Annotated in this window: 56 protein-coding genes and 1 pseudogene (1 of these 57 running past the window's edge); 37 read left to right on the top strand and 20 right to left on the bottom strand. The window is 62.8% G+C overall.

The genetic code is table 11. The features are described 5' to 3' along the window. The 8 genes from ASE71_RS26900 to ASE71_RS26865 all read right to left on the bottom strand — a co-directional run. Positions 1-286 carry the beginning of a cytochrome c oxidase subunit II gene (locus tag ASE71_RS26900; protein ID WP_034798913.1) on the bottom strand. It extends 557 nt beyond the left edge of the window, so 286 of the gene's 843 nt are visible here — the first part of the coding sequence; it begins with the start codon at positions 284-286; the stop codon falls past the left edge of the window. A 240-nt stretch (positions 287-526) separates the two neighbouring features. Further along, positions 527-913: a c-type cytochrome gene (locus ASE71_RS26895; protein ID WP_034798911.1), complete on the bottom strand. Its 387-nt coding sequence runs from the start codon at positions 911-913 to the stop codon at positions 527-529. Between the two features lie 204 nt (positions 914-1,117). Then, the gene (locus tag ASE71_RS26890) at positions 1,118-2,185 is read right to left on the bottom strand and encodes an ABC transporter ATP-binding protein (protein WP_034798909.1); all 1,068 of its coding nucleotides are present in this window, start codon (positions 2,183-2,185) and stop codon (positions 1,118-1,120) included. Positions 2,186-2,196: 11 nt separating this feature from the next. Beyond that, positions 2,197-3,030, bottom strand: a complete 834-nt coding sequence (locus ASE71_RS26885; RefSeq protein WP_060520333.1) for a carbohydrate ABC transporter permease — start codon at positions 3,028-3,030, stop codon at positions 2,197-2,199. Positions 3,031-3,034: 4 nt separating this feature from the next. After that, positions 3,035-3,970: a carbohydrate ABC transporter permease gene (locus tag ASE71_RS26880; RefSeq protein WP_051659467.1), complete on the bottom strand. Its 936-nt coding sequence runs from the start codon at positions 3,968-3,970 to the stop codon at positions 3,035-3,037. 146 nt (positions 3,971-4,116) lie between these two features. Beyond that, positions 4,117-5,379: an ABC transporter substrate-binding protein gene (locus ASE71_RS26875; RefSeq protein WP_060520334.1), complete on the bottom strand. Its 1,263-nt coding sequence runs from the start codon at positions 5,377-5,379 to the stop codon at positions 4,117-4,119. 69 nt (positions 5,380-5,448) lie between these two features. After that, entirely contained in the window at positions 5,449-6,621 is a 1,173-nt protein-coding gene (locus ASE71_RS26870) for a PLP-dependent transferase (RefSeq protein ID WP_034798903.1), read from the bottom strand. After that, on the bottom strand, positions 6,618-7,334 hold the full coding sequence (locus ASE71_RS26865; RefSeq protein WP_034798900.1) for a FadR/GntR family transcriptional regulator: 717 nt from the start codon (positions 7,332-7,334) through the stop codon (positions 6,618-6,620). Before ASE71_RS26865 ends, ASE71_RS26870 begins: the two co-directional genes overlap by 4 nt. A gap of 146 nt (positions 7,335-7,480) precedes the next feature. Here ASE71_RS26865 and ASE71_RS26860 point away from each other — a divergent pair, with 146 nt between their 5' ends. Then, positions 7,481-7,732 (top strand): hypothetical protein, encoded by a 252-nt coding sequence (locus ASE71_RS26860; RefSeq protein ID WP_060520335.1) that lies wholly within the window; start codon positions 7,481-7,483, stop codon positions 7,730-7,732. A 59-nt stretch (positions 7,733-7,791) separates the two neighbouring features. Here the strand turns inward: ASE71_RS26860 and ASE71_RS26855 are convergent, their stop codons facing one another. Both ASE71_RS26855 and ASE71_RS26850 read right to left on the bottom strand, forming a co-directional pair. Further along, positions 7,792-8,895: a M24 family metallopeptidase gene (locus tag ASE71_RS26855; protein ID WP_082566417.1), complete on the bottom strand. Its 1,104-nt coding sequence runs from the start codon at positions 8,893-8,895 to the stop codon at positions 7,792-7,794. Positions 8,896-9,212: 317 nt separating this feature from the next. Beyond that, positions 9,213-9,905: a GntR family transcriptional regulator gene (locus ASE71_RS26850; RefSeq protein WP_060520336.1), complete on the bottom strand. Its 693-nt coding sequence runs from the start codon at positions 9,903-9,905 to the stop codon at positions 9,213-9,215. A gap of 189 nt (positions 9,906-10,094) precedes the next feature. Between ASE71_RS26850 and ASE71_RS26845 the strand changes: the two genes are divergently transcribed. The 4 genes from ASE71_RS26845 to ASE71_RS36565 all read left to right on the top strand — a co-directional run bounded on the left by ASE71_RS26845 (position 10,095) and on the right by ASE71_RS36565 (position 14,255). Beyond that, a complete protein-coding gene (locus tag ASE71_RS26845) occupies positions 10,095-11,462 on the top strand; it encodes a glutamine synthetase family protein (protein WP_034798892.1) in 1,368 nt (455 codons plus the stop codon). Then, positions 11,459-12,772 (top strand): NAD(P)/FAD-dependent oxidoreductase, encoded by a 1,314-nt coding sequence (locus ASE71_RS26840; RefSeq protein WP_060520357.1) that lies wholly within the window; start codon positions 11,459-11,461, stop codon positions 12,770-12,772. Before ASE71_RS26845 ends, ASE71_RS26840 begins: the two co-directional genes overlap by 4 nt. 284 nt (positions 12,773-13,056) lie before the next feature. Then, a complete protein-coding gene (locus ASE71_RS26835; protein WP_034798891.1) occupies positions 13,057-13,971 on the top strand; it encodes a transglutaminase-like domain-containing protein in 915 nt (304 codons plus the stop codon). A 134-nt stretch (positions 13,972-14,105) separates the two neighbouring features. Beyond that, a complete protein-coding gene (locus ASE71_RS36565; RefSeq protein ID WP_034798890.1) occupies positions 14,106-14,255 on the top strand; it encodes a hypothetical protein in 150 nt (49 codons plus the stop codon). An 8-nt stretch (positions 14,256-14,263) separates the two neighbouring features. Here ASE71_RS36565 and ASE71_RS26830 read toward each other — a convergent pair whose 3' ends face one another. After that, the gene (locus tag ASE71_RS26830) at positions 14,264-14,656 is read right to left on the bottom strand and encodes a YybH family protein (RefSeq protein ID WP_034798887.1); all 393 of its coding nucleotides are present in this window, start codon (positions 14,654-14,656) and stop codon (positions 14,264-14,266) included. A gap of 51 nt (positions 14,657-14,707) precedes the next feature. Further along, complete coding sequence (locus ASE71_RS26825; RefSeq protein WP_034798885.1) at positions 14,708-15,325, bottom strand: TetR/AcrR family transcriptional regulator; 618 nt, start codon at positions 15,323-15,325, stop codon at positions 14,708-14,710. 119 nt (positions 15,326-15,444) lie between these two features. Here ASE71_RS26825 and ASE71_RS26820 point away from each other — a divergent pair, with 119 nt between their 5' ends. The 6 genes from ASE71_RS26820 to ASE71_RS26795 all read left to right on the top strand — a co-directional run bounded on the left by ASE71_RS26820 (position 15,445) and on the right by ASE71_RS26795 (position 21,575). Next, entirely contained in the window at positions 15,445-16,539 is a 1,095-nt protein-coding gene (locus tag ASE71_RS26820; protein ID WP_060520358.1) for an ABC transporter substrate-binding protein, read from the top strand. Between the two features lie 74 nt (positions 16,540-16,613). Beyond that, the gene (locus tag ASE71_RS26815; RefSeq protein ID WP_060520337.1) at positions 16,614-17,495 is read left to right on the top strand and encodes an ABC transporter permease; all 882 of its coding nucleotides are present in this window, start codon (positions 16,614-16,616) and stop codon (positions 17,493-17,495) included. A 2-nt stretch (positions 17,496-17,497) separates the two neighbouring features. Further along, positions 17,498-18,289: an ABC transporter permease gene (locus tag ASE71_RS26810; RefSeq protein WP_034798882.1), complete on the top strand. Its 792-nt coding sequence runs from the start codon at positions 17,498-17,500 to the stop codon at positions 18,287-18,289. Then, a complete protein-coding gene (locus tag ASE71_RS26805) occupies positions 18,286-19,386 on the top strand; it encodes an ABC transporter ATP-binding protein (RefSeq protein ID WP_060520338.1) in 1,101 nt (366 codons plus the stop codon). Before ASE71_RS26810 ends, ASE71_RS26805 begins: the two co-directional genes overlap by 4 nt. A gap of 4 nt (positions 19,387-19,390) precedes the next feature. Beyond that, positions 19,391-20,125 (top strand): MBL fold metallo-hydrolase, encoded by a 735-nt coding sequence (locus ASE71_RS26800; protein ID WP_060520359.1) that lies wholly within the window; start codon positions 19,391-19,393, stop codon positions 20,123-20,125. A 16-nt stretch (positions 20,126-20,141) separates the two neighbouring features. Further along, positions 20,142-21,575, top strand: coding sequence for an aldehyde dehydrogenase family protein (locus tag ASE71_RS26795; RefSeq protein ID WP_060520339.1), 1,434 nt, complete (start codon positions 20,142-20,144; stop codon positions 21,573-21,575). A gap of 58 nt (positions 21,576-21,633) precedes the next feature. Here ASE71_RS26795 and ASE71_RS37455 read toward each other — a convergent pair whose 3' ends face one another. Continuing rightward, positions 21,634-21,768 carry a hypothetical protein gene (locus tag ASE71_RS37455; protein WP_256385289.1) on the bottom strand — a complete coding sequence of 45 codons (135 nt, stop codon included), beginning with the start codon at positions 21,766-21,768 and terminating at the stop codon, positions 21,634-21,636. On the opposite strand from ASE71_RS37455, the gene ASE71_RS26790 reads away from it, so the two are divergent. Beyond that, on the top strand, positions 21,722-22,612 hold the full coding sequence (locus ASE71_RS26790; RefSeq protein WP_413814654.1) for a DMT family transporter: 891 nt from the start codon (positions 21,722-21,724) through the stop codon (positions 22,610-22,612). The genes ASE71_RS37455 and ASE71_RS26790 overlap by 47 nt on opposite strands. A gap of 21 nt (positions 22,613-22,633) precedes the next feature. Here the strand turns inward: ASE71_RS26790 and ASE71_RS26785 are convergent, their stop codons facing one another. Further along, positions 22,634-23,812, bottom strand: coding sequence for an aminotransferase (locus ASE71_RS26785; RefSeq protein WP_060520341.1), 1,179 nt, complete (start codon positions 23,810-23,812; stop codon positions 22,634-22,636). 18 nt (positions 23,813-23,830) lie between these two features. Continuing rightward, positions 23,831-24,877 (bottom strand): LysR substrate-binding domain-containing protein, encoded by a 1,047-nt coding sequence (locus tag ASE71_RS26780; protein WP_034798872.1) that lies wholly within the window; start codon positions 24,875-24,877, stop codon positions 23,831-23,833. 224 nt (positions 24,878-25,101) lie between these two features. Here ASE71_RS26780 and speB point away from each other — a divergent pair, with 224 nt between their 5' ends. From speB to ASE71_RS26725, 11 genes are all read left to right on the top strand, one after another. After that, the gene (speB, locus tag ASE71_RS26775) at positions 25,102-26,163 is read left to right on the top strand and encodes an agmatinase (RefSeq protein WP_060520342.1); all 1,062 of its coding nucleotides are present in this window, start codon (positions 25,102-25,104) and stop codon (positions 26,161-26,163) included. Between the two features lie 92 nt (positions 26,164-26,255). Next, a complete protein-coding gene (locus tag ASE71_RS26770; protein ID WP_034798868.1) occupies positions 26,256-27,050 on the top strand; it encodes a transporter substrate-binding domain-containing protein in 795 nt (264 codons plus the stop codon). A 60-nt stretch (positions 27,051-27,110) separates the two neighbouring features. Beyond that, on the top strand, positions 27,111-27,779 hold the full coding sequence (locus ASE71_RS26765; RefSeq protein ID WP_034798866.1) for an amino acid ABC transporter permease: 669 nt from the start codon (positions 27,111-27,113) through the stop codon (positions 27,777-27,779). Then, entirely contained in the window at positions 27,776-28,423 is a 648-nt protein-coding gene (locus ASE71_RS26760) for an amino acid ABC transporter permease (RefSeq protein WP_034798864.1), read from the top strand. Before ASE71_RS26765 ends, ASE71_RS26760 begins: the two co-directional genes overlap by 4 nt. Positions 28,424-28,496: 73 nt before the next feature. After that, the gene (locus ASE71_RS26755) at positions 28,497-29,576 is read left to right on the top strand and encodes an ABC transporter substrate-binding protein (protein ID WP_034798862.1); all 1,080 of its coding nucleotides are present in this window, start codon (positions 28,497-28,499) and stop codon (positions 29,574-29,576) included. 121 nt (positions 29,577-29,697) lie between these two features. Continuing rightward, positions 29,698-30,735 (top strand): ABC transporter ATP-binding protein, encoded by a 1,038-nt coding sequence (locus ASE71_RS26750; protein ID WP_060520343.1) that lies wholly within the window; start codon positions 29,698-29,700, stop codon positions 30,733-30,735. Continuing rightward, entirely contained in the window at positions 30,732-31,586 is an 855-nt protein-coding gene (locus tag ASE71_RS26745) for an ABC transporter permease (protein ID WP_060520344.1), read from the top strand. The genes ASE71_RS26750 and ASE71_RS26745 overlap by 4 nt, the downstream gene beginning before the upstream one ends. Then, a complete protein-coding gene (locus ASE71_RS26740; protein WP_034798857.1) occupies positions 31,583-32,383 on the top strand; it encodes an ABC transporter permease in 801 nt (266 codons plus the stop codon). Before ASE71_RS26745 ends, ASE71_RS26740 begins: the two co-directional genes overlap by 4 nt. Then, positions 32,380-33,159 (top strand): carbon-nitrogen hydrolase family protein, encoded by a 780-nt coding sequence (locus ASE71_RS26735; RefSeq protein WP_060520345.1) that lies wholly within the window; start codon positions 32,380-32,382, stop codon positions 33,157-33,159. Before ASE71_RS26740 ends, ASE71_RS26735 begins: the two co-directional genes overlap by 4 nt. A 159-nt stretch (positions 33,160-33,318) precedes the next feature. Next, on the top strand, positions 33,319-34,272 hold the full coding sequence (locus ASE71_RS26730) for a ring-cleaving dioxygenase (RefSeq protein WP_060520346.1): 954 nt from the start codon (positions 33,319-33,321) through the stop codon (positions 34,270-34,272). Between the two features lie 182 nt (positions 34,273-34,454). After that, positions 34,455-35,018, top strand: coding sequence for an NADPH-dependent FMN reductase (locus ASE71_RS26725; protein WP_060520347.1), 564 nt, complete (start codon positions 34,455-34,457; stop codon positions 35,016-35,018). A 148-nt stretch (positions 35,019-35,166) separates the two neighbouring features. Here the strand turns inward: ASE71_RS26725 and ASE71_RS26720 are convergent, their stop codons facing one another. Both ASE71_RS26720 and ASE71_RS26715 read right to left on the bottom strand, forming a co-directional pair. Continuing rightward, positions 35,167-36,723 carry a VOC family protein gene (locus tag ASE71_RS26720; protein ID WP_060520348.1) on the bottom strand — a complete coding sequence of 519 codons (1,557 nt, stop codon included), beginning with the start codon at positions 36,721-36,723 and terminating at the stop codon, positions 35,167-35,169. A gap of 92 nt (positions 36,724-36,815) precedes the next feature. Then, positions 36,816-37,673, bottom strand: coding sequence for an SDR family NAD(P)-dependent oxidoreductase (locus tag ASE71_RS26715; RefSeq protein ID WP_060520349.1), 858 nt, complete (start codon positions 37,671-37,673; stop codon positions 36,816-36,818). A gap of 189 nt (positions 37,674-37,862) precedes the next feature. Here ASE71_RS26715 and ASE71_RS26710 point away from each other — a divergent pair, with 189 nt between their 5' ends. Then, entirely contained in the window at positions 37,863-38,618 is a 756-nt protein-coding gene (locus ASE71_RS26710; RefSeq protein ID WP_034798848.1) for a Crp/Fnr family transcriptional regulator, read from the top strand. Between the two features lie 62 nt (positions 38,619-38,680). On the opposite strand, the gene ASE71_RS26705 is transcribed toward ASE71_RS26710, so the two are convergent. Then, positions 38,681-39,193, bottom strand: coding sequence for a Dps family protein (locus ASE71_RS26705; RefSeq protein WP_034798847.1), 513 nt, complete (start codon positions 39,191-39,193; stop codon positions 38,681-38,683). 265 nt (positions 39,194-39,458) lie between these two features. Here ASE71_RS26705 and ASE71_RS26700 point away from each other — a divergent pair, with 265 nt between their 5' ends. After that, on the top strand, positions 39,459-39,845 hold the full coding sequence (locus ASE71_RS26700) for a response regulator (protein WP_034798951.1): 387 nt from the start codon (positions 39,459-39,461) through the stop codon (positions 39,843-39,845). A 28-nt stretch (positions 39,846-39,873) separates the two neighbouring features. Here ASE71_RS26700 and cysQ read toward each other — a convergent pair whose 3' ends face one another. Next, the gene (cysQ, locus tag ASE71_RS26695; protein WP_034798846.1) at positions 39,874-40,650 is read right to left on the bottom strand and encodes a 3'(2'),5'-bisphosphate nucleotidase CysQ; all 777 of its coding nucleotides are present in this window, start codon (positions 40,648-40,650) and stop codon (positions 39,874-39,876) included. Positions 40,651-40,865: 215 nt separating this feature from the next. Between cysQ and ASE71_RS26690 the strand changes: the two genes are divergently transcribed. The 11 genes from ASE71_RS26690 (at position 40,866) to ASE71_RS26640 (ending at position 54,459) form a co-directional block, all read left to right on the top strand. Beyond that, entirely contained in the window at positions 40,866-42,116 is a 1,251-nt protein-coding gene (locus ASE71_RS26690; protein WP_034798844.1) for a sarcosine oxidase subunit beta family protein, read from the top strand. A gap of 74 nt (positions 42,117-42,190) precedes the next feature. Further along, entirely contained in the window at positions 42,191-42,469 is a 279-nt protein-coding gene (locus ASE71_RS26685) for a sarcosine oxidase subunit delta (RefSeq protein ID WP_060520350.1), read from the top strand. Next, complete coding sequence (locus ASE71_RS26680; protein ID WP_060520351.1) at positions 42,466-45,423, top strand: sarcosine oxidase subunit alpha family protein; 2,958 nt, start codon at positions 42,466-42,468, stop codon at positions 45,421-45,423. Before ASE71_RS26685 ends, ASE71_RS26680 begins: the two co-directional genes overlap by 4 nt. A gap of 10 nt (positions 45,424-45,433) precedes the next feature. Next, complete coding sequence (locus tag ASE71_RS26675; RefSeq protein WP_060520352.1) at positions 45,434-45,988, top strand: sarcosine oxidase subunit gamma; 555 nt, start codon at positions 45,434-45,436, stop codon at positions 45,986-45,988. Between the two features lie 253 nt (positions 45,989-46,241). Then, the gene (locus tag ASE71_RS26670) at positions 46,242-48,668 is read left to right on the top strand and encodes a GcvT family protein (RefSeq protein WP_060520353.1); all 2,427 of its coding nucleotides are present in this window, start codon (positions 46,242-46,244) and stop codon (positions 48,666-48,668) included. 287 nt (positions 48,669-48,955) lie between these two features. Then, complete coding sequence (locus ASE71_RS26665) at positions 48,956-49,858, top strand: branched-chain amino acid ABC transporter permease (protein ID WP_034798833.1); 903 nt, start codon at positions 48,956-48,958, stop codon at positions 49,856-49,858. A 4-nt stretch (positions 49,859-49,862) separates the two neighbouring features. Beyond that, positions 49,863-51,248 carry a high-affinity branched-chain amino acid ABC transporter permease LivM gene (gene livM / locus ASE71_RS26660; protein ID WP_060520354.1) on the top strand — a complete coding sequence of 462 codons (1,386 nt, stop codon included), beginning with the start codon at positions 49,863-49,865 and terminating at the stop codon, positions 51,246-51,248. Next, positions 51,248-52,132 carry an ABC transporter ATP-binding protein gene (locus ASE71_RS26655; RefSeq protein WP_034798829.1) on the top strand — a complete coding sequence of 295 codons (885 nt, stop codon included), beginning with the start codon at positions 51,248-51,250 and terminating at the stop codon, positions 52,130-52,132. Before livM ends, ASE71_RS26655 begins: the two co-directional genes overlap by 1 nt. Beyond that, entirely contained in the window at positions 52,132-52,857 is a 726-nt protein-coding gene (locus ASE71_RS26650) for an ABC transporter ATP-binding protein (RefSeq protein ID WP_034798827.1), read from the top strand. Before ASE71_RS26655 ends, ASE71_RS26650 begins: the two co-directional genes overlap by 1 nt. Before the next feature lie 24 nt (positions 52,858-52,881). Next, complete coding sequence (locus ASE71_RS26645) at positions 52,882-53,226, top strand: DUF6867 family protein (RefSeq protein WP_034798825.1); 345 nt, start codon at positions 52,882-52,884, stop codon at positions 53,224-53,226. 114 nt (positions 53,227-53,340) lie between these two features. Further along, positions 53,341-54,459, top strand: coding sequence for a branched-chain amino acid ABC transporter substrate-binding protein (locus ASE71_RS26640; RefSeq protein WP_034798823.1), 1,119 nt, complete (start codon positions 53,341-53,343; stop codon positions 54,457-54,459). 89 nt (positions 54,460-54,548) lie between these two features. On the opposite strand, the gene ASE71_RS26635 is transcribed toward ASE71_RS26640, so the two are convergent. Continuing rightward, a complete protein-coding gene (locus ASE71_RS26635) occupies positions 54,549-55,001 on the bottom strand; it encodes a MarR family winged helix-turn-helix transcriptional regulator (protein ID WP_034798821.1) in 453 nt (150 codons plus the stop codon). Between the two features lie 190 nt (positions 55,002-55,191). Here ASE71_RS26635 and ASE71_RS26630 point away from each other — a divergent pair. Beyond that, positions 55,192-55,424 (top strand): annotated as a pseudogene (locus ASE71_RS26630) (alpha/beta hydrolase); the annotation flags it as partial.

Below are 55,424 nucleotides of genomic sequence, written 5' to 3'. Positions count from 1 at the left end.
TGGCGGCGACGCCGAGCGTGGTGCCGCCGGCAAGCCACCCTTCGAGCTTCCTGTTTTCCGGTTCATAGGCCGCCCGGTTTCCCGGGCGATGCCGAAAACGCAGGACGCAATAGGCCATGAAAAGCACGACGGCGACGAAGACGACGCCGGTAATCCAGAAGGTGATGATGAGCGTATTGTCTATGTAATTCCAGTTGGACGCGATCGGCGTCCACCACCATGGGCTCAACAGATGGAACAACACCGAACCGACGGCCACCAAAACCAGAACAACTACCACGGCCATTTCTGTCCCTCCTCGCCGCTGGCGGCTGTGGGCATGAATACGCAATCCGTAGAGCCTTCTGCATGTTTCCGTTAATCGTCGCCGATCAAACGGCAAAACATGCAGGAATTCAAAGTTCTACAGCGACCTTTGCGCGTCTGGTCAGACACGCGGTGCTGTAGCTGCAATTATTACACGAACGTCGAACAGTCGCAATTCGCCGCCTCCGTGCGAGCAGCGGTTGCGTCTAGTCTCCGCAGGTTACTGCGAATACTGCTTGAGATAGGCGATGAGGTTGGAGATATCCGTATCATCTTTCAAACCGGCAAAGGCCATTTTCGTGCCTTTCACCTTGGTCCTTGGATTGTGCAGATAGTCGCGCAGATGCGCCTCATCCCAGACGAGTCCACCCTTGCCGGCATCGATCATCGCCGGTGAGTAGCTGAAGTCGGCATGAGTGCCTGCCGTTCGTCCGAACAGATGGTTGAGCGATGGCCCAACCTTGTTGGTGTCGCTGTCGGCCACATGACAGACGGCGCATTTCTTGAAGACGGTGGCTCCGGCGGCCGCATCGCCCTCTTGCGACAGGGCAGCGAACGGGCAGAGCATCGTTGTCGAAAAGGCAAGGGCAACAACAAGAATTCGCATGACACTTCCTCAATATCGCCGGGCGCAGGCAAGGAAGGCTATCGTCAATCTGTCGTTTTGGCGGTGCTTGCTTCTCTTAAGTTGGCGCCACGGCGGTTGATACTTGCGACACGACGACGGTACGCCTCGCTTTGTGGAAGTCAACCGGCGCAGCCGGCCGGTTTGCCGGATGCGCCTAAATTTTCGCCATGTCGCTGCCGGCGCTCAGACGCGATTGCCGTCGGCGTTGAAGAAGTGCAGCCGCTCGACCGGCAGGCGTACGGGCAGCGAGCCGGAAACGTTGAGGAACCGGCGGTCGTTGGTAAACGCCTTGAAGCCGGCACGGCCGAAGGAGAGGTGCAGGATGATGCCAAAGCCCGTCGGTTCGACCAGGTCGACATTGGCTTTCAGCGCATCCGGGCCTTCGACGCCGATCTCGACATGCTCCGGCCGGATGCCGAGCGTCGCCCTGGCGCCGTCCGTCAAGGCAGGATGCGGCTGGGCCGGAACGATGATGCCGCCTTCGGTCTCGAAGCGCGGGGCGGTGCCGTTGCGATAGGTTCCCTCGAAGAAGTTCATGCCGGGCGACCCGATGAAGCCGGCCACGAAGAGGTTGGCCGGGCGGTCATAGAGATCAAGAGGGCTTCCGACCTGCTGGACGAAGCCGCCGTTCATGGCGACGATGCGATCGGCGAGCGTCATCGCCTCGATCTGGTCGTGGGTGACGTAGATCGAGGTGGCGCCCAAGTCCTTGTGCAGCTTCTTGATCTCGGCGCGCATCTGTTCGCGGAGGCGCGCGTCGAGGTTGGAGAGCGGCTCATCGAAGAGAAACGCCTTGGGTTCGCGCACGATGGCCCGGCCCATGGCGACGCGCTGGCGCTGTCCGCCCGAAAGTGCACGGGGGCGGCGTTCGAGCAGCGGGTCGAGACCGAGCTTGGCGGCAGCGCCCGAGACGACGCTTGCGATCTTTTCCTTGGCGACCTTCCTCAGCCTCAGGCTGTAGCTCATGTTCTTGGCGACCGACATGTGCGGATAGAGCGCGTAGGACTGAAACACCATGGCGATGTCGCGGTCCTTCGGGGCCAGTTCGTTGACGCGTTTTCCGGCGATGCGGATTTCACCCGAGGTCACGCTTTCGAGCCCGGCGATCATGCGCAGAAGCGTGGACTTGCCGCAGCCGGACGGGCCGACGAGCACGACGAATTCGCCGTCGCCGATCTTCAGGTCGACATCGTGCAGGACCGGGTGGATGCCGTAGGATTTCTGGATATTGGCGATATCGATGGAAGCCATGAGAACAACCCTCAGCCTTTGACCGCGCCGGCCGTGAGGCCCTGGACGAGATAACGTTGAATGAGCAGGAAGAAGAGGCAGGCGGGGATGAGCGCGAGCACGCCGGCGGCCATCATCTGCCCGAAGTCGACGGAGAACTTCGACACGAAGGACAGAAGCCCGACGGGGAACGTCGCCTGATCGTTGCCGGAGATCAGCATCAGCGAGAACAGTAGCTCGCTCCACGCTGCGGTGAAGACGAAGCCGAGCGTCGCGGCAATGCCGGGCAGCGTCAGCGGCAGGATGATCTGGCGGAAGGCGACGAATTGAGTGGCGCCGTCGATCATCGCGGCCTCCTCCAGATCCTTCGGGATGCCGTCGAAGAACGACTGCATCAGGAAAGTGGCAAACGGTACGTTGAAGGCGGTGTAGACGATGACAAGGCCGGTGAGGCTGTTGGTCAGCCCGAGCGGCGAGAGGATCTTGAAGATCGGCGCCACCAGCATGACCAGCGGGAACATCTGCGTCAGGAGCATCAGCGCCACCAGCCAGTACTTGCCGCGGAAATTGAAGCGCGACAGGGCGTAGCCCGAGAGCGAGGCGAGGATGGTGACGATGACGGCGGTGGAACCCGAGACGATCAGGCTGTTCTTGAAGAATACCGGAAAGGCGCTGTGGCGGAGCACGAAATCGAAGTGCTCAAGGCTGGCGCGCGACGGCCACATTCGAATGCCTTCGGAGTAGAGCAGGTCGTTGGGCGTGACGGCGACCTTCAGCAGCCAGTAGAGCGGGAAGAGCGCAAACGCGATGTAGGCAAGGATTGCCAGCCGGTGCGCGATCATGAGGAAAAGAGGTTTGGCGCGCATCGGTTCAATCCTTGCTCAGGAGCCATTGCCGCAGGATGACGATCAGCATCGAATAGGCGAGCAGCAGCGCCAGGAGCACGAGCGCGATCGCCGAGGCGTAACCGAAATCCAGCCGCTTGAAGGCCTGGGTGAAGATGTAGCTGGCGACAATCTGGGTGCGGTCGGCCGGTCCGCCATTGGTCATGACGATGATCAGGTCGGCAAAGTTGGAGATCCAGACGGTGCGCAGGAGGATGGTGATGGCGATGGTGGGCGCAAGGAAGGGGAGCGTGATTGACAGGAAACGTTGCACTGGGCCGGCGCCGTCGATGCTGGCGGCCTCGTAGAGGTCGCGGGGGATCGCCTGAAGGGCTGCTAGCAGCGTGATGGCGAAGAAGGGTATGCCCCACCAGACATTGGCGATGATCGGTCCCCACATGGCAAGCTGCGGGTCGGACAGGATGTTGTTCGGTTCGCTCATGATGCCGAGGCCGAAGAGCCAATGCGGCAGGGGGCCGACGACCGGATTGAACAGCCAGGCCCAGTTGAGGCCGGCGAGGAAACTCGGCACCGCCCACGGGAGGAAGACGAGCGCCTGGGCGAGGCCGCGGCCGTAGAAGGGCTTGTCGAGCAGCAATGCGAGGATCAGACCGAAAACGAACTGGAAGAAGACCGAGGCACCGGTCCACCAGAGCGTATTGCGCAACGCCCGATAGAAGGCCTGGTCCTCGGACAGCGCCCGGAAATGATCAAGACCGATATAGGCGCCGGAGAACGGGTTCAGGAGCTGGATATCGCGGAAGGCGTAGGAGACGCCGAGCACCAGCGGCACCAGCATCACGGTGACGATCAGGATCAGCGCCGGCGCGCTATAGAGATAGGGTGCGGCGCCATCGGCGATGCGCTTCTTCAGCGGCGTCCTGCTTGCCGGCAGGCCGCTTTGGCGGGCGACATAGGCCATCGATCGAAATTTCCCCTGTGCGGCCGCCGGTTTTTCGGGCGTGCCTCGATTCTAGGTCGGAGCGGGAAGGGCGGAGACCGCGCACACTTCATTCCGCTCAAAGAGTTATGAGGGCCGGCGGCGGCGAACCGCCGCCGGCCAAAAGCTTACTTCTTGCTGGCGAGGAACTTCTGCTGTGCCTTGGTGAGGTAGTCGGCCCACTGGTCGGCGAGTTGCTGCGGCGTGATATCGCCGAGCAAGGCTTCCTGGGTCGTCTTGATGGCAAGCGAGTCCTTGAAGAAGGCGAATTCCTCGAGGTAGGTCGGCATCACAGTCAGGACGACGTCCTTGTCGGCAAGTTCGTCGAACCAGCCCTTGAACTGCGCGCTGGCATAGAAGGGATCCTTCTCGGCCGACTTGTGTACCGGAAGCGCCCCGGTGCGCTTGTTCCACTCGATGTTGCCTTCCGGCCCTTCGAGCGTCTCGATCAGCTTCCAGGAGAGGTCCTTGTTCTGGCTTGCCGACAGCATCGACCAGCCAGCAAAGCCGATGGTTGTGAAAGCCTTGCCGCTCGGGCCCTTCGGCATGGTGGTGACGCCGAAGTCTTCCGATTTCATGCGCTCGGCAATCGCGATCAGAGCATCCGGGTCCTGGTCGAGGAAGGCGCAGGTGCCGCTGTAGAAACCGGCGACGATTTCATTGAAGCCCCAGTTGACGCTGTCCTTCGGCGCCAGCCCCTTCTTGTAGAGATCGATCACCCAGGTGAGGCCCTTGACCCAGCCTTCGCTGTTCATGGTCGAGGTGCCGTCCTCATTGAAGAAGGTGTTGCTGCCGGCCATGGTGGCGCCGAACATCACCCAGCCGTTGAGGCCGCCCGGACCGCCGCGCAGGCAGTAGCCGGACTTGCCCGGAAGCTTCGAGACGGCTTCCGACGCCTTGACGAAATCGTCCATGGTCTTTGGCGGCTCGTTGACGCCGGCTTCCGACAAGAGCTTCTTGTTGTAGAACATGGCGCGCAGGTAGAAGCCGTAAGGCAGCATGTAGGCGGTGTCGTTGACGTCGCGGCCGAGTTCGAGCGCGCGTTCCGTCAGGCCGGCCGTGTGCTCCCACTTGGCAAGGTAGGGCTCGAGGCTTTCGAGCATACCGTTGTTGGCATAGAGCGACAGCCAGGTGTCGGGCATTTCCATGACGTCAGGCAGTTCGCCGGCCGAAACCATGGTCGCGAACTTCTGGAAGGCTTCGCCCCAGGGAAGCGAGATGATTTCGACCGTCGTGCCGGGGTTGGCGGCCTCGAACTTGGCGACGATCGACTTCAGCGTCTCGGTGCGCTCGGGACTGGTGATGACCTCGACGAGCTTCAGTTTGGTGTCGGCGAGCGCGCTTCCGGCCATGAGGCTGGCGAGAAGCGTGGCAGTGATCAGTTTCTTCATTTCTGTTCCCTCTTTTCTTCGTTGGTTTTGGTTCAAAGTGGGCGGACCGGGATCCTCATCCCGCTCCAGTCAGTCAGTCGAAGCGACGGCGAGCGCCGCTTCGAGATCGCTCCAGAGGGCCTCCGTTCCCTCCAGACCGACATGGAGCCGTACCGATCGCGGCGAGATGCCGAAGGCGGCCGCGGAATTGGGCTGGGCTTTCTGCGACAGCACGACTTCGCCCGGCACGATGAGGCTTTCATGCCCGCCCCAGGACACGCCGAGCTTGAAGAGTTCGAGATGGTCCGCGAAGCGCCTGACGTCGACGCCCTCGCGGAAGATGAAGGAGAACAGGCCGGACGTGCCGGAAAGGCCAGGCGGCAATGTGTTGCCGAGGCCGGGATGGCAGACGGTCTCGACCAGCGGGTGGGCCTGCAGGCGGCGCGCGACTTCAAGTGCCGAGCGCTCGTGCGACTTCATCCGGATCGGCAAGGTACGCAGACCGCGGATCAACAGCCAGGCGTCGAAGGGCGAAAGCTTGCCGCCGAGATAGGGATAGGCTTCGGAACGGATGCGGCCGATCAGTTCCTTCGATCCGGTGACGACGCCGGCGACGACGTCCGAGTGGCCGCCGAGATATTTCGAGGCCGAATGGATGACGAGATCGACACCGAGCGAGATCGGCTGCTGGAAGATCGGGCTCGCCCAGCTGTTGTCGATCGCGGTGATGATGCCCTGGTCCTTCGCCAGGCGGGCAAGGGAAGCGACGTCGTGGGTGTCCATTACCCAACTCGTCGGGCTTTCCATGTAGAAGAGCTTTGCGCCGGGCAGCGCCTTGGCGACCGCTTCCTCGTCGCGGCCGTCGACATAGGTCACTTCGATCTTCATGCGCTTCAGATGCGTGCCAAACAGGCGGAAGGCATCGGGATAGACATGGTTGACGGCAACGATCCGGTCGCCCGGCTCGACGAAGGAAAGCACGGTCGAGGAGATCGCCGACATGCCGCTCGCAAAACCGATCGCGTCCTCGCCGCCTTCGAGTTTCGCCAGCATCTCCTCGAACATGCGCACAGTCGGGTTGAGGCCGCGGGTATAGATCGGCCGCACGCGCTCGCCCCGGTAGGAGGCGACCATGTCGTCATAGTCCTTGAAGGTGAAGAGCGAGGTCTGCACGATCGGCGGCACGACGGCGTCGAAGGCGTGGCCTTCGTCATGCGCGACGATCAGCGAGGCATGGTCGAACGGATCGAGGCCGTTGGTCATTTGGACATTTCCTTGATGTCTTCCTCGACGATCGCGAGGATTTTCAGCGTTTCTTCGCGCGCGGTCTCAGGGTCCTGAGCAGCGATTGCGTTGAAGAGGGTGCGGTGGAACGGGAAGGAGCGACGGGCGAAATCCGTTCGGTCGAAAGGGTGGTCCCAAAAGCGCTCGAAGGCCTCGCGCATTTGTTCGAGCAGCTGGCGAAAGAGCGGATTGTGGGTGGCGTCGTAGATCGCCAGGTGGAAGGCCAGGTCTTCCGGCCCCGACGTGCCCTTGGCGATATGCACGCGCTCCATTTCGTTGAGCCTGATTTCGATGACCTTCAGGTCGTCTTCGGTGCGCCGGCGGGCGGCGACCATGTTGGCTTCGACTTCGATGCCGCGGCGCACTTCGAGCGTCATCAACAGCACGTCGCGCAGGTGCGCCGCGTCGAGCGTGAGCGGCATATGGACGGTCGCGCCGGAGATCGTGCGCAAGAGATAGGTGCCGCTGCCCTTGCGCGCCTCGACGACGCCGAGTGCCTGGAAGTGGCGAATGACCTCACGGATCGTGGAGCGGCCGACGGCCAGCGCCGTCATCAGCTCGCGCTCGGCCGGCAGGCGTTCGCCGGGTTTCAGGCCCGATTGTTCGATGTAGTCAGCCAACGCGGCAATCACCTGCTGAGCCCGGTCGGCCGGGGGCAGGGGCATCAGTGCCGCTCTTGCCGGTTCATTCATTCGGCTCCCTCCCCAGAGGCCAAATTGGTCTGACATCTCACCAATATGATCAAGCCAGTTGGGGTCGTCAAGCAAGAACTGATAGACGCACAACTGTTGACCCCGCCCGCCTCAGGCGTAGACAAGGGAGGCAAGGAGCTCTGGTGATGATGAAATCGGAATATCAGTTCGTGGTCGCAGCCGTGCTCGGCGCGTTCTTCGTCATGGTGGCGGCTGCGGGGGATGCCGAGGCTCAGATGCGGACGCGGAAGGGCGAGTATTACGAGGGGATCCAGCGCAAGCCCTATGGCTATTACTGGATCTGGCCACCGGTCGAGCAGCAGCAGCCCGTCTACAAGAAGCAACCCGGCAAGAAGGGCAGCGAGCTCGCGAAGCCGCGCAAGCGGCCGGTTCAATAGCCGCAGGGCTCGACGAAGAGCGCAAAGAGAAGCGGCGCCCTGGGGCGCCGCAACTTTGATCAGACCTTCGCGACGTGAACGTCGCGGGGGAGTGAGGAGAGAACCTCCGGCCCATCCTCCCGGAGGATAACGATATCCTCGAGCCGGATGCCGAAGCGGCCGGGGAGATAGATGCCGGGCTCGATCGAGAAGACCATGCCTTCTTCGAGCACGGTTTCCGAGGTCGCGGTGATATAGGGCGGCTCGTGGCCGTCGATGCCCATGCCGTGGCCGGTGCGGTGGACGAAGTACTCGCCATAACCGGCGTCCGAAATCACCTTGCGGGCAGCAGCATCAACCTCCTTGGCGAGCACGCCCGGGCGAGCCGCCTTCAGTGCCGCCTGGACGGCCCTTTCGACGATCGTGTGGATCTGCCCGTAGCCTTCGGGCGCGCGGCCGACGATCGCCATGCGCGTAATGTCGCTCGGGAAGCCCTGCTTGCGGCCGCCGATGTCGATAACGACGGCATCGCCTTCCTCGATCACCCGCTCGCTGGCGGAGTGATGCGGGAAGGCGCCGTTGCCGCCGGCGCCGACGATCCAGAAGGCCGGTGCCGCACCTTCCGAGGCGAAGTGCGCGCGGATGTCGGCGGCCAGTTCCTTCTCGGTCATGCCCGGGCGGATCTTGGAGAATGCCGCCTGCATGGCGCGATCGGCGATGCCGGCATTCATCTTCAGAAGCGCGTACTCGCTCTTGTCCTTGCGCATGCGGAGTGCGCCGAGCGTCGCCGGGGTGAATTCGCGCGCGGTATCGGCGGGCAGCGCATCGATCAGCAGCAGCGCAAAATCGGCGCGCATGGTTTCGTCGAGCACGACGCGACCGGGCTTTGCGGCGCCGACATCGGCAAGCGCTGCGGTCAGGGCTTCGCTCGGGCCAACGTCATCGGCCCAGTTGTGGAAGGCGATGTCGGTGTGCTCGCGCGTGCCTTCGGCGTTGAGCGCCGGCATCAGGAACGCTTCCTTCTCCGGGCCGATGAGCAGCAGGCACGGGCGCTCGTCGGGATGCGGATGGTAGCCGATCAGCCAATCCATATGCGATCCCGGCGCCAACGCGACGAGGCCGACATTGCTTTCGGCCATCGTGCGGCGGAGTGCTGCAAAACGGCTCTTGGTGAGTTCCTTCATGGTGTTTCCAATTCTGGCTTGAGAAATCAGATGCCACAGCCGGTCATGCGGCCGTGGCCGAAGGTGAGGGGGAAAGGAGCACCGGAGATTGGCGCGTCGTCGGCTATGGGGAATGCTTGAGGCCCGCGCCTGTCTTGCGGCGGGACTTGGATCTTTGGCTCTTCAAGCGGACACCTCCCCCTCGAATGCACGAACATGAGGCCGGGAGGCTGGTCGCTTCCCGTCGCTATGCGTCTGTATTTGCACGACTTTGGTGCTGTGGCTGAGCGTTGTCAATACGGAATTTTAGTCACACTAAAATTTGTGACGGCATCGCCTCAGGCAGCCAATCGCAGCAACCGCGCAACCGCCTGCTGGTCGAAGCCGCCGATACCCTCACGGATGTCGGCAGCGACCGCGTCGGCAGCAGCGTTCTCATCGCGGCGCCTCAGCGCCTCGATTGCCTCGCGGTGGCGGTCGACCACGTAGAGTTCGGTCACGTGTTCCATGGCGATGCCGAGGATCGGGCCGAGCTGCAGCCAGACGCTCTCGATCAGCGGCATGGCGACCGCATCGGGATTGGCCGTGTAGATCATCCGGTGAAACGCCTGGTTGGCGATCAGCGCCGCCACCTTGTCACCCCGACGGATCTCCGTCTCGATGCTGTCGTCGATCGCCGTGATCTTCTCGATCTGACGTTCGGAAAGATGAGCGACGGCCCGGCGAGCCGCATGGCTTTCGAGCGCGATGCGCAACGAGATCAGTTCTTCGAAGCGGGCGGGCGTGATGTGCGGCACCACGATGCGGCGGTTTTCGAGGAACTGCAGTGCGCCGATCGAGGTCAGCTGTCTAAGCGCCTCGCGCACCGGCGTCGGGCTGCTTTCAAGCGCCTCGGCCAGGCCGCGGATGGTGACGGAGGTGCCGGGTCGGAACGCGCCGACCATGATCGCCTGGCGCAGCCGGTGAAAGGCATAGTCATGCGTGGTCATGCCGTCGGGGCGCGCAAGCGGCGGTAAGACAAGGGGTTTCAAGTGCGCATGTCCTTTTGCCCGAATAGCGATGGCTTTCTCATCAGCGAGAGCGGTGTTTGGCAAACGCCTGCATACACTTTCCCGCGTCCCGCTCTACGTCAAACGCCTGATAGCACTGCCGCTGCTTGACTCCAATTCCCGAATTATGTCAACTTTCTGAAAATGTGATCACAAAAAGAGATTTGCGATATGTCGCTCGACGCGGAAGATCCCAGCGCATTCAAGGCATGGCTCGAGCAGAACGGGCCGATCGAAAGCATCCAGGCCGTCGTCTGCGACCTCAACGGCATCATGCGAGGCAAACGCGTGCCGGTGGAGCAGGCGGGCAAGGTGCTCGGCGGCGGCATCCGCATGCCGCTCTCGATTGTCGGTGTCGACGTATGGGGCGAGGACATCATCAACAGCGAGCAGGTGTTTGCGAGCGGCGACCGCGACGGCATCTGCGGTGTCACCGGCCGCGGCGCGCTGCCGGTGAACTGGACCTCGCGGCCGAGCGCGCTGGTGCCGCTCTGGCTGCAGCTTGAGGACGGCAAGCCGTTTCTCGCCGATCCGCGCCAGGCCCTTGCGGCGGTCGTGCGTGAGTACAAGGAGCTCGGCCTTCGCCCCGTCGTCGCGACCGAATTGGAGTTTTACCTGATCGACCCGGAGCCGGACAGCGCAGTGCCGCCGATCTCGCCCTATACCGGCAAGCGTCTCGATTCCGATGCGATCCTCTCAATCGACGAACTCGACGATTTCGGCGAGTTCTTTTCCGACGTCTACAAGGAATGCGCCCGGCAGAACGTGCCGGCGGATGCGGCGATCGCCGAGAACGGCATCGGCCAGTTCGAAATCAACCTGCTCCACACCGACGACCCGCTGAAGGCGGCCGACGACGCGATCTTCTTCAAGCGCATTGTCAAGGGCGTGGCGCGCAAGCATGGGCTCGCCGCGACCTTCATGGCCAAGCCCTATGGCACCCGTTCCGGCAATGGCATGCATATCCATTTCAGCCTGCTCGACGAGGAGGGCAACAACGTCTTCAACGACGGCAGCGACGAGGGCTCGCCGATGCTGAAGAACGCCGTCGCCGGTCTACTGCGCGGCATGGCCGAGACGACGCTGCTGTTTGCGCCGCATTTCAATTCCTACCGGCGACTGCGGCCGGATACGCACGCGCCAACCGCCGTCTGCTGGGGTTACGAGAACCGCACCTCGGCCATCCGTATTCCCGGCGGCAATCCTGCCGCGCGGCGTATCGAGCACCGCGTCGCCGGTGCCGACTCCAATCCTTATCTCGTCATCGCCGCGATCCTCGGTGCTGCCCTGGTCGGCATCCGCAACAAATGGAAGCCGCCGGCGCCGGTTTCGGGTCGGGCCTATGCAGCGGAGAAATTGCCCAAAATTCCCTCGGAATGGGGGCAAGCGGTCGACAGCTTCGAGGCAGGACCGATTGCCGCCGAAATCTTCGATCCCGTGCTGCGCTCGATGCTGATCGCCTGCAAACGCCAGGAAATCGCGGGCTTTGCCGAGCAGGTCACGGACTACGAATTCAGCGCCTATCTGGAAATCGTCTGATGCTTACCAAACAGAAATCCTATGCCGGTGACGGCAGCTACCCGACCAGCTACTACGCCGCCTCCCGCAACATCATCCGCACGCCGGTCCGGCTGCAGGGCCGGGTCGAGGCCGATGTCTGCGTCGTCGGCGCCGGCTATTCCGGTATGTCGACGGCGATCCACCTTGCCGAAATAGGCTACAAGGTCGTCGTCATCGAGGGCGCGCAGGTCGGCTGGGGCGCTTCGGGCCGCAACGGCGGTCAGGTGGTCAACGGCCTCAATGCCAGTCTCGCGACCATCCAGCGCCGCTACGGCGAGGATGCGGCGCGCTTCATCGGCGGGCTGGTGCAGGAGGGCGGCAAGATCATCCGCCGCCTCGTCAGCCAGTACCAGATCGAATGCGACCTGAAGCCGGGCAATATCTACGCCGCCTATACGCCGGCGCATATGAAGGAGCTCGAAGCCAAGCAGGCGCTCTGGCGCAAATATGGCATGGACGATCACCAGTTGCTCGACCGTGACGCGCTCGCCAAGCTCGTCAAGTCGGATGCCTATTGCGGCGGCATGCTGGACACGACCGGCGGCCACATGCATCCGCTCAATTTGGTACTCGGCGAGGCCCGTGCCTTCGAAAGCATTGGCGGCACGATCTACGAACAGTCGCCGGTCACACGTGTCGACCACGAGGCGGCGCGGCCGACCGTCTATACTGAAGGCGGCGAGGTTTCGGCGCGCATCGTCGTTCTCTGCGGCAATGCCTATCTCGGCGACGCCGTGCCGAAGCTCGTCTCGCGCGTCATGCCGGTTTCGACGCAGATGATCACCACGGCACCGCTCGGCGAAGAGCTTGCCCATTCGCTGATCCCGAGCGACATGTGCGTCGAGGACGTGCGCTACATCCTCGACTACTTCAGGCTCTCGGCCGACAAGCGCATGATCTTCGGTGGCGGTACCGTCTATGGCGGAACCGATCCGGCCGATGTCGTCGCCAAGCTGAAGCCCAATCTCGAAAAGGTGTTCCCCGCGCTCAAGGGCGTGAAGATCGAGTATGCCTGGAGCGGCAATTTCGCGCTCTCCTTCACCCGCGTGCCGCAGATGGGGCGCATCGGCTCCAACACCTATTTCGCCCATGGCTATAGCGGCCACGGCGTTACCGGTTCGCACCTCTTCGGCCGCACGCTCGCCGAGGCGATCGACGGCGACACTACGCGTTATGACGTCTTCGAGAAGCTGCCCTGGTATCCGTTCCCGGGCGGGCGCATGTTCCGGGCGCAGTATTCCACCATCGGTTCCTGGTGGTACCAGTTCAAGGACGCGGCCGGGCTCTAGGAACAATCCGCGCGCAGCGGCGTTTTGGCCGGGCGGACCGCCGTCTCGGCGGCGGTCAGCGGTCGATCTCGCGTCGAATGTGTTTCCGTCCTGATTAGCGATGCGATAGTATCGACCTTCTGCGGCAGGGGTCCGCCATCTCAAAGTGGGCCTTTGCGTCTCTGCCCTGTGACCGCCCGCATCTGGCGCTTGCTGAATCGGTCACCAAGGATCGCCCGCCTGTCGCTGCGGGCAAGCAAACGGGGAGCCTATCGCTCCCGATTGATTTCCTGGGAGACCTCGCGATGTTCGTGCGCTTTGGCTATGAAATCGGCATTCGTTGCCCGCAGCCGACCCCGATGATGACCTATCTTTCCGTCGTGCCGGAACGGCGCTCATGCCTGCGGCGCGAGCATGGTCCAGTCTCTTCGCCGATCGTGAAGATGGAGCAGATCACTGATCCGCATGGCAACACCTGCTTCCGGATGACTGTGCCCGAGGGCGATTTCAAGCTCTGCTATGATGCGGTGATAGAGGATGACGGCAGGCTCGACGCCACGGACCCATTGGCGGATGCGGTGCCGGTCGAGAACCTGCCCGCCGAGTGGCTGCCTTATCTTGCAGCCAGCCGCTACTGCGAAACGGACCGGCTTGGCGCGCTTGCCTGGCGTCTGTTCGGCGATGTGCCAGCCGGCTGGGAGCGCGTCCAGGCGATTTGCGATTATGTCCATGAACGCCTCGTTTTCAGCTACGGCTATGCGCAGGCGATGCGCACGGCACTCGAGGCGCATGAGGATCGCGTCGGTGTCAGCCGCGACTACGCCCATCTGGCGATCACCCTCTGTCGCTGCATGAACATGCCGGCGCGCTACGTGAACGGCTATATGGCCGATATCCCCGCGAGCGAACATCCTGCGCCGATGGATTTCAATGCCTGGTTCGAGGTCTATCTCGGCGATCGCTGGCATACGTTCGACGCCAAGAACAACCAGCGGCGGGCGGGGCGCATCGCGGTTGCCCGCGGCCGTGATGCCGCCGACATTCCGCTGATCCAGACCTTCGGCAAACATGAGCTCACCGCTTTCACCGTCTGGACCTGCGTCGAAACGGATAGCGCGCTCAAAGGCTCGCATCGCGCCTCCGACGTTTCGCTGCTCACCCCATGGTTCAGCGAAACCTGGGCGAAGCATCTTCAGGACCGCGACCGCAACCGCCATTGATGAGCGCGATGGCGGCGAACCGATTTTTTACGATTTATGCGATTTGCGGAATTTAATATCTACAAACTCAATGGAAAATATAGGAGAACAAGACAGTCGATGGGCCGTGGCCCTCGCAGGAACGGAGAGACGCGATGAACGCAGCGAAACCGATGATCCAGTCCCGCTACGCACTCTACGGGACCACACCGCAACGCCGCTCACATGTTCATCTCGTTCCGCACGCAATTGCCATCGTTGCCGCCTTCTCTTTCGTCAGCGCCGTCGTGGTCGGCGCCTTCTGACGGCAGCCTCAGCTTTGCCGTGACAGATGCTCGTGCACGGCAAGCCACTCTCCTGACGATTTCCGCTCGAACACGATCGTTTCCCGTTCGTCCGCGGTTGCGGGCTCTCCATTGAATTCCAGTTCGGTCTCGACCCGGTGGGTGAAGACCGCGACATTGCCCACCGTCTGCACATTTCGCTCGCTCGACCGGCAGGCGCGCACGCGAAAACCGTCCCGTTCCTCCCAAAGCGACCACTCGGCCTCGTACTCCGCCCTGCTTTTCAGCGGTCGGTCGAGCGTGTGGAAGATGAAGGTCGCATCCGGCGCGAACGCGGAGAAATAGGCTGTCCGGTCATGCCTGGCGAAAGCGGCAACCAGCCGGTCGGCGGCCTGAAGCACCGACTGTTCGAGATTTTTCATGGGGTTCCCTCTTTATCCGGAAGCAGACTGCTCCGGTGGTCTTCGTGATGGTCAGCGCACTGCAATGAGCGTCGCCAGCGGGCGGTTCTGCCGTGAGACGCGCGCTTTGAGATCGTCGAGCGACATGGTTTCGCGCTTCGCGAACTCGGTGAACATCATGTTGAGATTGTTGAAGAACATCTCGCCGACCGCCTCGGCATCGACATCAAGTGCGACGACGCCCTTGGCCTGAAGTTTGCGGATCAGCGTCGAAACCTGCTCGCATAGCCGACGATCGAGTTCGGTGTAGCGCTTGCTGAACGGGCTCTCCGGCTGCTGGATGGCGATCGCCATGGCGGTGCGCCACATCTCCTTGCTGAGATAGTGGAGCGAGTGATCGTAGTATTCGCCGATCAGCGCATCGAGTGCGCCCATGACGGAGGCGGGCGGGTTGTCGACGATCGATCCGCCGCCGGCGAGCACCTCCTCGACTTCCATCGATACGGTGGCGAGCAGGATGTCGCCCTTGTTTTCATAGTAGTTGTAGAAGGTTCCGACCGAAATTTCAGCGCGCTCGGCAATGTCCTCGATGCGTGCGCTGTCGTAGCCGACTTCGCGAAAAAGCGCGGCGGCGGCGTCGAGAATTCGCCTGTTGCGATCCGCCTTTTGCCGTGCGCGCAGCCCTGTCATTCCAGTGTTTCCCAGAATTATGAATTGGTTCAAAATTGAGATTGACTTAAAAAATGAATTCATTCAATCTTTTTTTGAAGACGCCGAAACGAGCGTCAAAACAAGAGGGCAACAGCATGATGCAGTCAGTTCGTGACGGTGCGCGCCTGCGCCGTTTTTTCTCCTCCACGGCCGCAATCGCGATCGCCGCTCTGTCGACGGTCGCGGCCCCCGCGCCGGTCTTTGCCCAGGAAGAGCTCAATGCGCTCGTCTGGTGCGACCACACCGATCCGGCGCTTCTTGAGCCGTTCGAGAAGGCCAATGACGTGAAGGTCAACGTCAAGGTTTATGAGGGTACCGGGGCAGGGCTCTCGATCCTCGACCAGTCGCAACCGGGCGACTGGGACGTGCTCGTGATCGACGGCGTCGACGTGCACCGGGCCATCGACCTCGATCTGCTTGCCGAAATGCCGGCCGATGCGTTGCCGACCGCCGACATTTTCCCGGAAGTGCGCATGGAGGCCAACAACACCAAGGACGGCAAGACCTACGCCGTCACCGAGAAGTTCGGCTACAACACGATTTCCTACGACAAGACCAAGGTCGACCCGAAGGACATGCAGGACCTTTCGGTTATCTGGTCGGATAAATACAAGGGCCGCATAGCGCTCTACGACTACTATCTGCCGATGATCGGTCTCGTCGGGCTTGGCCTCGGCAAGAAGACCGCCGATCTGAGCGACGCGGACATGCCGGCGATCAAGGAAAAGCTCGCGGCAATGCGGGCCGTTTCCAAGCAGGTGAGCGACGTCGTCTCCTCGCAGACCGCGCTTGCGACCGGCGAAGTCGACATTCTCGTCGGCGGCGGCGAATGGATCACCGCTGTTCTCTCGGCCGACAAGCCCAGCCTCGACTGGACCATCCCCGAGCAGGGCGCTGTGCGCTGGGCGCAGTCGATCGGCGTCATGAAGGATTCGACCAAGCAGGAGCTGGCGCTGAAGTTCGTGCAGTACATCGTGAGCCCCGAGGGCCAGGCGCGGCTTGCGACCTCTTCCTGCTACTGGGCGATGCCGGCCAATGCCAAGGCGGGTGAACACCTGACCGACCAGCAGAAGGCGGCACTGCGCTTCGACCAGCAGGCCGAATATCTGAAGAAGACGCAGCTCTATCCGATCCCGTCGGCCGAACTCGACCAGCAGTTCCAGGACGCCTGGACGGAAATGCTGCAGCAGTAATGAAAGCAGCGGGCGCGATGTGTCGCGCTCGCCCTTCTTCTTCGCTCGCCGAAATCCTTTGATCTGGGACGGTAATGGCAGACACCGCTTTGACATCAGCGACAGCGCTTGAAGACGCCGACCGGCGCAAGGCCTGGGGCTTCGTTGCTCCAGCGCTTCTGTGGACCGTCGCCTTCTTCGTCGTGCCCTTCGCCTTCATGGCGGCGATGAGCCTCTGGAAGCGGGAGGGGCGGGACATCGTCCATGCCTGGAACTTCGACAACTACGTCCGCTTCTTCTCCGAAAACGCGCTGTTCCGGGGGCTCGTCAACTCGCTCGAAATCACCGTTACCGTCACGGTGATCTCGGTGCTGCTCGCCTATCCGCTCGCCTGGATCATCGCCGAGCGCGTGCCGAAGCGGCTGCAGCGCATGGCGCTGATCCTGGCGATCCTGCCGTTCTGGACCTCCTATGTGGTGCGCTCCTATTCCTGGCTGCTGGTGTTATCGAAGAACGGCGTGATCAATCAGGTCTTCATGAGCATCGGCCTTATCTCCGAGCCGCTGGAGCTGGCGAGCACGCGCACGGCCACGGTCATCGGCTTCGTGCACTTCTTCGTCATGCTTTTGACGCTGACGATCTATTCCAACCTGATCCAGCTTTCGCCAAACTACCGCCGCGCGGCCGCAGACCTCGGCGCCAATGCCTTCCAGACCTTCTGGCATGTGGTGCTGCCCTTGACGCTGCCCGGTATCATGACCGGCGCCTTCCTTACCTTCGTGCTTTGCATCGGCGACTACGTCACGCCGCAGATCCTCGGCGGCAACAACGAGCTGGTGCTGCCGCAGATCATCATGCTGCAGCTCGGGCGCCGGGCGGATTTCCCGATGGCAGCGGCGCTGTCGATCGTGCTGATGCTCGCCGTCACCGTCGCCTATCTCGCCTGCGCTCGCTGGCTGAAGATCGAGAGGGCCTGACGATGCTGCGCCAGATCTCCGCAAGCGTGCTCTCCTGGACCTATCTCGTCCTCGTCTATGCCTTCATCTTCCTGCCGGTTGCCGTATTGGTGCTGTTCTCGTTCCAGGATGGTCGCCTGCCGGTGCCGCCGTTCAACGGCTTTTCGCTGCAATGGTACGAGGCGGTTTTCGCCGACCGCAAGCTGATGGCAGCGCTTGGTAACTCGATGGTCGTGGCGCTCGTCTCCTCGGTCATCTCCGTGCTGCTCGGCTTTCTCGCAGCCTATGCGCTCGCGCGCTACAAGCTGCCCGGCTCGGCGCTGCAAAGGGGACTGCTGATCGCGCCGATGACGGTCAGCTACCTGATCATCGCGCTTGGCCTTTTGTCGCTCATGAACGCGCTGCATATCCCGCTGTCGCTGATGACGGTCGGCATCGGCCATGTGGTGATCAACCTGCCGCTCTGCTTTGCCATCATCTATGCCTCGATGGGGGATCATCACATCAACATCGAGCGGGCGGCGCGCGATCTCGGCGCCAACGATTTCAAAGTGATGGCGCTGGTGACGGCGCCGATGCTGATGCCGTCGATCCTTGCTGCCTTCTTCCTTTCCGTCACCTTCAGCTGGGACGAGTTCATCATCGCCTTCCTGCTGTCGCGCTTCGACGTGACGCTGCCCGTCGAGATCTGGAGCATGCTGCGCTCCGGCCTCAACCCCAAGACCAATGCCATCGGCTCGCTGGTGTTCTTAGCCTCTGTCGCCGTGCTCCTCATCCTTGAGCTTTCCCTGTTCGGAAGGACGAAAAAACAATGACCGCTCCTGTCTCGATCGAAAACGTCAGCAAGATCTTCGGTGCCTTCACGGCCCTGGATAACGTTTCCCTCGATATCCGGGCTGGCGAGTTCATCGTGCTGCTCGGGCCGTCCGGCTGCGGCAAGACCACGCTTCTGTCGATCCTTGGTGGCTTTCAGTCGCCAAGCGCGGGACGCGTGACGATCGCGGGGCAGGACATGACCTATGTGGCGCCGGCCAAGCGTCCGACGACGACGATGTTCCAGGACTATGCGCTGTTTCCGCACATGTGCCTTGTCGACAATGTCGGCTTTGGCCTCAGGATGCGCGGCCTTGCCAAGGCCGAGCGGGACGAAAAGGCGCTCGGTTTCCTCGATCTCGTCGGTCTGAAGGCTTCCGCCGGCAAGCGGCCGCACGAGCTCTCGGGCGGCCAGCGCCAGCGCGTGGCGCTCGCCCGCGCGCTTGCCGTCGACCCGGATGTGCTGCTTCTCGACGAACCGCTCGGCGCGCTCGACCTGAAACTGCGCCGCCAGATGCAGGACGAGCTGAAGGCGATCCAAAAGCGCGTCGGCACGACCTTCGTGCACGTCACCCACGACCAGGAAGAGGCGATGGCGATCGCCGACCGGATCGTGGTGATGAACCAGGGCCGTATCGAGGATTTTGGCCCGCCATCGGAGATCTATATGCGCCCGCGCTCGCTGTTTTCGGCGGGCTTCATGGGCGAGGTCAATTTCGTTTCCGGCCGTGTGGCGGCGGCGGACGCCAGCTCCGCCCGTGTCGAAACCCCGCTCGGCAGCCTGGCGCTGCCGACCGGCAACTTTACCGCATCGTCGCCGAAGGCCGGCGACCGGATTACGCTCACCATCCGGCCGGAACACTTCCGCGCTGACGACAAGGCAGAGGGTCCGACAGTGGCGCTTGGTGAGGCGCGGGTTGCCGGCAGCGCTTTCTTCGGCACGCATTACCGCTGCCACCTGCAGCCCTGTGCGGCGGATACGAGGGCGCTGGTCGCGCACCTGCCGCAATCGGCAAGCGTGCGCGAGGGCGAGATTGTGCCGCTTGCCGTGCGCGCCGCCGACGTCGTAGCCTTGCCCGCCACGGGTGGACATGCGTAGCATGATGCAGAGAATTGCACCTCAGGACTGGTACCGGGTGAGGCGGCTCGACGACGGCGTCACCGCTATCGATGAGCCCTATATCCAGGAATTCTACCGCTGCAACATCTGGCATGTGCGCGGCCGCGACGGCGATATGCTCGTCGATAGCGGCATGGGTGTCGTGTCGCTCCGGCAATGGGTGTCCCTCGTCACCGAACGCGCCTTGGACGCCGTCGCCAGCCACACCCACTTCGACCATATCGGCTGCCATCACGAGTTCGAGTGCCGCTGCGTGCATTCGGCCGAGGCGGAACTGCTGGCGCATCCGACGCGCAAGAACACGCTCGCCGACCCCTACGTCGCCGACGAGATCTTCGACGCGCTGCCGCCCGAGCCCTACGCCTCCACTACCTATGCGGTGAAGGCGGCGCCGGCGACGCGGCTGCTCGAAGACGGCGACCATATCGATCTCGGCGACCGCGTCTTCGAGGTGATCCACACGCCCGGCCATTCGCCCGGCGGGATTGCGCTCTTCGAGGCGAAGACCGGGATCCTGTTCTCCGGCGACATCCTCTACGATGGCCCGCTGATCGAGGACACTTATCATTCCAACGCCGACGACTATCTGGCGTCGATGGAACGGCTGCTGAAGATACCCGCGCGTATCGTTCACGGCGGACATTTTCCGAGCTTTTCGGGTGAGCGTTACCGAGCGCTAATCCTTGAATGGCTTGCTGAAAAACAAAAGACAAACTGACGGGAAGGAGGAGCGAATGCTCGACAAACGCAAGTTCTACATCAACGGCACCTGGGTGGATCCCATCGTCGCCAACGACCTCGAGGTCCTGAACCCGGCAACGGAAAAGCCGGTTGCGGTGATCTCCATGGGCGCGGCCGAGGACATCGACCGGGCCGTTGCTGCGGCCAAGAAGGCCTTTGCGACCTATAGCCGGACGAGCGTCGAGGAGCGACTGGCGCTGCTTGAAAAGCTGCTTGCCGTCTACAAGCGCCGCTATGACGAGATGGTCGACACCATCACCATGGAACTCGGCGCGCCGAAGACTATGACCCGTGAGCAGCAGGCCGATGTCGGCGTCGGCCACCTGCAGGGCTTCATCGATGCGCTGAAGCGCCTGAAGACCCGCGACCGGCTGCCGAACGGCGACGTGATCCTGCGCGAGCCGATCGGCGTCTGCGGCCTGATCACGCCCTGGAACTGGCCGATCAACCAGATCGCGCTGAAGGTGGTGCCGGCGCTCGCGACCGGCTCGACCTGCGTGTTGAAGCCGAGCGAGTTCACGCCGCTCAATGCCATGCTTTACGCTGAAATGGTGCATGAGGCAGGCTTCCCGGCCGGCGTCTTCAACCTCGTCAACGGCGACGGCATCAACGCCGGTGCCGCGCTGTCGAAGCATCCCGACATCGACATGATGTCGTTCACCGGCTCGACCCGCGCCGGCATCGCCGTCAGCAAGGATGCCGCCGAAACGGTCAAGCGCGTGACGCTGGAGCTCGGTGGCAAGTCGCCGAACATCGTCTTTGCCGACGCCGATCTCGAAGACCGCGTCACCGGCAGCGTGCTCGAATGCTTCAACAATTCCGGCCAGTCCTGCGACGCGCCGACCCGCATGCTGGTGGAGCGTGGCGTCTATGACCAGGTGGTTGAGATCGCCAAGCGCGTCGGCCGCGAGGCGAAAGTCGGAGACCCGACGCAAGAGGGCGGCCATATCGGACCGCTCGTCAGCCACATCCAGTTCGGCCGGGTGCAGGCGCTGATCGAAGCAGGCATTGCCGAAGGCGCGCGGCTGCTCGTCGGCGGTGCCGGCAAGCCGGAGGGCTTCGAGACCGGCTACTTCGTCAAGCCGACGATCTTTGCCGACGTCAACAACGAGATGCGCATCGCCCGCGAGGAAGTCTTCGGTCCGGTGCTGGCGATCATCCCCTTCGACACCGAGGAGGAGGCGATCGCGATTGCCAACGACACCAACTACGGCCTTGCCGCCTATGTGCAGACGGGCAACCCGGAGCGGGCCGAGCGCGTCGCCGGACGCCTGCGCGCCGGCATGGTGCACATCAATGGCGGGCCGCACCGCTACGGCAGCCCGTTCGGCGGCTACAAGCAGTCCGGCAACGGTCGCGAAGGCGGTATGTTCGGCCTTGAGGACTTCCTCGAAGTGAAGACCGTTCACGTTCCCGACGCTGCCTGAATACAGCGCTACGTCCTTGAACGACGGCCGTCGCAATCTGCGGCGGCCGTTTTTTCTTTCAGGCTTCGGCGCTTGCAGGGCTGTCACCGGTCGTCCGCATCTGGTAGCTCGTCGGCTTACCGCCCCAGACGACCGCGCCCTTCCGGATGCCTCCCGTGACCCAAGCTTCCCATTCCCATAATCGCGTTGCCATGGCTGCCCTTCTCATTGGCGGCGCTGCGATCGGCGGCTCGCCGATCTTCGTGCGGCTGTCGGAAGTCGGGCCGATGGCGACCGCCTTCTGGCGCGTGGCGCTGGCCTTGATCCCGCTTCTCGCCTGGACCTGGTTTCGTCCCGAGGGCGCCGGGGGGCGGCGACCGGAAAAGCTCTCGGAATATGCGCTTCTGGTCCTGCCGGGCGTGTTTCTCGCGATCGATCTCGGTGCCTGGCACTATGCGTTGACCAAGACATCGGTCGCCAACGCCACGCTGCTTGCCAATCTCGCGCCCGTCTTCGTGACGCTCACGAGCTGGCTTTTGTTTCGCTCGCGCGTCAGCGCCGTCTTCGCCCTCGGCCTCGCAACGGCAGTCGCGGGCGTGGTGATCCTCAAGGGCGGCCCGATGGCGCTGGGTGACGGCAATCTGCTCGGCGATGGCGTGGCCGTCGTCGCGGCGATGTTCTACGCCGGCTATATTCTGGCGATCGGGCAGCTGCGCAGCCTGTTCAGCACCGTGCGCATCATGATCTGGAGCACGGCTTCGGCTGCGATCTGCATGCTGCCGATGGCCGTCCTGTTCGAGCCGTCGCTGTTGCCGCCGACCGCCTTCGGCTGGGCGATGCTTTTCGGGCTCGCCTTCGTCAGCCATGCCGGCGGGCAGGTGGCGATCACCTACGCACTCGCCTATCTGCCGCCCGCATTTTCGTCGCTGACCCTGCTGTTGCAGCCGGTCGTGGCGGCGATCCTCGCCTGGCTCCTGCTTGCCGAGCCGGTCGGGCTGATGCAGGCGATCGGCGGGGCGATCGTGCTTCTCGGCATTTTGATCGCGCGGCGCGGATAACGCCGCGCGACTACGTTCCGATCAGAGACCGGGTGGCGTGAAGTTCGCCAGCCGCTCTTCAAGCTTGCGGATCGTTTCGGCGTCGGCATTGGCGAAGGCAAAGCGCAGGTAGTTCTCCTGGCCTTCGCCGAAATAGTCGCCGGGCAGGCAGACGACGCCGGCGAGCTTGGCCAGCTTCTCGGCGATGAACTGCGAATCGATATCCGGGTAGGGGTGGCGGACATAGGCGAAATAGGCGCCGACGGCTTGCAGCTTCCACTTCGGCAGGCGGCTCATGACGTCGCGCAGCGCATCGGCTCGTGCCGCGATTTCGGCGCGGTTCGTCTGACGCCAGTCGGCAAGAGCCGGGATTGCCTTCGCGACCGCGGCCTGGGCTGAGCGCGGCGCGCAGATCTGCAGGTTGTCCATGATCTTCGTCACCTGCTCGATGACGGCAGGGCCGGCGGTGATCGCGCCCAGGCGATGGCCCGGGATGCAGAAAGACTTGGAAAAGCTGTAGAGGCCGATGAAGCTATCCTGCCAGCCTTCGGTGGCCAGCAGGCCATGGGGCGCTGCGGAGGCATCGGGCAGGAAGTCGCGATAGGTTTCGTCGAGGATCAGCCAGACGCCCTTGGAACGGCAGGCCTCGTAGATACGGGCGAGCAGCTCCGGCGGGTAGACGGCGCCGGTCGGATTGTTGGGCGAGACCAGCGCGAGCGCCCGGATGCCGGGGTGAAGTGCCGCGGCAATTGCATCGACCTCCGGCAGGAAGCCGGCGCCGGCATCGCAAGGTACGAGCTCGACATTGATGCCGAGCATCGACAGCGTCGTTTCCTGGTTGAAGTAATAGGGGTTGGTCATCAGGATCGTATCGCCCGCGCCGGCAATGGCCATTGCCGTGCAGATGAAGGCCTGGTTGCAGCCCGAGGTGATGTGGATGTTGTCGGCGGCGACCGCAGCACCATAGAGGCCGGCGACATGCGCCGCATAGGCCTCACGCAGCTCCGCTTCGCCTTCGATCGCGCCATAGCCGGTGTAAGCGGTTGAGGCTGCAGCCTCACCGAGCCAGGCCAGCATGTCCGGATGGGCGGGATAGCCGGGCACTGCCTGCGACAGGTCGATCAGCGGGCCACGGGAGCCATCGTAGGACTTCGCCCAGGCCAGCACCGAGGGCACGGGCGGCGGCGAGAGCTTTTCGACGAGCGGGTTGAAATGCGGCATGACGGGTGTTCCTGTGGGTTAGGCCTTGGCTTTGCGTTTCTGCGGACGATCGGTGCGGCGAGCACGACTCGGCGCCGAAACCGGCTGAAAACCGTTCTTCTCCGATTTACGATCTGTCGGCTCGGATTTCGAGGTGCGGCTGCGAATAATCGTGCGCGCCGATGTCTGCAGTTCCGGCATCGGGTCGCTTTCGAGGGTTTCGAACATCCAGTCGATGAAGATGCGCACGATCGGTGCCGCCAGCACCTCGTTGCGGCAGGCGACGAAGAAGGCGTCGTTGGCGGGCACCGTCAGGTCGAAAGGGGCGATCAGTTCGCCGCGCGCGATCAGGCTGCCGGCGGTAATCGTATCGCCGAGCGCGACGCCCTGGTTGTGCAGTGCGGCCTCGGTCGAAAGCCGTGCGTCACTCATGAAATGCTGCTGGCCGCGCTGCAGGTCGCTGGCATCCGCCGCCGCAAGCCAGGTGTTCCATTCGCGGCCATCGTCGCCATGCAGCATGACGTGGTCGCGCAGGTCGCGAACCGAGCGCAGTGGCCGCATGTTGAGCAGGGTCGGGCTGACGACAGGGAAAAGTTCGAGACGGCTCCAGAGCTTGGCCCAGGCGCCGGACCAGTTGCCGTCGCCATAGATCAGGCAGACGTCGACGTCGGGCGAGTGGAGATACGCCTCGTCGTTAGAGGCGATTAGCGTCAGACGCACGTCCGGATATTGCTCGGTGAAAAGGTGCAGCCGCGGGATCAGCCAGAAGGAAAGCAGCGCCGGGACGCAGGTGATGCGCAGTTCGCCGCTCGTCGTCGGCCGCGTCATCGCTGCGGTCGCCGCCGCGATTTCGGCAAAGGCGTGGGTGACCGCCGGCAGCAGCAATGCCCCCTGCGGAGTCAGCTTCAGCCGCTTGCCGCCGCGCTCAAACAGCGCCGCCTTGACCGAAAGTTCGAGCGCGCGGATCTGGTGGCTGATCGCACCGTGGGTGACGTTGAGTTCACGCGCCGCGGCCGAAACGGAGCCCCGCCGCGCCGTCGCTTCGAAGGCGCGCAAGGGGTTGAGGGGAGGCAGGCGGCTGGACAAATCGGGGTGTTCCGGCGGTTGCTGTGATGTGAATTTTTCTCACACGAAACGCTATAACAATGTCAATTGATTTTCTAGGGGAATTGCCGCCTAATATTCATCAACAAAGGCGAAAACGCCTGGGGAACATGAACGCGCCGGACGAGCCGGCACCTTCCGCAGACAGATATCTGTGGCGCCTTCGCGCGCATGCCTCAGGCTATGGAAGACGGAGGATTGAATCGATGGCCTGGAACGACAACAAGCTTGCCGAACTGAAGGCAAAGTATGGCGAAAGCCATGGCGGCGAGCTGTTCGACCCGACCTTCCGCAAGGTCGCCGACAAGATCTTCAACAAGAGCGGCACACGTCTCGCGCCCTATTCCGGCATCCCGACCTTCCTGACGGCGCCGCACATGCCTGTTGACGCGGAGAACCCGGATTTCGGCAATCTGCAGGTGGCGATCGTCGGCATTCCCATGGATCTCGGCGTCACCAACCGTCCGGGCTCGCGCTTTGGACCGCGGGCGCTGCGCTCGATCGAGCGTATCGGCCCTTATAACCACGTGCTCGGCTGCACGCCGGTTCAGGAACTCCGCGTCGCGGATATCGGCGACGTGCCGTTCCAGAGCCGCTACCGGCTGGAACTCAGCCATGAGGACATCGAGAAGCGCATCAACCAGATCGTCGATTCCGGCGTGCTGCCGCTGTCGGTCGGTGGCGACCACTCGATCACCCACCCGATCCTGAAAGCGGTCGGCAAGAAGCGCCCGGTCGGCATGATCCACATCGACGCGCATTGCGACACCGGCGGCGCCTACGACCTCACCAAGTTCCACCATGGCGGTCCGTTCCGAAACGCGGTGCTCGACGGCGTGCTCGACCCGACCCGCGTCGTGCAGATCGGCATCCGCGGTTCGGCCGAATATCTTTGGGAGTTCTCCTACGAGTCCGGCATGACCGTCATCCATGCGGAGGAAGTGACCGGTCTCGGCATTCCCGCGATCATCGAGAAAGCGAAGAAGATCGTCGGCGACGGCCCGACCTATCTGTCCTTCGACATCGACAGCCTCGATCCATCCTTCGCGCCGGGTACCGGCACGCCGGAAGTCGGCGGTCTGACGACCCGCGAAGTGCTGGAATTGATCCGTGGCCTCAAGGGCATCAACCTCGTCGGCGGCGACGTCGTCGAAGTGGCGCCGCAATATGACTCGACCACCAACACGGCCCATGCGGGCGCGCAGGTGCTCTTCGAAATCCTGAGCCTCATGGTCTTCAGCCCGGCGATCACGGGCAAGTCCGCCTGAGGCCTGACTAAGGGTTCGTCGGCTGCCGGACCGGAAACGGCGGCCGACCACCAGACTGCACAATCACAAAGCTTCCGGGTAGGGGAATTACCATGACGATCCATGCAAAACTGAAAACAGCCTTCGCCGCCGCCCTGATGCTCGGGGCCGCCGCAGGCATCGCCAAGGCCGACGCGCTCGCCGATATCAAGTCCGCCGGCCAGATCAATGTCGGCATCTTCTCCGACTTCCCGCCGTTCTCCTCGGCCAGCGCCGACATGAGCATCAAGGGCTACGATGTCGACGTCGCGCAGCAGATCGCCGATGATCTCGGCGTCAAGCTCAACCTCGTCAGCGTCACAGGGCAGAACCGCATTCCCTATCTCAACGACAAGCGCGTCGACATCCTGATGAGCGTCGGCTTCTCCAAGGAGCGCGCCGAGGTGATCGACTTCGCCGCGGCTTACGCGCCTTACTACATTGCCGTCATCGGCCCGGCGGAACTGAAGGTTGCCGGCAAGGAAGACCTTGCCGAGAAGACCATCGCCGTCAATCGCGGCACGCTGGAGGACACCTCGCTCACCGAGGCAGCCCCGGCCAATGCCGACATCCAGCGCTTCGACAACTACAATGCTGTGATCCAGGCCTTCATCTCCGGCCAGACGCAACTGATGGTCGTCGGCAACGACGTCGGCGCCCAGGTGCTGGCCCGCCAGGAAGCGTTGAAACCGGAGCAGAAGTTCCAGCTTCTGACCTCGCCGTCGCATATCGGCCTCAACAAGAGCGAGGAAGGCCTGAAGAAGGCGGTCAACGACTCCGTTGCCAAAATGCTCTCGGACGGCAAGTTGAACGCGAGCTCGGAGGCCTGGCTGAAGACGCCGCTCAACCCCGACAACCTCAAGGACTAACAAGCTCGGTGGCCGCGGGGGGCAATCCCCTCGCGGCCCGCTTGAGGAAAGGTTGCGACGATGGGCTACGGCCTCAGCTTCGGTTGGCTCAAGGACGCCGCGGGCGCAATCGCCCATGGCGCGGCCATGACCGTGTTCCTGATCGCCTGCACCACGGTGCTTGGCATCCTGATCAGCATTCTCTTCGCCGCCGCTCGCCGCAGCCGCTATGGCGTCTTGCGCAAGGCGGTGGCCGTCTACGTCGAAGTCGTCAGGAACACGCCGTTCCTGGTGCAGCTGTTCTTCATCTATTTCGGCCTGCCGAGCCTCGGCATCCGGCTCGACCCGATCGTCGCGGCAATAGTCGCAATGACGCTGAATATGGCGGCCTATACGACCGAGATCGTCGGTGCGGGTCTCGATGCTGTGCCGAAGGGGCAGAGCGAGGCGGCGTTTGCGCTCGGGCTTAAGCCCCGCCAGGTCTTCGTCAAGATCATCCTGCCGCAGGCGCTGAAGGTGATTTTCCCGGCGCTCACCAGCCAGGTGATCATCATGATGCTGGAATCGGCGGTCGTCTCGCAGATCGCGGTGCGGGAGTTGGCGCATGAGGCGGACCTGCTGCAGGCGCGCACTTTCCGCTCATTCGAGACCTATTTCGTCGTCACGCTGATCTATCTCGGCCTGTCGATGGCGCTTCGGCGGCTGTTCGTCGCCGGCGGGCGCCGCGTGCTTGGAGCGGGCGTGTCATGATCGAGTTCACCTTCTGGGACATCCTGCGCAACCTGATCTTCGCTACGCGGTGGACGATCCTGCTGTCGATCGTCGCTTTTGCCGGCGGCGCAGCAGTGGGGCTTGCCGTCCTTGCAGCGCGCATTTCCGAGCGCCGTTGGGCGCGGCGCTTCGGCTCCGGCTACATCGCGCTCTTCCAGGGAACACCGCTCCTGATGCAGCTGTTCCTGATGTTCTTCGGCCTGCCGATGCTCGGTTTCCGCATCGAGCCGTGGACGGCGGCAGCCCTCGGATTGACCTTCTATGCCAGTGCCTATCTCGCCGAGATCTGGCGTGGCGGGGTCGAGGCACTGCCGCGCGGGCAGTGGGATGCCGGCGCGAGCCTCGGGCTGCACCGGTTGCAGGAACTGCGGCTCGTCATCCTGCCGCAGGCCTTCGCCATCACCCGGCCGGCCGCCGTCGGCTTCCTCGTGCAGCTCATCAAGAGCACGGCGCTGACCTCGATCATCGGCTTCGAAGAGCTTCTCAGAACCGCGAATGCGATCAATAATGCAACCTTCGAACCTTTCACGGTCTATGGGCTGGTCGCGGTGATCTTCTTCGTGCTGTGTTATCCGCTGACACAATATTCGCGCATGCTGGAGCGCAAAACAGCCGCGCACTGAGACTGAAAATGTGCAAGAAATCAAACAGAACAGGGAACAAGGCGGATCACCGCCGAAACAAAGGAGAACGCGAATGATCACCACTTCCATCAAGCGCCGCACGCTGCTCGGCGCCGGCCTTGCCGGTGCCTCCATGCTGGCGATGCCGTCGATCCTGCGCGCGCAGGACAAGTCGCTGAAGGTCGGCGTCTATGGCGGCTACTTCAAGGATTCGTTCGACAAGAACATCTTCCCGGAATTCACCAAAGCGACCGGCATTGCCGTCGAGTCGATCGCGGAACCGACCGGTGAAGCCTGGCTCGTCCAGCTCGAACAGGCCGCCCGCGCCGGCCAGGCCCCAGCCGACGTTTCGATGATGTCGCAGGTTGCGATGCTGAAGGGCCAGTCGACCGATCTCTGGACGCCACTCGATACCGCCAAGATCAAGAATGCCTCGAACCTGCTTGATCGCTTCGTCAACAAGTATCCGGACGGACGCATTGCCGGCATCGGCGCTGTTTCCTGGTACATCACGCTGGTGACCAACACCGACGTCTACAAGGAAGCGCCGACCTCCTGGACCGCCTTCTGGGATCCGGCGAACGCCGACAAGCTCGGCCTGCTCGCGCTCGTCTCCAACTCGTTCCTGCTCGAAGTGACGGCCAAGACGTTCTTCGGCGGCACCAATGCGCTCGACACCGAAGAAGGCCTTCTCAAGGCGTTCGACAAGCTTGCCGAAGTGAAGCCCAACGTTCGCCTGTGGTACCGCGACGAGGCGCAGTTCGAGCAGTCGCTGAAGTCGGGCGAAATCCCGATGGGCCAGTACTATCACGACGTCACCGGCCTTGCTGCTGCCGACGGTCACCCGGTCCGCTCCACCTTCCCGAAGGAAGGCGGCATTCAGGATTCCGGTTGCTGGGCGCTGTCGCGTGCCTCGCAGAAGTCCGAAGAAGCCCATATCTTCATCGACTACATGTGCCAACCCTCGATCCAGGCGACGCTGTCGCGCAAGGTCGGAACGTCTCCGACCGTCAAGCGCGAGGTTACGGATCTGACCGACAAGGAATTCGCAGCCGTCTCGTCGGATATCGAGCCGATCATTCCGCGCTACGATCTCTACCAGACCAAGTCGGATTGGCTGAACCAGAAGTGGACCGAGCTGATCGTCGGCTGATCCGACCTGCTCCCCGGCCTCCGGGGAGAGCCACAAGCATAACGACGGGGAGGGGCCTTGCAGCCGCTCCCCGCCTGAAACCCTCCCATGAGGCGGAGGGGACCATCCTCGCGGAGAAACAATGTCCGGACTTGCCCTTCAAAACGTCGTCAAGGAATTCGGAGCCTTCAGGGCCGTCAACAATGTCGATCTGACGGTGCCGCACGGCACCTTCGTCTGCATGCTCGGACCATCTGGCTGCGGCAAGACCACGCTGCTGCGCATGATCGCCGGGCTTGATCTGCCGACCGGCGGCGCGATCCGGCTCGACGGCGAGGACATCACCCGGGTTCCGACGCACAAGCGCAACCTCGGCATGGTGTTCCAGTCGCTGGCGCTGTTTCCGCACCTGACCGTCGGCGAAAACATCGCCTACCCCCTGCGCATCCGCGGTGCGGCAAAAGAAGACCAGAAGAAGCGCGTCGACGAGCTTCTGTCGATGATCCATCTCTCGGGCTATGCCGACCGGCCGGTCGCCAAGCTGTCCGGCGGCCAGCGCCAGCGCGTGGCGATCGCCCGCGCCCTGTCGATCTCGCCGAAACTGTTCCTGCTCGACGAACCGCTTTCGGCACTGGACGCGAAGCTGCGCGAGGCGATGCAGGTAGAACTGCGCCAGCTGCAGCAGAAGCTGGGCATCACCACCATCGTCGTTACCCACGACCAGCGCGAAGCGATGACCATGGCCGACACCGTCGTCGTCATGAGCGGCGGCGAGATCCGCCAGGCTGCGTCGCCGATCGAAATCTATCGCCGCCCGGCCGACAGCTTTGTCGCCGACTTCATCGGCCAGACCAACCTGCTCGACGTTCAGGCCGACAGTGCCGGTCGCGCGGAAGTGCTCGGTCATGTCGTCCCCGGCCTCGCCCTGCCTGCGGGCGCCAACAAGGGTACGCTGTCGGTTCGCCCGGAAGACGTGCACCTGACGGCGCCCGGCGCCGGGGCGCTCACCGGCAAGGTCACCTTCGTGCGCGATCTCGGCGGCACGATCGAAACCTTCGTCGATATCGCGGGACACCAGATTGTCGCCGTCTCGACGCCGCGCGCCCGGCCCGACGTTTCCGTCGGCCAGGAGGTCGGCATCGCGCTCACACCCGATGTCTGCGTGGTGCTGAAGAAATGAGACGCGAACCGCCCCAAACCTTTGGTGACTACCTGCCGCTCCTCTTTCCGGCGGTCATGCTGACGATCTTCTTCGTCGTGCCCTTCGGCACGATGATCGCCGTCAGCTTCTTCCAGCGCCAGCAGGGCGGCTTCTATACGCCGGCCTTCGTCTTCGACAATTACGCCCGCTTCCTCTCGGTCTTTTTCGGCGGTGTGCTCGGCTTTTCGCTGATGCTCGCCGTCATCGTGGCGATCTGCTGCGTCGTGCTCGCCTTGCCCTTCACCTACATGCTGACTCGCATGGCGCGGAAGGTACAGGTCGTGTGGCTGGTGGCGCTCCTGTCGATCCTGTCGCTCTCGGAAGTCATCATCGGCTTTGCCTGGTCGACGCTGTTTTCGCGCACCGCAGGGATCACCAACATCCTCGTTGCGCTCGGCATCATGGAGCAGGCCAAGGCCTTGACGCCGAGCTTCGGCGCGGTCTTGACCGGCATGGTGTATCAGGCCTTCCCCTATACGGTGCTGGTGCTTTTCCCGGCGCTCGTGCGCCTCGATCCGACGCTGACGGAAGCCGCCCGCACACTCGGCGCATCACCGCTCAAGGCCTTCTTCACCGTGGTCGTGCCGGCGTTGCGCAACACGATCACCGCCACCTTGATCATGGTCTTCATCTTCGCGCTCGGCTCCTATCTGTTGCCGCAGCTGCTCGGCCGGCCGCAGCACTGGACGCTGTCGGTGCTGATCACCGACCAGGCGATCTACCAGTCGAACATGCCGTTTGCCGCCGCCATGGCCGTGTTCCTCGTGCTTGTGACGCTCGGGCTCGTGGCGCTCACCGTGATTGCCGGACGCAAGGGAGAAGCGGCATGACCTCGATCTTCCGCAAGGCCTATTTCTTCCTGATCGGGCTGTTCCTGTCGCTGCCGCTGATCGTCGTTGCCGGCGTCTCGGTCAACCAGAAGCAGACGCTCGCCTTCCCGCCGCAGGGCTTTTCGCTCTCCTGGTACGGCGAGATCTTCCTCAATCCGGAATGGCGCAACGCGCTCTTTGCCTCGGTGACGCTGGCGGTGCTTTCGGCAGCGCTTGCGGTGGCGATCGCGCTGCCGCTCTCCTGGTTCCTGTGGCGGCGGATCGCGCCGTGGGCGAACATTTTCCAGCTTCTCGGTGTCGCGCCGTTCACGCTGCCGCCTGTCATCACCGCGCTCGGCATGCTCACCTTCTGGGCGACGGTCGGTTTCTACGGCCAGCCGTGGACGGCCGTCGTCAGCCACGCAATCTTCTTCGTGACGCTGCCGCTGGTGACGTTGTCGCTCGGTTTCACCTCGATCGACCGCTCGCTGGTCGAGGCCGCCTCGACCATGGGGGCGGATGAGCGCACGATCTTCCGCACCGTCGTGCTGCCGCTGATTCTGCCCTATATCGTGTCGGGCTACGCCTTCGCCTTCGTGCTGTCGCTCAACGAATACATCGTTGCCTACATGACGGTTGGCTTCACGGTGGAAACGCTGCCGATCAAGATCTTCAATGCGCTGCGCTACGGCTATACGCCGACCATGGCGTCGGTGACGGTACTCTTCGTCACGACCGCCGCGGTGATCTTCAGCCTCGTTGCCCGTTTCGGCGACCTGCCGAAGCTGCTTGGCGCCATGTCGTCGGATGGAAAATGATGAAGCTCGCCGCCCTCCAGATGCAATCGGCGGCGGGTGACGTCGCCGCCAATCTTGACCGCATTGCCCGTGCCGCGGCGGAAGCTGCAGGACAAGGGGCGACGCTGCTTTTGACGCCCGAACTCGGCGTCACCGGCTATGGCGCCGGCGAGGCGTTGACAGCGCTCGCCGAGGCGCCGGATGGCGCGATCGTTCGGCGCCTCAAGGCGATTTCCGCTGAGACGGGCATTGCGCTCATCGCCGGCTTTGCCGAGCGCGACGGCGACGACGTCTATAACAGCGCCGTCTATGTCGATGGCGATGCCGCGCCGGTCGTCTACCGCAAGTCCCATCTCTACGGCGACTATGAGCGTTCGATCTTCCGCGCGCCGGAGCCGTCGACGCGGCTCTTCACACATCGCGGCGTCACCTGCGGCATGCTGATCTGCTACGACGTCGAGTTTCCGGAGAATGTGCGGCGGCTGGCGCTCGCCGGCGCCGAGGCCGTGCTGGTGCCGACGGCGCTGCCGGCGGGCTGGTCCGGCGATTTCATCGCCGAGCACATGATCCAGACGCGGGCCTTCGAGAACCAGGTGTTCGTCGCCTACATCAACCATTGTGGTTCGGACCCGCTGTTCTCCTTCGCCGGGCTGTCGCGCATTGCAGCACCCGACGGGCAGTTGCTCGCCAAGGCGGGGTCTGGGCAGGAAGCCGTGCTCCTCGTCGACATCGACCCCAAGGCCTACGCAATCTCCCGCCTTGAAAACACCTATCTCGGCGATCTCAATCGCCGCTGAGGGCGCGCCGATTGCTGTTGCGTCTCAGCGATGGCAGCGCGGACGGGCCGTTTGTTGTTCACCTGAGGAGAACGTTCTGTTCTCTATTGGTCTACTGTCGGAAACGATGCGGCATCCCATATTGGGCTCAACAGCAATGCCAACGCATTGGAGGCAATCATGAGCTTGCAACTGACTGGGATCCATCACCTGACGGCGATCACCGCCAACGCACCGGAAAACCTGCGCTTCTACACCGAGACGCTCGGGCTGCGGCTGGTCAAGAAAACCGTCAACCAGGACGACACCACCGCCTATCACCTCTTCTATGCCGACGGGCGCGCCACGCCCGGCACGGACTTGACCTTCTTCGACTGGCCGGTCGGGCCGGAAGGGCGCGGCACGCACAGCATTTCGCGCACGGGTCTGAGGGTCGGCAGCGCCGAAACCGTTCGCTGGTGGAAGGACCGTTTCGACGAACTCAAGGTCGCGAGTGGAGAGGTCACGGAGATCGATGGCCGCACCTCGCTTGATTTCGAGGATGGCGAAGGCCAACGTTTCCGGCTGGTCGACGACGGCGGGCTTGCGCCCTCGCACCCCTGGGAAAAGAGCCCGGTGCCGGCCGAGCGCCAGATCAAGGGCCTCGGACCGATCACCATCAGCGTGCCTGACATCACGAACACCGAACTCGTCCTGACGCATGTGATGAACATGAGCAAGGCCCGCACCTATCCTTCGCCGGACGGCGAGGGGGAAGTCAACGTCTTCAGCATGGGCGAGGGCGGTCCTGCGGCCGAACTGCACGTGGCCGTCCAACCGGGATTGCCGATCGCGCGTCAGGGCGCCGGTGCCGTGCACCACGTCGCCTTCCGGGCGCCTGATAATGCGGCGCTGACGGAGTGGACGGAACGGCTTAACGGCTTCCGTCTGCCGTCGAGCGGCGAGGTCGAGCGCTATTATTTCCGCTCGCTCTATTTCCGCGAGCCGAACGGCGTCCTCTTCGAGATCGCGACCGATGGTCCCGGTTTTGCCGTCGACGAGCCGATGGAAACGCTCGGTGAGAGCCTGTCTCTGCCGCCGTTCCTGGAGCCGAAGCGCGCGCAGATCGAGGCCCGGCTGAAGCCGCTCGTCTAACGGTCTGATCCCAACGAAAAGCCGGGGCTCGTCCCCGGCTTTTTTGTCTCTATCCCTCTGATCCCGTTGGACATCGGTTCCGCGCGGACCCATCATGACAGCTGTTGCGTTGCCTATGTCGATGGCATCCCGCCTCGCGCTTCGAGGCGCGCCCGCAAGGACTTGGAAAAGGACCAGACCTCATGACAAAAATCCTCGGCATTTCCGGGAGCCTGCGCAAGGCGTCGTTCAACACCGGCCTGATGCGGGCGGCCGCGGAAAACCCGCCTGGTGGCGTCGAATTCGACACCGCGACGCTGCACGGAATTCCGCTCTATGACGGCGATGTCGAAAAGGAGAGCGGCATTCCGGACGCCGTGACGGCGCTGAAGCAAAAGGTGATGGCTGCCGACGGCGTCATCCTGTTCACGCCGGAATACAACAACTCCATCCCCGGCGTGTTCAAGAACGCGATCGACTGGATGAGCCGGCCTTCCGCCGATATCGCCAAGGTGTTTCGCGGTCGGCCCTTTGCGCTTGCCGGCAGCTCGCCCGGCAATTTCGGCACCATTCTCAGCCAGAACGCCTGGCTGCCCGTCATGCGCACGCTCGGCGCCGAGCTCTGGTCCGGCAAGCGCCTGATGCTGCCCAAGGCGGATACGCTTTTCGATGAGGCGGGGACGCTGACGGACACGGACGCCCGCGACCGGCTCGCCGCCTTCGTCAAGGCATTTGCGGATTTTGCCGGCGCTGAGGGAGCGCGGTAGTCTGCCGACACAGTGAGGCGCTAAGGCTGCCCCGGACATCGCGGACAGGACTGGGTATGGATGCTCGGGCAAAGCCCAAGCATGAGGGTGAGGGAGCGAGCGCTGTTGGATTTCTCGAAAGCATTCGCCGAAACGACCTCAGAAACGCTTAGAGGCCCTTATCCTGCAGCCATTGCTGGATAGCCGCGATATCTGGCGCGCCGATCTCGTGGCCCATGTCGAGGTCGACCGCGGTCAGATCCGCGCGCGTGCGGACGAGCTCTTCCCTGAGGCGTGGAGCGAAGTCGCCGTAGCTGTCGTGCTTGCCGGTCAGGAGCAGCACCTTCGTACCCGAGAGATCCGGCGGCGGCACGTCGTCGAGGACGAGCATTGAGCGCATCAGTACGACATTGCGCACGAGCCCCGGATACAACAGCATCAGGGCCACCAGAAGATTGGCGCCGTTGGAGTAGCCGATGAAAACCGTCTTCTCCAGATCGATGCGGTAGCCGTCGCGGGCACCCTCGACGAAGGCAGCAAAGGCCTCGGCTTCCGACCGCACGTCCTTCTGGTCGAAGGTCGTCGGCGAATAGCGCCGGAACCAGCGCGGCGTTCCCTCCTCGTTCGACCGGCCGCGAATGCCGACAAGCGTCGCCTGCCTGTCGACCTGATGGGCGAGGTGGAGAAGCTGCGTTTCGTTGGCGCCGCTGCCGTGCAAGAGCATGAAGGTGCGGTCATCCAGCACGCCAGGGTGATAGAAGCGGTGCACGAAGGGCAGGTCGCGCTCGGTCAGCCGCGGTTCTCCCGGCAGGGCGAACTGCGGCATGGCCAGCAGCATTTCTTCGCGCGCGGCGCTGAAATGCGCCGGCACGAAGAGTTCGGTGCCGAGTGTTTCCTTCGGTTCGTCGACGGTGAAGCCGGGCACGTCGCTGGCCAGTTCGTAGAGCGACCCACCGGGTTCGCGGACGTAGACCGAATAGAAGTATTTGCGGTCATGCGCATTGATCGCGCCCGCGCCATCCCGTTGCAGGTCCTCGTGCACCCGTTCCACGGCGGCTCGGTCGGGCGCGCGGAAGGCGATGTGATCGATCGTTCCGGTTCCGGGGGCAGACGTCCAGAAGCCGCTTGCATTGCGCACGTCGATGGTGTCGCCGGAGGCGGAGGTGAGCCGCCGGATCGCGTCGGTTGCGCCAGTTTCCGTATAGCCGAAATGGGATGTCAGGAAGCGAACGGAATCCTCCGGCTTTTCCGTGAGGATCGTGGCGCCACGCAGGCGGCGGATGGCGTCTTCCGCCGGGATATCGCGCGTGCTCCAGGGGGCCCCACCCGAAACCGTCTCGGTGCCGACGAGCTTGACGATGACACCGTCCGGATCCTTGAGCCGCAGCACCGGCTCACCGAACTCCTGCGCTGGCCCTGATGTGGCGATGTTGAACTGCAGCGCGCGGGTCAGCCAGAAGCCGATACTCTCCGGCCGGATGGCAAACGCGATTTCGCTCGGCTGGCCATGGCCCACGCGGCCGCGGCCGCCGTCTTCCCACATCAGGAAGGTCACGAGCGAACCCGGCGAACCCTCGGCGTCGCCGTAAAAAAGGTGCAGCTGGTTGGCGTCCTCATAGCCGCCCGTCCGCTTGACCAGGCGCAAGCCAAGAAAGCCGACATAGAAGTCGACGTTTGCCTGGACCTTCCGGGCAATCAGGGTGATGTGATGGATGCCGCTCGTCATTCTTATTCCCTCATTATCGTCGTCCCACAAAACACGATGTGTCCGGCCAGCACCAGAACGGTCGCCGAGAACGCAGTGTCAACGTAGGAGGATCAATCGCCATCCTTGTCGAGGAATGCCTTGAAGGCATCCGCATATTTCGGATGCCAGCGCGACAGCGGCGGCCGGTTCTCGACGATGTCGCCGGCGGCCCAGAGGATACGCCGTTCGTCGGTCGCGCGTGACACGTCGTTATCAGGGCAGAGGATGTAGAAATCCCCGCGCGCCAGGCTCTCCATCATGAAGCCGACCGTCTGTTCCGACGTCCAGGCGCCGGCGGGCTTTTCCGTGCGGCCGCCAGCCGTCAGCCCGGTGTAGACGAAACCGGGGATCAGCAGGTGCGCGTGGACCTGGCTTCCGGCGGTGTTGCGCAACTCGTGCTCCAACGCCTCGGTAAAGACCTTCACGGCCGCCTTGGAGACGTTGTAGGCCGGGTCGCCGGGCGGCGTGGTGATGCCCTGTTTCGAGCCGGTGTTGATGATGACGGCCGGTTTGCCGTGGGCGATCATCCGGGATGCAAAGACGCGCGAACCGTTGATGACGCCCCAGAGATTGACCCCGAGCGTCGCCTCCCAGGCGGCCAAGGGGCCGAGGATCGCGCTGCCGGGCTGAATGCCGGCATTGTTCATGAGCACATGCACGTCGCCGAGCCGCTGATGAACCTCCCGCTCGAGCGCTTCCAGCGTGTCGAGCCGCGAGACGTCTGTCGCGATGGCCGTGACGTGCCGCGCCCCGCCGGGCGAGGCGGCTGCGACTTCGGCCGCCGCCTTCTCCAGCTTGTCGCCCGCGAGGTCGGTGAGCACGACGTACATGCCGAGTGTCGCGAAGTGTCTGGCAGCCGCAAGGCCGATGCCGGAAGCAGCACCGGTAACGACGGCGACATTGCCGGGGGCGAAGGCAGGGTGGGACATGGTGAAGCTCCTGTGGCGGGGTCGAGTGCAAGAGATAGGGCGCCAAGGGCTGGCTGTCCATGATCATGGCAACGATGGCGCTTCGGAAAACCAAGTGTTTTCAGGGTTGTATCTTGTCACCTGTGATGCCGGCGCTACTTGCAGTTTTGAACGCAAAAGCCTGGACGAACGCATGCGGTGGATGGAACGATGAACGAAATGACAGCCCGCAACGAAAAGCGCACCCCTTGCGAAAGCTGTCCCTTGCGCAAGCTCGATCATTTTCGTGCCTTTACCGGCGAAGAACTTGCCTTCGTTTCGCAGTTCAAGACTGGCGAACTGGCGGTCGATGGTGGCGCGACCATACTCGTCGAAGGCGCGCACAGTGCGCACCTTTTCACCGTGCTTTCCGGCTGGGGCTTCCGCTACAAAATGCTCGATGACGGCCGCCGCCAGATCCTCAACTATGTGATGCCCGGCGATCTGATCGGACTGCAGGGCAGCCTGATGGGGGAGATGCAGCATTCGATCGAAGCGCTGTCGCCCGTCACTCTCTGCGTCTTCGAGCGCGGCAAGCTCAACCGTCTGTTCGAGAACTACCCTGAGCTTGCCTATGATCTCACGTGGATCGCTGCACGCGAGGAGCGCATTCTGGATGAAAACCTCTTGAGCATCGGCCGCCGATCCGCGCTGGAGCGGGCGGCCTATCTCATCGCCTTCCTCTATCAGCGCGCGGAGGTGCTCGACCTCTTCAGCAACAGCCGCGTCGCCATTCCGATCAGCCAGCAGCATGTAGCCGACACGCTCGGCCTTTCGATCGTTCACACCAACAAGACGTTGAAGAAACTTGCCGAACGGGGCCTGATCCGCTGGGCGGAGAAGGGCTGCAATGTCCGCGACATCGACGGCCTGCTTGCGGTTTCAGGCTGGGAAGGGCTCCGCGAACCCAAGCGGCCGTTCATCTGACGTGCCCAGTCGAAGCCGATCGATGCGGCGCCGGGGCCGCATCGATGTCAAGGTGGGGGAGATCAGGCGGCAACGGTCGCCCGCAGCATCCACAGAGCCTTTTCATGGAAGTTGAGGCGATCGGTCAGCATGTCCGTCGTGACCAGGTCGCCGTTTTCATCGGCCTTGGTGCCGGCCTCGCGTATGCGTCGCGCCGCCGCTTCGTGATCGGTGATCAGGTCTGCCACCATCTCGGCCGCCGTCGTGTGGTTGACCGAGGCGGCGCTGGGGGCGAAGGTTTTTGCTTCGGCGAGCTTCGCCGGCGCCAGGTGGCCAAGAGCGCGAATACGCTCGGCAATGATGTCGGTTGCCTTGAACAGCGCGTTGTAGTGCTCTTCGGTCAGTTCGTGCAGCGGCTTGAACAGGGGCCCGACCACGTTCCAGTGGTAGATGTGGCTCTTGATCACCAGCTTGTAGGTATCGGCAAGGATATCGGAAAGCGCGGTTGCCATCTGCTGGCGATAGGCCTTCGTCAGGCCGATGTCGAATTCTTCGTCCCTGACCTTGGGCTTCAGCACGGCGGCAGTCTGTTTCATTCTTCTGCTCCAGTTCTGTCTTGGAATGTCGAGCGGAGGCGGCCGAGGCCACGCCGCATGAACTGAACGCCGCGACGAAAGGGTTGTTCCCGATCCCGTCATGACGCTCACATGTCTTTTTTAAATGCCAGGTCAGGCCATTGGAGCCTAAGCTCAGTCGTTGCCGTTGCCTCAGTGGAGGTTCCGGGACTCTGGACGGCATTCCGCCTGGAAATGCGCCTGCAGCGACGATGACTGCCGTCGCTGTGCGTGAAAAATGGAGTGCATTGACATGGCCGAGCTTTCACCGTCCGTCCGGACGGTCCTCGTTCTCGAGGACAACTTCATCATCGCCATGGACGTCGAGGAAATCCTCGCTTCTCTCGGAATATTGCAGGTTACGATCGCCGGGAATGCGAACCAGGCATTGGAGCTGCTGGCGCTCCAGGCCTTCGATTTTGCGATCCTCGACGTCAATCTCGGCGATCACACGAGTTTCGTGGTTGCCGATGCCATGCTTGCCCGCGGAATGCCGTTCGGCTTCACCAGCGGCTACGGCGATGCCGAGCACTTCCCGACCTATCTCAGGCACGTTCCGCGGATCGACAAACCGTTCAACGAGAAATCGATCGGCCAGCTGATCGCCGCTGGGATCCAGACGAGAGAGGCTTAGGAACCGGCTCAGCCCTTGCGCGACCTGCTCAGGGCTTGCCGCGCGATACGAACCAGGGATTGGCGAAGTCGCTGTCGTCCTTCTGGTTGCGCTTGCCGTAGGTAAGCGGCGTGCCATCCATCGTCAGCGTTTCGCCACCGGCGGCCCTCAGGATCGCGTCGCCAGCGGCGGTGTCCCATTCCATCGTCCGGCTGAAGCGGGGATAGACGTCGGCCACGCCTTCGGCGAGCAGGCAGAATTTCAAGGACGAGCCGACCGTCCGGTAATCGGCGATGCCGTGTTTTTCGAGGTAGTCGATCGTCTCGGCGCTGTTGTGCCAGCGGCTGGCGAGCCCCACCATGCGATCCCCGCAGCTGCGGCAGCCGATGATCGTTTCTTCGGTCAGGCGAAAGCTGCCATCAATAACCGACTTTACCGCCTTGCCATGGTGTGCCGCATAGAGGATTCCAAGCGCCGGGGCGTAGACGACGCCCGCGACGGGCGCGCCGTTTTCGATCAGCGCGATGTTGACGGTGAAGTCGTCGTTGCGGCTGATGAATTCCTTGGTGCCGTCGAGCGGATCGACAAGGAAAAACGACTTGCCGGAAATCTCCGGCACGAAGCCGGCGGACACCGCTTCCTCGGCGACCACGGGGATGTCCGGAAAGGCGGAGGCGAGGTCTGCCAGGATGATGCGTTCGGCCGTCGTGTCGGCATCGGTGACCGGCGAGCAGTCAGGCTTGTGCGTGACCTCCGGCCCGGCATTGTAGATGTCGAGAATGGCCCGACCCGCCGTTATTGCCGATTGTTGCAGTATCTCCAGCATTCGCCCTGTCTTTCGGTCCGTCATCAGGCCCATAGCATATTGAGAGGAAGATTATAGCCATGCTTTTGACATGGCAGGCGGCTCTTTACGCGTGGTCGCAACTGATCTGCGGGGCGGAGCATCTCAAGCTTTTTTGCAATTGCGAGAGGCTTTGCGTCTTTGCTTCCGCGTTCCGGCTGTGCAAATGTGCCGGCGCAACTGAACTGGATGCCTTCATGCGTTATTCCGCCTTCTCGCTTGTCAGGAACGCCCTTTCCGGAAACCTGAACTGGAAACCGCATTGGCGCCAGCCACAGCCGAAATCCCACTATGACGTGATCATCGTCGGCGGCGGCGGCCATGGGCTCTCGACCGCCTATTATCTCGCCAAGGAATTCGGCGTGAAGAACGTCGCGGTCCTGGAAAAGGGCTATCTCGGCTCGGGTAATGTCGGTCGCAACACGACGATCGTGCGCTCCAACTACATGCTGCCCGGCAACGAACCCTTCTACGAGTTCTCGATGAAGCTCTGGGAGGGGCTGGAGCAGGATCTCAACTACAATGTGATGCTGTCGCAGCGCGGCGTCATCATGCTCTACCACAGCGACGGCCAGCGCGATGCCTATGTGCGCCGCGGCAATGCCATGTGGATGGAAGGCGTGGCAGCGGAGCTGATCGAGCGCGAGCAGTTGAAGAAGATGATCCCCTTCCTCAACTACGATCATGCCCGCTATCCGATCCTCGGTGGCCTGCTGCAGCGCCGCGCCGGTACCGCGCGGCATGATGCGGTCGCTTGGGGCTATGCCCGCGGCGCCGACCAGCATGGTGTCGACATCATCGAGCATTGCGAAGTGACCGGCATCCGACGCGAAAACGGTGTCGTCACCGGCGTCGAAACGACCAAGGGGTTCATCGGCTGCGGCAAGCTGGCGCTGGCGGCGGCCGGCAACACCTCGCGCGTCGGCGAAATGGCGGATCTGAAGCTGCCGCTGGAAAGCCATGTGCTGCAGGCCTTCGTGACCGAGGGGCTGAAGCCCTGCATCGATCACGTGATCGTCTATGGTGGCGGCCACTTCTACATCTCGCAATCGGACAAGGGCGGCCTCGTCTTCGGCGCCGAGATCGACGGCTATTCGTCTTATGCCCAGCGCGGCAATCTGGCGACCGCCGAGCACGTGATGGAGGAGGGGGTGACGATGATCCCCGGCCTGTCGCGCGTTCGGGTGCTGCGCGCCTGGGGGGGCGTCATGGACATGAGCATGGACGGCTCGCCGATCATCGACCGCACCTCGATCGACAATCTCTACTTGAACTGCGGCTGGTGCTACGGCGGTTTCAAGGCGACGCCGGCTTCCGGCTACTGCTTCGCCCACCTGATCGCCAAGAACGACACCCATCCGGTGGCGCGCGCCTTGAGGCTCGATCGCTTCGCCCGCGGCTATGCCGTCGACGAGGCCGGCGCCGGCCCGCAGCCCAACCTTCACTGACAGGACAGGGCCGGCCCGCCGGCTCGTATGGAATGAACAGGAAGCCGGAGTGCGGCTTCAGGACACGGAAGACGATGGCAAGCCTGATTACCTGCCCGCATTGCGGGGTCCGACCGAAGGAAGAATTCGCGATCCGCGGCGACGCCTCGCGCGGCCGTCCCGAGCCGATGGATTCGGACGAGGCCTGGCATGATTACGTCTATGTGCGCTCCAACCCGCGTGGGCGCACGTTGGAGCATTGGCATCACATTGCCGGCTGTCGCCGCTTCCTGGTGGTCGAGCGCGATACGGCCACCCACGAGGTCTATTCCGTCGTCGATGCGGCCGAGCTTGCGCGGAGGGCTGCGCGATGACCGGCTATCGTCTTTCCTCCGGCGGTCTCCTCGATCGCAGCAAAACGTTGAGCTTCACCTTCGACGGCCGGCCGCTGCGCGGATTTTCCGGCGATACGCTCGCCTCCGCACTTCTTGCCAATGACCAACTGCTCGTCGGCCGCAGCTTCAAATACCACCGGCCGCGCGGCATCGTCAGCGCCGGGCCCTCCGAGCCCAACGCGCTCGTCACCGTCGGCTCTGGTGCCCGCACCGATGCCAACACCAAGGCGACCGTCGCCGAGCTCTATGGCGGGCTGACTGCCAAAAGCCAGAACCGCTGGCCGTCTCTCGGCTTCGATGTCGGGGCGGTCAACGGCGTCCTTTCGCCGTTCCTCGGCGCCGGCTTCTACTACAAGACCTTCATGTGGCCGAAGCAGTTCTGGGAGCGCGTCTACGAACCCTTCATCCGCCGCGCCGCCGGCCTCGGCCGGGTGGTGCTGGAGCGCGACCCCGAGAGCTACGAGAAGTCCTGGGCGTTCTGCGACCTGCTCGTCGTCGGTGCCGGTCCCACCGGCCTGATGGCAGCACTGACGGCCGGCCGCGCCGGCCTTCGGGTCATCGTCGCCGACGAGGATTTCCGGCTCGGCGGCTCCCTGCTTGCGACCGGCGAGACCATCGACGGCGCGCCGGCATCGGTCTTTGCCGACCGCACCGTCGCCGAACTGCAAGCGCTGCCCAATGTCACGCTGCTTTCGCGCACCACGGTCTTCGGCTGGTATGACGACAACGTCTTCGGCGCGGTTGAACGCGTGCAGAAACACGTCGCTGAACCGTCTTCGAAGCTCGTGAGCGAGCGTGTCTGGCGCATCGTTGCCAAGCGCGCGCTGATGGCAACCGGTGCCGAGGAACGCCCGCTGGTGTTCGGCGGCAATGATAGGCCCGGCGTGATGATGGCGGGAGCCATGACCACCTATGCCGAGCGCTATGGTGTGGCCGCCGGCAAGCAGATCACGATCTTTACCAGCGGCAGCGCCGGGTACCGCACGGCGCGGGCCCTTGCGTCCAAGGGCGTCGCCATCGCGGCGATCGTCGACGCCCGAGCGGAATCCGCCGATCAGGCGCCTGATGGCATCCGGGTCATCCGCTCGGCTTCCGTCGTCGACACCAAGGGCAGGCAGCGCCTCAAGGGCATCGTCGTCGAACGCTCCGGCTTCGAGGAACTGATCGTCTGCGATGCGCTGGGGATGTCCGGTGGCTGGAGCCCGGTCGTGCATCTTGCCTGCCAGCGCGGCGCAAGACCGGTCTGGTCGGAGGAATTGAAGGCCTTCGTCGCACCTGATGTCGGTGGCGGGCTGCGTCCCGTGGGCGCTGCAAACGGTGTCTACACGCTCTCGGGCTGCCTGTCCGATGGTGCGGAGAAGGCCGCAGCGATTGCGGCCGACCTCGGTTTCAGCGCCAGCTCGGCCGCAGCACCGGTCGTCGATGGCGAAGAGGCCACGTCCTTTTCAGCGCTCTGGTATGTGCCGGGCGCCAAATCGAAGGCCTTTGTCGATTTCCAGAACGACGTGCATGCGAAGGATCTCGGCCTGGCGCTGCGCGAAGGTTTCGGCCATGTCGAGCACGCCAAGCGCTACACGACCAGCGGCATGGCGACCGATCAGGGCAAGCTTTCCAACATCAATGCCGTCGGCATTCTTGCCGGCATGCGCGGCGTCAGCCCGGCAGAGGTCGGCACCACCACCTTCAGGCCGTTCTACACCCCGGTCTCCTTCGGTGCACTTGCCGGCACGGCGCGCGATGAGCATGCAGCACCGGCGCGCAAGTCGCCGCTGCATGGCTGGGCGATGAAAAATGGCGCGACCTTCGTCGAGGCCGGGCTCTGGCATCGTTCCGCCTGGTTCCCGCGCGCCGGCGAAAAGACCTGGCGCGACAGCGTCGATCGCGAAGTCTTGAACGTGCGGGCCAATGTCGGCCTCTGTGACGTCTCGACCCTCGGCAAGATCGAGGTCTTCGGCCCCGACGCTGCGGAGTTCCTCAACCGTCTCTATTGCAACCCGGTCCTGAAGCTGCCGATCGGCAAGGCGCGTTACGGCCTGATGCTGCGCGAAGACGGTTTCGTCTTCGACGACGGTACGGTCAGCCGCTTCGACGAGGAACATTTCTTCGTCACAACGACGACGGCGATGGCCGGTCCCGTCATGGCGCACCTGGAATATTGCGCCCAGACGCTCTGGCCGGAACTCGAAGTCCGCTTCACCTCGTCGACCGACCAATGGGCGCAGATGGCGATCGCTGGTCCGAAAGCGCGCGCGGTGCTGCAGCAGATCGTCGATGGCGATATTTCCGATGGTGCGTTTCCGTTCCTGTGCGCCCGCAAGATCGTCCTGAAAAGCGGCGTGTCGGCGCGGCTCTTCCGCATTTCCTTCTCCGGGGAGCTGGCTTTCGAACTGGCGGTGCCGGCAGGTTATGGCGAGGCGGTGGCCGACCAGATCATGGAGGCCGGCCGGCCGCATGAAATCTGTGCCTATGGCGTCGAAGCCTTGAACGTGCTGCGGCTGGAGAAGGGTCTGCTGACGCATGCCGAATTCGACGGTCGCGTGACGCCAGACGATGCCGGGCTCGGCCGAATGCTCTCGATGCAGAAGACCGACTTCATCGGCAAGCGCCTGTCGACGCGCTACGGCCTGACGGCGGCGGATCGCATGCAGCTCGTTGGTCTGAAGCCCGTCGATGCCGACAAGGACATGCGGGCCGGAGCGCATCTTCTGAGGGAGGGGACCAAGCCCTCGACGCTGAACGATCAGGGTTGGGTCAGCTCGGCCGGTTTCTCGCCGGTCCTGGGCCACGCCATCGCGCTTGCCTTCCTGAAATCCGGGCGCGAACGCTATGGCGAGAAGGTCGTGGTGTTCGACAAGCTGCGTGATCAGGAGATGGTCGCCGAGGTCTGCGACCCGGTCTTCGTCGATCCGCAAAACGCAAAGCTGAAGGCCTGAGGAGGCGGTGATGGTTCGCGACTACAACAACCGCCACGCACTGGAGCAGAAACTGCGATCGGCACCCACGTCGCCGGCGGCCGACCACCTGATGGTCGGGCATTGGCGCACGATGGCGACGGTTCTTGCGCGCGTTGGCCGGGAGGAGACCGTGCGTGAGGCGATCGCCGCACAGTCCGACTTGTCCATGCGGTTTTCGGCACCGGGGGAATGGCTTGTCGTCTCCGAGGTGGAAGCGCCGAGCGGGCTCGTGCGTTGGCTCGAAGAGCTTTGCGACGGCGGTGCCTATGTTGTCGACCAAAGCGATGGGCGCGTCGTCTTCCGGATCGCCGGCCCGAACGTGCGCAGCATCCTCGCCAAGGGCATCGGCCTTGATCTTCATCCCTCAGCCTTCACGGTTGGCGGTAGCACCAACGCGCTGTGCGGTCACATCCCGGTCAATCTCGCCCGGACGGACGAGGACACGTTCGAGCTGATCGTGCCGCGGAGCTATGCGGAATCGCTCTTCGATGACCTGATGAAGATGGGGCGGGCCTTCGATCTCACCGCCGCCTTCTCGGATTGAAACGGCCCCTTCAAGAGGTCGAAATCAAATGCGGCATGAAATGCCGCAAACAGGTCGCCCATCCACCAGCAAACGGCGGAAATGGACAAGCGTCCTTCGCAGCCGTGTCTTTATCGGCGCCGTCTTTCTGACTAGGCTTTCATCATTCGCCGCTTGCACTTCTGTCTCTGAAGCAAGTGGTGGCCGTGCCTGAGTTTCTTCCTGACAATTTGGCCATGCCTCCGACAGGAGCATGGGGAGACGGAGTGTACGCATGAAAAGCCATGCCAAGGTCGTCGTTATCGGAGGCGGTGTCGTCGGTTGTTCGGTGCTCTATCACCTGACGAAATTCGGCTGGACCGATGCCGTGCTGCTCGAACGATCGGAACTCACCTCCGGCTCCACCTGGCACGCGGCCGGCGGCATGCACACGATCAACGGTGACCCGAACGTCGCCAAGCTGCAGAAATATACGGTCGAGCTCTACAAGGAGATCGAGGCGTATTCCGGCCAGGATGTCGGCCTGCACATGACCTCCGGCATGATGCTCGCCGCCACCAAGGAACGTTTCGACTGGATGAAGTCGATCCTTGCCAAGGGCCGCTACATGGGGCTCGAAGCCGAGCTTTTGACGCCCAGGGAAGCGCATGACCTGATGCCGCTGCTCGATCCCGACCAGTTCGTCGGTGCGGTGTTCGATCCGGTCGAGGGGCATCTCGATCCCTATGGCACGACGCATGCCTATGCCAAATCGGCGAAGAAGAACGGTGCGGAGATCTATCTGCACACCAAGGTCGAGCATCTGGTGCAGCGGGAAGACGGTTGCTGGCGGGTGATCACCAACCAGGGCGAGATTGTCGCCGAGCATGTCGTCAACGCCGCCGGCCTCTGGGCCCGCGAGGTGGGGCGCATGGTGGGGCTGGAGCTGCCTGTGCTCGCTATGGAGCACATGTATCTCATCACCGAGGACATGCCCGAGGTCATCGAGTTCAACCAGACGCGCGGCAAGGAGCTGATGCACTGTGTCGATTTCGACGGCGAGATTTATCTCCGCCAGGAGCGGAACGGCATGCTGATGGGCACCTATGAGAAGGCGTGTCGTCCGTGGTCGCCCGTCACGACGCCCTGGGACTTCGGCCATGAACTTCTCGCCGAGGACATCGACCGTATCTCGCCCGAACTCGAGGTCGGCTTCCGGCACTTCCCGGCCTTCAACAAGGCCGGCATCAAGAAGATCATCAACGGTCCTTTTACCTTCTCGCCGGACGGTAACCCGCTGGTCGGCCCGGTGCGGGGCTTGAGGAATTTCTGGTCGGCCTGCGCCGTCATGGCCGGCTTCAGCCAGGGTGGCGGCGTCGGCCTGGCGCTTGCCAACTGGATGATCCATGGCGACCCCGGCTTCGACGTCTTTGCCATGGACGTTTCGCGCTACGGCGATTTCGCCACGCTTGCCTATACCAATGCCAAGGTGCGCGAGAACTACTCGCGTCGCTTCTCTATCCGTTATCCGAACGAGGAGCTGCCGGCGGCAAGGCCGCTGCTGACGACGCCGATCTACGACCGGCTGAAGGCTGCGGGCGCCGTCTTCGGCGCGTCCTACGGGCTTGAAACGCCGCTGTGGTTTGCACCCGAAGGCGTCAAGGACGCCTTCTCCTGGCGGCGCTCGACCGACTTCGAGACGGTGGGCGCGGAGGCCCGGGCCGTGCGCGAAGGCGTCGGCCTGATGGAGACATCGGGCTTTGCCAAATATGCGATCACCGGCAAGGGCGCTGAAGCCTGGCTCGACCGCATGCTTGCCTGCCGCATCCCTGAGGTCGGGCGCATGGCATTGGCACCGATGCTGAAGGAGGACGGCAAGCTGATCGGCGACTTCACCCTTGCCAAGCTCGAAGAGGGGGATTTCCTGCTTGTTGGATCCGGCATCGCCGAGGACTACCACATGCGCTGGTTCGAGGCGCATCTGCCGGCGGACGGCTCGGTGACGCTGAAGGCGTTGAAGCTGGAGCTGGCCGGCCTGTCGATCGCCGGGCCGAAGGCGCGCGATGTGCTTGAAAGCCTGACCCATCTCGATGTCTCCGACGCCGATTTCCCGTTCATGGACATCCGCCGGATGGATCTCGGCATGGCGCCCGCGCTCGTCGGCCGCGTCAGCTACACCGGCGATCTCGGCTACGAGATCTGGATGAAACCGGAGTACCAGCGTTATCTCTTCGAACTGCTGATGGAGAAGGGGGCGGCTTCCGGGATCCGTTTGTTCGGCCTGAGGGCGCTGAATGCATTGCGCGTCGAAAAATCCTTCGGCAGCTGGGCGCGCGAATATCGTCCGCTCTATGGCCCGGTCGAGGCTGGGCTCGGCCGTTTCGTCGCGACCGGCAAGGATGCGGATTTCATTGGCAAGGCGGCGGCCGTGAAGGAGAAGGCGGATGGCGGCGCGATGCGGCTGCGGACCTTCGTGCTCGATGCGAGGGATGCGGACGTCATCGGCGACGAGCCCATCTATCTCGACGGTGTCGTGCGCGGCTGGGTGACATCGGGCGGCTATGCGCATGCAAGTGGGGTTTCGGTCGCCATGGGCTACGTGCCCAAGGAGATCGCCGACCGAAGTGATGGCTGGTCGATCGAACTCTTGGGTGAGATCCTGCCGGCCCGTCTTCAGCCGCATCCGCTGTTCGATTCGAACGGTCAGCGCATGCGCGCCTAAGCATTCGAGGTGTAATGCGGACCGAAGTGGCTGTCGAAGCTTCATAGAATACCCGACGCTTTTACGACTAAAGTTGATGCTTTCGCGGGCGAAAGCTGCGAAAGATTTGATTTTTCTGGCTGTAAAAGCGTCAAATCGATTTTATCGAGGAAGTTTTTGGCGAAGTCGCGTTTTTTAGCTTTCCTTTTCGTTTGAAAGAGGTATGGAATCGAGCAAACACAGCGCTCAACAATGAGCTCAAAAAACAAGAGACCGGACCGTTATGGATCTGGTCCAGGGGAAGATTGATGGAGTATTTCGTCCAGCAGCTCGTCAACGGGCTGACTCTTGGGTCTATTTATGGTATGATCGCAATCGGTTATACCATGGTCTACGGCATCATTGGCATGATCAACTTCGCCCACGGCGATATCTTCATGCTCGGCGGCTTTGCTGCTTTGATTGTCTTTCTTATTCTCACAACATTCATCGGGGGCGTCCCGGTTGTACTTGCTCTCCTGCTGATGATGATCGTCGGCATGCTGACCGCAGGTCTCTGGAACTGGACGATCGAGAAAGTGGCCTATCGGCCGCTGCGCGGTTCGTTCCGGCTTGCGCCGCTGATCACCGCGATCGGCATGTCGATTGCGTTGTCGAACTTCATCCAGGTGACGCAGGGCCCGCGCAACAAGCCGATCCCGCCGCTCGTCTCCTCGGTCTACGAAGTCTTCGGCATCACCATCTCGCTGAAGCAGATCATCATCATCGTCATCACGGCGGCTCTGCTTTCGATCTTCTGGTACATCGTCAACAAGACGCCGCTCGGCCGTGCCCAGCGCGCGACCGAACAGGACCGCAAGATGGCGGCGCTGCTGGGTGTTGACGTCGACCGCACCATCTCGGTGACCTTCATCATGGGTGCAGCACTCGCTGCCGTCGCCGGCACGATGTATCTGATGTATTATGGCGTCGTCGTCTTCACCGACGGTTTCGTGCCTGGCGTCAAAGCGTTCACCGCGGCCGTTCTCGGCGGCATCGGATCGCTGCCGGGCGCCGTTCTCGGCGGACTGTTGATCGGGCTCATCGAGTCCCTCTGGTCGGCCTATTTCACCATCGACTACAAGGACGTCGCGACCTTCTCCATTCTCGCCATCGTCCTGATCTTCAAGCCGTCTGGCATTCTCGGACGACCGGAAGTCGAGAAGGTATAATTCCATGGCAAACATTGCTTCTACGACTGCAAGCGCCGGCACTGACGTGACGGCGCGGGCCCTGCGCGAGGCTGTCTTCGCGGGCCTGATTTCGCTCGGCCTTTTCGTGCTGTTCGTCGGTCTCAAGTCCGACCAGAACATCCGCAACGAGCTGATCCTCAACCAGCGCTGGGGACTGCTGGCGATCTTCGTGATTGTCGCTGCCGTCGGCCGCTTCCTGATGGTTGCCTATGTCCAGCCGGCCATGGCTCGGCGCAAGGCCGCCAAGGCCGAGGCCGAGGATGCGGTGAAGGAGGAGACCTTCTTCAGCCGCAACTTCTCCAAGCTCGCGATTGCGTTCCTGCTCATCTATCCGCCGCTCGTCGTCGCGATCTTCGGCGTCCAGGGCTCGCTGAAGTGGGTCGACAATTTCGGCATCCAGATCCTGATCTACGTGATGCTGGCCTGGGGGCTCAACATCGTCGTCGGCCTCGCTGGCCTGCTGGACCTGGGTTACGTCGCCTTCTACGCGGTCGGTGCCTATTCCTACGCCCTGCTGTCGACCTATTTCGGCCTGTCCTTCTGGGTTCTTCTTCCGGTCGCCGGCATTCTCGCCGCCTTCTGGGGCATGATTCTCGGCTTCCCGGTCTTGCGTCTTCGCGGTGACTATCTGGCGATCGTGACGCTCGCCTTCGGTGAAATCATCCGACTGGTGTTGATCAACTGGACCGAAGTGACGAAGGGTACCTTCGGCGTCTCCGGTATCGCCAAGGCGACGCTGTTCGGCATCAAGTTCGATGCCTCGAAGGACGGATTTGCAGCAATGATGGGCCTGCCGATGTCGTCGGCCTATTACAAGATCTTCCTGTTCTATCTGATCCTGGCACTTGCGCTGCTCACGGCTTACGTGACGATCCGGCTGCGCCGCATGCCGATCGGCCGCGCCTGGGAAGCGTTGCGCGAGGACGAGATCGCCTGCCGCTCGCTCGGTATCAACACGGTGACGACCAAGCTCACCGCCTTTGCGACGGGCGCCATGTTCGGCGGTATCGCCGGCTCGTTCTTCGCGGTGCGCCAGGGCTTCGTGTCGCCCGAATCCTTCGTCTTCCTGGAATCCGCGGTCATTCTCGCGATCGTGGTTCTCGGCGGCATGGGCTCGCTTACCGGCATCGCAGTCGCTGCGGCCGTCATGATCGGCGGCACCGAAATCCTGCGCGAGCTTTCCTTCCTGAAGATGGTCTTCGGACCGGACTTCACACCTGAACTCTACCGTATGCTGATCTTTGGCCTGGCCATGGTCGTCGTCATGGTCTGGAAGCCGCGCGGCTTCGTCGGATCACGCGAACCGACAGCCTTCCTGCACGAACGCAAGGCAGTCTCCGGCAGCTTCACCAAGGAAGGGCACGGTTGATGGCCCGCGAGACAACGACAATGACAAAAGACCCCATTCTCAAGGTTGAGCACCTGTCGATGCGCTTCGGCGGTCTCATGGCCATCAACGACTTCTCCTTCGAAGCCTATCGCGGTGACATCACCGCGCTGATCGGCCCGAACGGAGCGGGCAAGACCACGGTGTTCAACTGCATCACCGGCTTCTACAAGCCGACGATGGGCATGATCACGATGAAGCAGAAGGCCGGCAAGGAATACCTGCTGGAGCGTCTGCCCGACTTCGAGATCACCAAGCTCGCCAAGGTAGCGCGTACCTTCCAGAACATCCGGATGTTCTCCGGTCTGACGGTGCTCGAAAACCTGCTCGTCGCGCAGCACAACAAGCTGATGCAGGCATCCGGCTACACCTTCCTCGGTCTGCTCGGCTTCCCGGCCTACCGCCAGGCGTCGCACGAGGCGATCGAACTTGCCAAGCACTGGCTGGAAAAGGCGTCGCTGATCGACCGTGCCGACGATCCGGCCGGCGATCTCTCCTATGGCGCCCAGCGTCGCCTCGAAATCGCGCGTGCCATGTGCACCGGGCCCGAGCTTCTCTGCCTGGACGAGCCGGCCGCCGGTCTCAATCCGCGCGAGTCTCTGGCGCTCAACGAATTGCTGAAAAGCATTCGCGCCGATACCGGCACGTCGATTCTTTTGATCGAACACGACATGTCCGTGGTCATGGAGATCTCCGACCACGTGGTGGTCCTGGAATATGGACAGAAGATTTCCGACGGCACACCGGATTTCGTGAAGAACGATCCGAGGGTCATTGCGGCCTATCTGGGTGTCGAGGATGAAGAGGTTGAAGAGGTGATCGAACAAATCGAGGAAATCGAAGGCGGGCAGGGGGGCACCCACTGATGACGGCGCCACTTCTCCAAGTCAAAGCCGTCGAGACCTACTACGGCAACATCCGGGCGCTCAGCGGGGTCGATGTCGAAGTTCACCGTGGTGAAATCGTCTGCCTGATCGGTGCCAACGGTGCCGGCAAGTCGACGCTGATGATGACCATCTGTGGCAGCCCGCAGGCGCGTACCGGTTCGGTCTTCTTCGAAGGGCAGGACATCACCCGCATGCCGACGCACGAGATCGCCCGGCTGCGCATTGCGCAATCGCCTGAGGGTCGGCGCATCTTCCCGCGCATGACCGTGTTCGAAAATCTGCAGATGGGCGCCAGCCTCGACAACCTGAAGCACTTCGACCAGGACGTGGAAAAGGTGTTTACGCTTTTCCCGCGCCTGAAGGAGCGCCAGGCGCAGCGCGGCGGCACGCTTTCGGGCGGTGAGCAGCAGATGCTGTCGATCGGCCGCGCGCTGATGGCCCGGCCGAAACTTTTGCTTCTCGACGAGCCGTCGCTCGGTCTCGCACCGCTGATCGTCAAGGGCATCTTCGAAGCGATCAAGAAACTCAACAAGGAGGAGGGGCTGACGGTCTTCCTCGTCGAGCAGAACGCCTTCGGCGCGCTCAAGCTTTCGGACCGCGGCTACGTGATGGTGAACGGCCGGGTGACGATGAGCGGTTCCGGCAAGGAACTCCTCGCCAATCCGGAAGTGCGCGCGGCCTATCTCGAAGGCGGCCGTCATTGACCGGCCGCATCTGGAGCAAGTGACATGCAGGGAATTCTCTACGAAGAAGTGTCGATCTGGCAGTTTCTTTTCATAAGCTGCGTGCTCGGCGGCTGGACCGCCTGGCGCACGGGCAAGAGCGTGGCTGAAAGCTGGGAAGGCATGCCGCGGCTCATCCTCTACGTGGCGTTGCTGGGACTGGGCATCCGTTTCGTCCACCATGCGCTGTTCGAAGGCACCATGTTCAGCCTGCAATACTATATCGTGGACACGATCGTACTTTTGTTGTTTGCTACCGCAGGTTTCCGGTACTACCGGACCAAGCAAATGACCAATAACTACTATTGGCTCTATGAGAAGGCTTCGCCTTTCTCCTGGAAAGCCAAGTAAAGGGAACAGCGCGCGCCGGCCGCCGCGGCCGGTGCGAAAGAAACACCGGCGCAACTATGGTGGGCATTGCGCAGGTTGGTAACGAGACCCGCTCGAATAATTGGGAGTAACAAGATGAAAAAGTCTCTTCTGTCGGCGGTCGCGCTGACGGCTATGGTTGCCTTCAGCGGCAGCGCCTGGGCTGATATTCTCGTTGGTGTCGCCGGCCCGCTGACTGGCCCGAACGCCGCTTTCGGTGCACAGCTCCAGAAAGGTGCAGAGCAGGCCGCCGCTGACATCAATGCCGCTGGCGGTATCAATGGGGAACAGATCAAGGTTGTGCTCGGCGACGACGTTTCGGATGCCAAGCAGGGCGTTTCGGTCGCCAACAAGTTCGTTGCTGACGGTGTGAAGTTCGTTGTCGGTCACTTCAACTCGGGCGTGTCCATCCCGGCTTCTGAAGTTTACGCCGAAAACGGTATCCTGCAGGTAACCCCGGCCTCCACCAACCCGCAGTTCACCGAGCGCGGTCTCTGGAACACGTTCCGTACCTGCGGCCGTGACGACCAGCAGGGTGCGGTTGCCGGTGCCTACCTCGCTGCCAACTTCAAGGACGCGAAGATCGCCGTCATTCACGACAAGACCCCCTATGGTCAGGGCCTTGCCGACGAAACCAAGAAGTCGATGAACGAAGCCGGCCTCACCGAAGCCCTCTATGAAGGCATCAACACCGGCGACAAGGACTTCTCGGCTCTGATCGCCAAGATGAAGGAAGCCGGCGTTTCGATCGTCTACTACGGCGGTCTGCACACCGAAGCCGGCCTGATCATGCGCCAGATGAAGGACCAGGGCCTCAAGGCTACCCTGATGTCGGGCGACGGTATCGTTTCGAACGAACTGGCCTCGATCGCCGGCGACGCCGTTGACGGCACGCTGATGACGTTCGCTCCGGATCCGCGCAAGAACCCGGCTGCCAAGGACCTCGTCGAGAAGTTCCGCTCTGCCGGCTTCGAACCGGAAGCCTACACGCTCTACGCCTACGCCGCTCTCCAGGTCATCGCCGAAGCTGCCAAGGCTTCCGGTGGCAACGACCCGCAGGCAGTTGCCGAAGCCATCAAGGCAAAGGGTCCGTTCAAGACCGCAATCGGCGAACTCGGCTATGACGAAAAGGGCGACATCACGCGTCCGGACTACGTCATGTACACCTGGAAGAAGGGTGACGACGGCAAGTACAACTACTTCCAGAACGAGTAGTTCTGATTTCGGACCTTGTGTCCGAGTGGTTGGGGCCCGGCGAGCAATCGCCGGGCTTTTCTTTTGGTGACGCTCGGCGCAGCGGTCTATTATTTCAATAGCGTGTCTCTGAGCGACGAGACTTCGGCGCGCAGTCGCTCGAGATCGTCGGGGCCGAGCTTTGTCGCTTCGCCAAGGTTGCGGGGTACGTCGATTGCCTTCTGCCGCAGCGCCTTGCCCATCTCGGTCAATTGTACCCGGACCTGCCGCTCGTCCGCCTTATCGCGCACGCGGGCGATGTAGCCGGCGGCCTCCAGGCGCTTCAGCATCGGGGTCAAAGTGCTCGATTCCAGAAAGAGCCGCTCGCCGAGGCTGCCGACCGTCTGGTCGTCCTTTTCCCACAACAGCACCATCACCAGATATTGCGGATAGGTGAGATCGAGCTCTTCCAGCAGCGGCTTGTAGATGCGCGTGAAGGCGTGGTTTGCGGAATAGACCGCAAAGCACAGGAAACTATCGAGCGCCAGCATTGCCTCATCGCCCTTGGGATCGGTGTCAATCATCGCTTTCTCCTGTCATGCTCTCAAAATAAATCGTTCACGATATAATCGCAAGACATTGACTATAGCGCGGCTACGGTATAAATATTGTGCACGATCTAATCGATAGCGACATAAATCCACATAAGTCGCGCACGATTTAATCGCTAAGTATTTAACAGCGGTGTGACCGCAGGGAAGAAGGAGCGTTTCCATGAGCAAGGCAATCAGCAAGACCGAAGCCAACGGCATCTCCCGCCGCACGGTTCTCTCGGCCGCCTTTGGCGCTGCCGCCACCGCAGCCGCGGTCAATGCCATGAACACGTCGGCCAAGGCCGCATCCACCACCGCAGCAACCGCCGGCGCCTCCGGCACTAAGGGAGAAAACACCATGGGCAGCCGCATCATCACCCGCGATGGCGTCGAGATCTATTACAAGGACTGGGG

It is taken from the genome of Ensifer sp. Root954, assembly GCF_001429005.1.
GTDB classification, from domain to species: Bacteria; Pseudomonadota; Alphaproteobacteria; order Rhizobiales; family Rhizobiaceae; genus Ensifer; species Ensifer adhaerens.
Note: the sequence above shows the minus strand (reverse complement) of the source record. Positions and strands in the feature narration are given on the sequence as shown.

Excerpts from the sequence above, each read along its gene's own strand:
- ASE71_RS26845 (WP_034798892.1), top strand. The coding sequence starts at position 10,095 with ATGTCGCTCGACGCGGAAGATCCCAGCGCATTCAAGGCATGGCTCGAG.
- ASE71_RS26645 (WP_034798825.1), top strand. The coding sequence starts at position 52,882 with ATGCAGGGAATTCTCTACGAAGAAGTGTCGATCTGGCAGTTTCTTTTC.
- ASE71_RS26720 (WP_060520348.1), bottom strand. The coding sequence starts at position 36,723 with ATGACGAGCGGCATCCATCACATCACCCTGATTGCCCGGAAGGTCCAG.
- ASE71_RS26825 (WP_034798885.1), bottom strand. The coding sequence starts at position 15,325 with ATGACAGGGCTGCGCGCACGGCAAAAGGCGGATCGCAACAGGCGAATT.
- ASE71_RS26830 (WP_034798887.1), bottom strand. The coding sequence starts at position 14,656 with ATGAAAAATCTCGAACAGTCGGTGCTTCAGGCCGCCGACCGGCTGGTT.
- ASE71_RS26635 (WP_034798821.1), bottom strand. The coding sequence starts at position 55,001 with ATGATTGACACCGATCCCAAGGGCGATGAGGCAATGCTGGCGCTCGAT.
- ASE71_RS26735 (WP_060520345.1), top strand. The coding sequence starts at position 32,380 with ATGATGAAGCTCGCCGCCCTCCAGATGCAATCGGCGGCGGGTGACGTC.
- ASE71_RS26640 (WP_034798823.1), top strand. The coding sequence starts at position 53,341 with ATGAAAAAGTCTCTTCTGTCGGCGGTCGCGCTGACGGCTATGGTTGCC.
- speB (WP_060520342.1), top strand. The coding sequence starts at position 25,102 with ATGGCCTGGAACGACAACAAGCTTGCCGAACTGAAGGCAAAGTATGGC.
- ASE71_RS26810 (WP_034798882.1), top strand. The coding sequence starts at position 17,498 with ATGCTGCGCCAGATCTCCGCAAGCGTGCTCTCCTGGACCTATCTCGTC.
- ASE71_RS26860 (WP_060520335.1), top strand. The coding sequence starts at position 7,481 with ATGATGAAATCGGAATATCAGTTCGTGGTCGCAGCCGTGCTCGGCGCG.
- ASE71_RS26895 (WP_034798911.1), bottom strand. The coding sequence starts at position 913 with ATGCGAATTCTTGTTGTTGCCCTTGCCTTTTCGACAACGATGCTCTGC.
- ASE71_RS26745 (WP_060520344.1), top strand. The coding sequence starts at position 30,732 with ATGAGACGCGAACCGCCCCAAACCTTTGGTGACTACCTGCCGCTCCTC.
- ASE71_RS26880 (WP_051659467.1), bottom strand. The coding sequence starts at position 3,970 with ATGGCCTATGTCGCCCGCCAAAGCGGCCTGCCGGCAAGCAGGACGCCG.
- ASE71_RS26670 (WP_060520353.1), top strand. The coding sequence starts at position 46,242 with ATGAAAAGCCATGCCAAGGTCGTCGTTATCGGAGGCGGTGTCGTCGGT.
- ASE71_RS26785 (WP_060520341.1), bottom strand. The coding sequence starts at position 23,812 with ATGCCGCATTTCAACCCGCTCGTCGAAAAGCTCTCGCCGCCGCCCGTG.
- ASE71_RS26795 (WP_060520339.1), top strand. The coding sequence starts at position 20,142 with ATGCTCGACAAACGCAAGTTCTACATCAACGGCACCTGGGTGGATCCC.
- ASE71_RS26750 (WP_060520343.1), top strand. The coding sequence starts at position 29,698 with ATGTCCGGACTTGCCCTTCAAAACGTCGTCAAGGAATTCGGAGCCTTC.
- ASE71_RS26760 (WP_034798864.1), top strand. The coding sequence starts at position 27,776 with ATGATCGAGTTCACCTTCTGGGACATCCTGCGCAACCTGATCTTCGCT.
- ASE71_RS26725 (WP_060520347.1), top strand. The coding sequence starts at position 34,455 with ATGACAAAAATCCTCGGCATTTCCGGGAGCCTGCGCAAGGCGTCGTTC.
- ASE71_RS26710 (WP_034798848.1), top strand. The coding sequence starts at position 37,863 with ATGAACGAAATGACAGCCCGCAACGAAAAGCGCACCCCTTGCGAAAGC.
- ASE71_RS26890 (WP_034798909.1), bottom strand. The coding sequence starts at position 2,185 with ATGGCTTCCATCGATATCGCCAATATCCAGAAATCCTACGGCATCCAC.
- ASE71_RS26875 (WP_060520334.1), bottom strand. The coding sequence starts at position 5,379 with ATGAAGAAACTGATCACTGCCACGCTTCTCGCCAGCCTCATGGCCGGA.
- ASE71_RS26675 (WP_060520352.1), top strand. The coding sequence starts at position 45,434 with ATGGTTCGCGACTACAACAACCGCCACGCACTGGAGCAGAAACTGCGA.
- ASE71_RS26655 (WP_034798829.1), top strand. The coding sequence starts at position 51,248 with ATGGCCCGCGAGACAACGACAATGACAAAAGACCCCATTCTCAAGGTT.
- ASE71_RS26885 (WP_060520333.1), bottom strand. The coding sequence starts at position 3,030 with ATGCGCGCCAAACCTCTTTTCCTCATGATCGCGCACCGGCTGGCAATC.
- ASE71_RS26690 (WP_034798844.1), top strand. The coding sequence starts at position 40,866 with ATGCGTTATTCCGCCTTCTCGCTTGTCAGGAACGCCCTTTCCGGAAAC.
- ASE71_RS26705 (WP_034798847.1), bottom strand. The coding sequence starts at position 39,193 with ATGAAACAGACTGCCGCCGTGCTGAAGCCCAAGGTCAGGGACGAAGAA.
- ASE71_RS26680 (WP_060520351.1), top strand. The coding sequence starts at position 42,466 with ATGACCGGCTATCGTCTTTCCTCCGGCGGTCTCCTCGATCGCAGCAAA.
- ASE71_RS26685 (WP_060520350.1), top strand. The coding sequence starts at position 42,191 with ATGGCAAGCCTGATTACCTGCCCGCATTGCGGGGTCCGACCGAAGGAA.
- ASE71_RS26715 (WP_060520349.1), bottom strand. The coding sequence starts at position 37,673 with ATGTCCCACCCTGCCTTCGCCCCCGGCAATGTCGCCGTCGTTACCGGT.
- ASE71_RS26805 (WP_060520338.1), top strand. The coding sequence starts at position 18,286 with ATGACCGCTCCTGTCTCGATCGAAAACGTCAGCAAGATCTTCGGTGCC.
- ASE71_RS26755 (WP_034798862.1), top strand. The coding sequence starts at position 28,497 with ATGATCACCACTTCCATCAAGCGCCGCACGCTGCTCGGCGCCGGCCTT.
- ASE71_RS26815 (WP_060520337.1), top strand. The coding sequence starts at position 16,614 with ATGGCAGACACCGCTTTGACATCAGCGACAGCGCTTGAAGACGCCGAC.
- livM (WP_060520354.1), top strand. The coding sequence starts at position 49,863 with ATGGCAAACATTGCTTCTACGACTGCAAGCGCCGGCACTGACGTGACG.
- cysQ (WP_034798846.1), bottom strand. The coding sequence starts at position 40,650 with ATGCTGGAGATACTGCAACAATCGGCAATAACGGCGGGTCGGGCCATT.
- ASE71_RS26740 (WP_034798857.1), top strand. The coding sequence starts at position 31,583 with ATGACCTCGATCTTCCGCAAGGCCTATTTCTTCCTGATCGGGCTGTTC.
- ASE71_RS26730 (WP_060520346.1), top strand. The coding sequence starts at position 33,319 with ATGAGCTTGCAACTGACTGGGATCCATCACCTGACGGCGATCACCGCC.
- ASE71_RS26770 (WP_034798868.1), top strand. The coding sequence starts at position 26,256 with ATGACGATCCATGCAAAACTGAAAACAGCCTTCGCCGCCGCCCTGATG.
- ASE71_RS26650 (WP_034798827.1), top strand. The coding sequence starts at position 52,132 with ATGACGGCGCCACTTCTCCAAGTCAAAGCCGTCGAGACCTACTACGGC.
- ASE71_RS37455 (WP_256385289.1), bottom strand. The coding sequence starts at position 21,768 with ATGGCAACGCGATTATGGGAATGGGAAGCTTGGGTCACGGGAGGCATC.
- ASE71_RS26790 (WP_413814654.1), top strand. The coding sequence starts at position 21,722 with ATGCCTCCCGTGACCCAAGCTTCCCATTCCCATAATCGCGTTGCCATG.
- ASE71_RS26870 (WP_034798903.1), bottom strand. The coding sequence starts at position 6,621 with ATGACCAACGGCCTCGATCCGTTCGACCATGCCTCGCTGATCGTCGCG.
- ASE71_RS26865 (WP_034798900.1), bottom strand. The coding sequence starts at position 7,334 with ATGAATGAACCGGCAAGAGCGGCACTGATGCCCCTGCCCCCGGCCGAC.
- ASE71_RS26800 (WP_060520359.1), top strand. The coding sequence starts at position 19,391 with ATGCAGAGAATTGCACCTCAGGACTGGTACCGGGTGAGGCGGCTCGAC.
- ASE71_RS26765 (WP_034798866.1), top strand. The coding sequence starts at position 27,111 with ATGGGCTACGGCCTCAGCTTCGGTTGGCTCAAGGACGCCGCGGGCGCA.
- ASE71_RS26665 (WP_034798833.1), top strand. The coding sequence starts at position 48,956 with ATGGAGTATTTCGTCCAGCAGCTCGTCAACGGGCTGACTCTTGGGTCT.
- ASE71_RS26820 (WP_060520358.1), top strand. The coding sequence starts at position 15,445 with ATGCAGTCAGTTCGTGACGGTGCGCGCCTGCGCCGTTTTTTCTCCTCC.
- ASE71_RS26835 (WP_034798891.1), top strand. The coding sequence starts at position 13,057 with ATGTTCGTGCGCTTTGGCTATGAAATCGGCATTCGTTGCCCGCAGCCG.
- ASE71_RS26855 (WP_082566417.1), bottom strand. The coding sequence starts at position 8,895 with ATGAAGGAACTCACCAAGAGCCGTTTTGCAGCACTCCGCCGCACGATG.
- ASE71_RS36565 (WP_034798890.1), top strand. The coding sequence starts at position 14,106 with ATGAACGCAGCGAAACCGATGATCCAGTCCCGCTACGCACTCTACGGG.